This is a genomic window from Paraburkholderia fungorum (genome assembly GCF_900099835.1).
In the GTDB taxonomy this organism is placed as follows: domain Bacteria; phylum Pseudomonadota; class Gammaproteobacteria; order Burkholderiales; family Burkholderiaceae; genus Paraburkholderia; species Paraburkholderia fungorum_A.
Genome location: NZ_FNKP01000003.1, coordinates 1,095,759 through 1,152,834, shown reverse-complemented (window position 1 = coordinate 1,152,834; position 57,076 = coordinate 1,095,759). Strand labels below are relative to the sequence as shown.

Below are 57,076 nucleotides of genomic sequence, written 5' to 3'. Positions count from 1 at the left end.
CCGATATGATGCGACAGGCAATTTGGGCCCACATTCATCACTCTCTCATGTTTCGAGAGCACATCTCGGCATGGCATTTTTATGTACTACCCTAGGGTCAATGAGCGACGATAACCAAGGCTCAATTTCCCGAAACTGGACGGCCATCGACATGATTGAATTTAAAGCGCGATGGTGAAATTCCAGCCTGATCTGAAAAGAATCGAGAGAAGACGGATGGCGATGAAAATCCGAGAACATCGCCGATTTCCGATAACTGCATTCGGTTTTCAATCAAAAGCCGCTTGGCTTCATTAATCCGTACCCGTGCAATAACATTTTGAAAATTCGTATCTTCCTGCTGCAGCCTTCTATGTAGAGCCGAGCGTGACAGTCCAAACTCCTGGCACGTGAGGAGCAGAATGTTGTTCTCAAATGGTAATATATTTCCATTTGAGAACAACGAAATCAAAAAAGTTTCCACTTTAAATTGAAACGAATGGTTTTCTCGTAAGCGCCGGAGTTCAAAATCGGCTTTACTGGAAAATATTTTAAAAAGCAATTCGTTATGTTGTGGAAATCGCAAAGTGGCATGCGGAGCGGAAAAGGTAAGACGATTACTATTTTTACCGAAAATCACCCGGCAATCTAATTCCGAAACTAAATTCTTCCATGTAGGGCTTTCCGGCCCGACCAGTTCAATGATGGGCGTCTGGAGTTTCGTGCCGCCGTACCTCTCTGCGAGCTTGATGACACCTCCGAAACTGTTGAGTGCCATCAAGGGCGTTCGCTCAGAGCCGTCGAGCAGGAAGTCGAATTGAAATTGCGCACCAGATTGCCTGAAAGACATCCCATCAATTTCTCCAATTACCGCGCGCAATTCGATGCATTTTTCAAATGCAATAATCAGATTAGGAGCATTGGAGACCACAGCGATGGTACTAGAGAAAGGTTCGAGTAAATAATCGTTTTCACCGGGGATCGCGAGGTTGACCGGCTCAGGGAGTCTTTCGATCAAATTCAGCATTGAAATATATTTGACCCCGGCTACCCGTCCGCCAATTTGATTTGCTTCAGCTTCCGAAATTTCGGTGAGTTTCTGGAATTCCCTAATATCCATTCCCAAACGCAAGGCACTTTGCATGCCGCGACGCACCAAAGCAGATGTAACGGATTTTTGGCCAATACCCATCGCACCCTCCTCGAATAAATGATTCTAGTGCTTAATTAAAAATATAATTTTTATATGCTGCGACGCAACATTGATCGCGCGCCTATATGCAAACTGACGCAACGACTTGCAACCGGCTTTTCGTAACGCACGGTTATAGTTATTTCTCCGATATGAATTATAGCCGTATGCAGTGATCGGATTCGATAAAAAACAATGGAGACTTATCTTGGAAGATAAAGAGACACGCCTGCCCTCCTACGGTGAATCGCTCGCTTCGCCTGACCGCCGACGCATTATGAAGATGGCGGCTGCTATTGCAGCCCTGCCACTGGCGTCTGCCTGCGGTAGCGGCGGCTCCGAACTTCAGGCCCCTAGCGATGTGACGCTACCTGACGCTCTTAAGAGCGCGAGCACCCGGACTGTATCGTTCGACGCAAACTGGCAATTCTTCAATGGCACGCTCGATCCAGCCGCTGCGTCCCTGGCATCGTTCGCCGATCAAGGGTGGCGGTCGATGAATTTACCGCATGACTGGAGTATCGAGGATCTTCCCGGCGGTAGCGACGACGGCCAGGCCACATCCCAGCCTTCTCATCTATTTGTTTTTGAGCAGCCGACACTCACCAGTTCTGCACCCACACGCATCGGGCCATTCGACAAGACAGCCAGTCCTGGAGATCGCGCAACCGGGCGCACCATCGGTGGCGAAGGTTGGTATCGGAAGCATTTCACCTTCAAGCCTACTCCCGGGCAGCAAGTCGAGTTGCGCTTTGACGGCGTCTATCAAAACTCCGATGTGTGGATCAATGGCCAGCATCTCGGTTTCCATCCGTACGGTTACACAGCGTTCGCGTACGACTTGACGCCTTATCTCGTTGCAGGAGACAACGTCATCGCGGTGCGCGTACAAAATCTCGGGCTAAACAGCCGATGGTACGCAGGTTCCGGCATATATCGGCACACGCACCTCACGACAACAAATGCAGTTCGTATTCCTCGGTTTGGCGTCGGACTGACCACACAACAATTGTCGGCGGGCTCAGCTACCGTCAACGCCCAGATCACAGTGCAGAACGCTTCAACTGCATCCGTTTCCACGTCTGTCCGGATCCTCTTCTTCGACGCGTCCGGCAAGCAGGTGGCCAACGCAAGCAGCGCCGCTCAGACAATCGCAGCAGGGGCTAGCAAGGACACTCTGCTGACGATCGCCGTTCCGAGCCCACAGATCTGGTCACCCGATACACCGTATCTGTACACGGCTGTGGTCCAGGTGAACAATGCTGGAACGGTCACTGACCAGACACTTGAGACTTTCGGCATCAGGACTGTGACGGTAAGTGCAACTGATGGATTTATCCTGAACGGAACTCCGCTCAAACTGAAGGGTGGCAATGTTCACCATACCAATGGGGCACTTGGCTCGATCAGTCTTGGTGACGAAGAATATTGGCGCATGTCTACGCTGAAAGCTGGAGGTTTCAATGCAGTCCGGTGCTCGCATAACCCGCCCAGCCGTGAATTTGTTCAAGCTGCCGAAAAGGTCGGAATGATCCTGCTGAACGAATTCGTCGATATGTGGGATGTCGCCAAGAACCCCGACGACTATCATTTGTATTTTCCGCAGTATTGGGAGAGCGACCTTGAAAGCTGGGTACTGGCATCGCGGAATAGCCCAGCAGTGTGCCTCTGGTCCATCGCAAATGAGATATACGATTCCACTACGGCTCAACCGAGAGGTCAGCAACTGATCACCAAGCTCAAAAGTCTGGATACCAGTCGACCAGTCATGCAGGGCGGTGCTCAAGGTATCCTGTCTATCTACAACGGTCCGTCGGTCGCACCGTACACGGACTTCTGCGACGTTCACTATGAACAGTCCTACGTCGCCGCACGCCAGGCCGTTCCAAATAAAGCCTGGAATCAATCGGAGAGCTACGCGTCTACGTTCTACGACAACTGGCAGCAGGTGACCAACAACAGTTTCGTCGTCGGCGACTTTGTCTGGACTGCGTGGGACTATATGGGCGAAGCAGGCCTGAACGTGCCAGCACTCATCGATAAAGGTAGTGACACAGAAACGTCCTTCTTGGGCCCGGGATTTTCGGCTTTCGGAGAGCAGGCTGGTGGTGCGTGGGCGCCGTACCCGTGGTTTGCCGCTGGTTGCGGTGATTTTGACCTGATCGGACAACCGACTGCCCAGCATCTCTATCGACGAGCAGTATGGAACGCCAGCCCGATCGAGATGGCAGTTGCAAGACCCGTTTCTGGAAATCAGCAGCAACAGGCTTTTTCATTCGGCTGGTTTGACGAGCTGGAAAGCTGGACGTGGGATGTTCCCGCTGCGACTTCAATGCGCGTCCACGTCTACACCAGCGCCGATCGGGTTGATCTGCATCTCAACGGGCAATTGCTCCAGTCGCTTACATTACAGGCAACCGATAAGTGCATCGCTTCGTTCTGGGTTCCTTATCAGGCAGGTACGTTGCAAGCCATAGCCTTTAAGAATGGCACCCAGATTGGCAGCAAAACACTCACCACTACGGGGGCGTCGGCCGCAATTCAGCTGTCATCGGACACTTTGACTCTGGCAGCAAGCCCGGACGCTGTGGCGCATGTGCTTGCCAGTGTAGTTGACGCACAAGGGCGTCTGGTACCTGATGCGGTAGTGCGTGTCAGCTTCGCTGCTTCAGGTGGCCAGTTGGCGGCCGTCGGAAGCGGCAATCCCCACAACGTCGACAGTTTCCAGCGCGGCAAGCGCTATTCGTACCATGGCAAAGCAATGGCATATATTCGAGCGCCGCAAAATCCTGGCCAAATCGTCGTTACTGCTAGTGCAGACGGATTGAGCTCGGCTTCGCTTACGCTGACGGTGGCTTGACGACCTGATGTCTGAGGGCAGTCCTGTAAGTCGGGCTGCCCTCAGCATGTGTCATCGGCACGGGCAACGGGTAAGTGAACGCAACTAATGCCGAGTCGATTCTGTCTCGTTGTTGACCGGCTATGAGCTAGCAAAATTGATCCTGTGGAGTGTTTCGCATACCCGCACTTCGCAACGTCGCTACGTGATGAGTGTTTTTTCGTATGGGATACTGCCTCATTCACAGCAAGACCCCGTATGACTCAGAGACAGACTTAGTGGGAAACCATCATGGAACGTCAGTCCGTTTCGAACGACAACAGTAATGGACTCGTCGACCCCTGTTGACGGCCCCTAAAAGACACGTGTCCGAGTCATGTTGCGTCAAGCTGCCGTTGCCGAGTCCAGCGCAAACATTCACAAAGTTTGGCTACGTTAGGATTATTGACCGGGCCTGCCCGGGTCACGATTCCAAAAGGTTCGGCACTTGCAGTAAAGCGTATCGGCAAGGCTTTCAATACCTTCGTGGTTTCGAAGAAATCTATGCTTTCCTTCGTAAGAAGCGCGATCAGCGTATCGCTCTTGCTCAATAGCAAAGCTGTGGCGAAAGTCGACGAGGCTTCGATATGGCTGCGGCTGATGACAATATTCTGATTGGCCGCCTCGCGCTCCAGCAAGGTCCGCAACGGCGTATGGCTGGGGAAAAGCACCCAGGGATAGTCAGCGGTGTCCTGCCAGGTGACCTCCGACTTCCGGGTCAGTGGATGCTGAGGCGATACCACCACCCCGACCTGCTCCTCCTGGAGCCATTCGAAATGAAACAGAGACGGATGGGCGGACACCGAGGTTCGGCACAACGCTACATCGATCGCGCCGCTTTGCAACTGCTCCAGCAGCCGCACGCTAGTGTCCTCGTAAAGCTCGACATTGACGAAGGGATGGAGCGCCCGGAATTGAAGCAGAGCATCCACCAGCAGTCGCGCCAGGCCACCGGGAATCGTCCCCACGGCAATCCGGCGCCCGCCACCCCGGGAAATGTCTTCCAGTTCCTCGTGCATGTGCGAGAGGCTCGCGTACATCAAGCGAGCGTGCCGGATCACGCAACGCCCCATGTCCGTGGCCATCAGCCCCTGCGCTGAGCGGGCAAACAAGGTAAGGCCCAAGGCCTCTTCAATTTCCTTGAGCGCTTTGCTCGCGCCGGGCTGCGACATGTGCAGCATGCGGGCCGCCTGGTGCACCGAGCCCAGGTCTTCGATCGCCAGCAGCAGTTTGAGCTGGCGAAACTTGAGCCGCGATCCGATGGAATGCAGGCTTGCCAACTCATGCGCACCGTCTTCGGGTTTATACGGAGATGCCATCTTGTAGATTTTTACCCTGAAAGCCGCATAGGTGTGGCAACCGGCTCGATTATAGACTTCGAGGCGTCCGTTTCCGTGGTCGAAAAAGAAGCCGTCCATGGGCAATCGGCGAGCAATTTAACCGGCTAACTTCTTCCTGAAAGCACCCGGCATCTTCACCCGTATCCATAAAAAGCTATCGAGCAATTCCATGCCGGCACACGTTAGTCCTCGTTATCGCGGTATTTTTCCCGTCGTACCGACCACCTTCCATGAAGACGGCTCCCTTGATCTGAACAGTCAGAAACGCTGCCTCGATTTCATGATCGATTCAGGTGTGGACGGCCTTTGCATCCTAGCCAACTTCTCCGAGCAGTTCCTCGTGTCGGACGATGAACGCGAGGTCCTCACCCGCATCTCGCTGGAGCATGTGGCCGGCCGCGTGCCGGTCATCGTGACTACGACGCATACCAGCACCAGAATCTGCGCCGAGCGCAGCCGGCGCGCGGAGGATATGGGCGCGGCCATGGTGATGGTGATGCCGCCGTATCACGGCGCGACCTTCCGCTTCGGCGAAGCTGCAATCGAAGCCTTCTTCCGGGGAATCTCGGACGCCGTCGACATTCCCATCATGGTTCAGGACGCACCCGCCGCAGGTACGCTTCTGTCGACTGCCCTGCTAGCCAGAATGGCCCGCGAGATCGAGCAGGTGAGCTATTTCAAACTGGAGACCGCGGGCGCCGCAGGCAAGCTGCGCGAGTTGATCGAACTGGGCGGCAGCGCGATCGAAGGTCCGTGGGATGGCGAAGAAGCCATCACGCTGCTGGCCGACCTTGAGGCGGGCGCCACGGGTTCTATGACTGGGGGCGCCTTTGCCGATGGCATCAGACCCATCATTGAAGCCCATCGCACCGGCGACAAGGACAAGGCCTTTGCGGAGTACCAGCGCTGGCTGCCACTCATCAATCATGAGAACCGCCAGGCCGGTTTTCTCGCGGCCAAAGCTCTGATGAAAGAAGGCGGCGTGATCGCCTGCGAAACACCGCGTTCGCCGTGGCCGCACATGCATCCCGAAGTGCGCCGCCAGCTGATCGATATCGCTCATCGGCTAAATCCGCTGGTGCTTCGATGGGGTCGTTGAGCCCCGCCGTATCTCTGTCCATCACAAAGGAATTTCCATGACTCTCACCGGCGACATGCTCATCGGTTCTTCAGCCGTGCGCGGCACCGAAGGCAACCAACGCGCGTTCAACCCGACTACCAACACCGAGATTGCCCAGCCCAGCTTCGGACTGGGTGGGAGCGCCGAAGTCGAACGCGCGGCCAGCCTGGCGGCTGCCGCCTTCGACCCCTACCGGGCGTTGCCGCTAGAGCGTCGCGCTGCCTTCCTGGAAGCCATCGCCGAGAATATTCTGGCGCTGGGCGACACCTTGATCGAGCGCGCCCATGCCGAAACCGGTCTGCCGCTGGCTCGACTGAACGGCGAGCGCGGTCGCACGGTCGGACAGTTGCGCCTGTTCGCCAGGATCGTGCGAGACGGCCTTTTCCTCGATGCAACCGTGGACACGGCCCAGCCCGATCGCCAGCCCCTGCCGCGCGCGGACCTGCGTCTCGCCAAGGTACCGCTGGGCCCAGTGGCCGTGTTCGGCGCGAGCAACTTCCCGCTGGCCTTCTCCGTTGCCGGCGGCGATACGGCTTCGGCTCTGGCCGCCGGCGCGCCGGTCATCGTGAAGGCGCATAGCGCGCACCTGGGCACCTCTGAACTGGTCGGCCGTGCAATCCAGAAGGCAGCGCGGGAACAGCAGCTACCCGAGGGCGTGTTCTCTCTGCTGATCGGCGCCGGCCGCAAACTCGGTGAAGCGCTGGTGGCGCACCCCGCCATCAAGGCCGTGGGTTTTACCGGTTCGCGCCAGGGCGGCCTGGCTCTGGTCGCGATCGCCAACGCCCGTCCCGAGCCGATTCCTGTGTATGCCGAGATGGCAAGCATCAATCCGGTGTTCTTGATGCCTGCCGCCCTGGCCAGCCGGGCAGAAGCTATCGGCCGGGGCTTTGCCGATTCGCTGGCCATGGGCGCAGGCCAGTTCTGTACCAACCCGGGTCTGGCACTGGCCATCGACGGGCCGGATCTGCAACGCTTCGTGCAGGCCGCCAGCGAATCTCTGGCAAGCAAGGGCTCACAGGTCATGCTGACGCCCGGCATCCACGAAGCCTATCGCGTCGGCTTGGCGAAGGTGGAAGCCGTAGCCGGTGTCGAGAAAGTGGCCGCAGGCACTGGCACGGACGGCCAACCCAATTCCGCACAAGCCGCCCTCTATGTCACGGATGCGCAGCGACTGTTGAGCAATCCCGATCTGGAATCGGAGATGTTCGGTCCGGCATCGATCGTCGTCCGTGCAAAGAACATGGAAGAACTGCTGGCGGTGGCCGAGCATCTCGAAGGCCAGTTGACCGCCGCGCTGCAGATCGACGCGGCCGATTACGAGCTGGCCAGAAAGCTCCTGCCGGTACTTGAACGCAAGGCTGGCCGCATCCTGGCCAACGGCTTCCCGACCGGTGTGGAAGTCAGTCACGCGATGGTCCACGGCGGCCCGTTCCCGTCGACATCGAACGCGATGTACACGTCGGTAGGCGCGAGCGCTATCGACCGTTTCCTGCGTCCGGTCTGCTATCAGGACCTGCCCGACGAACTGCTGCCAGCAGCGCTGCAACGCGCCAACCCGCTGGGGTTCTGGAGGCTGGTGGATGGCGACATGACGAAGGGTTGAAGCCTCCTGCGCAACAGAGGCCGGACACGCGCCAACAAAAATTTCAACGGAGACCCTCTATGAATAACCTTTCGACATCACCCGGCACAGCCGTCATCGACCCCCTCTATCGCAAGATCCTCTGGCGGATTCTTCCGCTGATCGTGATGGCCTATGTGGTCTCCTATCTCGATCGGGTCAACGTCGGCTTTGCCAAGCTGCAGATGTCCGCTGACCTGGGGCTCTCCAGCGCGGCCTATGGTTTCGGTGCCGGGATCTTTTTCCTGGGGTATTTCCTGTTCGAGGTGCCGAGCAACCTGATCCTGCATCGCGTCGGCGCACGTATCTGGATCGCCCGCATCATGGTCACGTGGGGCGTCCTGTCCGGCGCAATGGCCTTCATTGGCCCCATCGCGTCTTTCTTCGGCGTGAAACCGGACACCGCTTTTTACGTACTGCGCTTCCTGCTTGGCGTCGCCGAGGCGGGGTTTTTCCCAGGCATCATTCTGTATTTCAACTACTGGTTCACGTCGTCGATCCACGCCCGGGTAATGGCCTTGCTGCTGACCGCGCAGCCTGTGTCCTTCATCCTGGGTGCACCGTTGAGCGGCGCCCTGATGACGTATTTCGCCAACTCGCAGATCATGCAGGGGTGGCAGTGGCTGTTCGTCGTCGAAGCGCTTCCGGCCGTGGTGCTGGGTATCGTGATTTTCTTCTATCTGGACAACGGAATCGATGAAGCACGCTGGCTCGATGCGTCCGAGAAGACCGAGTTGAAGCACCGGTTGAACAAGGAAAATGCCACCAAGGTCGACATGCCCCTACGCGAACTTGCCGCCTATCCGTCGCTCTGGCTGCTTTCGGCGATCTACCTGCTCCTCGTCATCGGCATTTACGGCGTTAATTTCTGGATGCCTACCATCGTCAAGGAAACCGGTATCAAGTCACTGCTGAACGTCGGCCTCGTCACTGCGATTCCCTACGTAATCGGCATGACGATCATGGTTCTGGTTACACGCCGTGCTGAACGGCTCAACAAGCGCCACAGCTACGCCGGATGGTGCGCAGCCATCGCGGGATTGGGGTTGACTGCCAGCGCCATGTTCCACCAGAGCGTGGCGGTCACGGTCATCACCATGGCCATCGCGATTGGCGCGGCCATGAGCGCGAACGCGCTATTCTGGAGTTTTCCGGGCTCCATTCTCAAGGGCGCAGCAGTAGCCGCAGGGCTTGCCGCCATCAACGGTTTCGGCAACCTCGGCGGCCTCATCGGCCCCTATGTTCTCGGCTATCTGTCCGACATCTTCGGCGGCGCATACTTCGGCCTCGTTTTTCTGGGGGCCTGTATGATTCTTTCGGGTGCCCTGATGGCTGGCAAACTCAAACACCTGGTTCCCGGAACGGCAAAGTCCTCTCCGGCCGCAACCCGGGCCTAGTCCACATCGCGGGCTTTCGCACCCCGACGCCCGCGAATTTCGCATTTGCGTATGTCCTCCCAAGATTTCATTGCTTCGATCGGTCTGCTTGTCGGCAAAAACCATGTCCTGACGAGCCCGACCAGGACCAGAAGGTATCGGAACGGGTTCCGGTATGGTGGCGGCGATGCCCTTGCCGTCATTCTGCCTGGCACGCTTCTGGAGATGTGGCGAGTCCTCCAGTCTTGCCACGCCGAGAAATTCGTCGTTATCTGCCAGGCGGCCAATACCGGGCTCACGGGTGGTTCCACGCCGGTGCCCGAAGGCTATGGCGGCCGGCCGGTGGTCATTATCAACACCATGCGCCTGAGCCGGCTCAAGCTCATCGCAGAGGGCCGGCAAATCGTCTCCCAGCCTGGCGTCACGCTAAACCAGCTCGAGAAAACGCTGCGCCCGCTGGGCCGTGAACCTCACTCGGTGATTGGCTCCAGTTGCATTGGCGCATCGGTCGCGGGTGGCATCTGCAATAACTCAGGCGGTTCGCTGATTCAACGCGGCCCCGCCTACACCCAACTGGCGCTGTATGCGCAGATCGACAAGGATGCGCAACTGCGGTTGGTCAACCACCTCGGAATCGATCTAGGATCTTCGCCGGAAGAAATCCTCGGACGACTCGATGCAGGAGAAATCCCGGAAGAGTGCATCCAGTTCGACACCGGCCGCTATGCCTCCGACCATGAGTACGGCCAGCATGTGCGCGATGTGGATTCCAGTTCTCCGGCACGCTTTAACGGGGACCCCCGTCGTCTGTATGAAGCATCGGGCTCTGCCGGAAAACTTGCTGTCTTCGCGGTACGCCTCGATACGTTCGCGGCCGACAAGGAGGCCCAGGTTTTTTACATCGGCAGCAATGATCCGGCTGAACTGGAGTCGCTGCGCAGAGACATTCTCACCGGCTTCGACTCACTGCCGATCGCCGGCGAATACATGCACCGTTCTGCCTACGATCTGAGTAAGAAATACGGCAAGGACCTCTTCCTGTTCATCCAGAAGTTTGGAACAGACAAGATCCCGCTGGCATTCGGTCTGAAGAGTCGCTTCGACGGCATATGCGAAAAATTCGGCTTCAGTGGAACGATCAGCGACCATTTTCTCCAGTTGGCGATGCGACTCTTTCCGGACCACTTGCCACCTCGCCTTAATGCGTTCCGCGACACGTATGAGCATCATCTGCTGCTGAAAATGGGCGGCCCCGGAATCGAGGAAGCCCGCAATTATCTGCAGACTCGTTTTCCGAGCCAACACGGAGGTTACATCGAGTGTAGCGAGAAGGAGGGTGGCGCGGCTTTCCTCAATCGCTTTGCCGTTGGCGGTGCCATGACCCGCTATCGGGCCGTGCACTCTCGCACTGTCGAAGATATTCTCGCGCTGGATATCGCCCTTCCCCGCAATACTCGAGATTGGTTCGAGCGGCTACCGCGGCACATCGCCGAGAAAATCGAGTACACCATGTATTGCGGTCATTTCTTCTGTCACGTGCTGCACCAGGAGTACCTGGTGAAGAAGGGCGAAGATTGCGAGGCGCTCAAGAAGGAGATTCTCGAGCGACTGAATGGCCTCGGTGCCAGATACCCAGCCGAGCACAACGTTGGACAGATCTACGCGGCGTCGTGCGAGCAGGAGGCATTTTTCCGCTTAATGGATCCTACGAACTCGTTCAACCCAGGTGTCGGGAAAACCTCGCGGAACTACGCGTGGGCGAATTACCGCGAATAGAGAGGCTTATGGTCTTGTCGCAGTCAGTCACAGGAAATGGAAATGATCGATGGACGGATGGGTTCCCAAAGCACATTTCGTCTATCCTTCCGATCATTTGCACAATATCAATACCCGCCCGGATCCGGGCGCGGCGAAAATTTTTGGATCTCGGCATAGCCCTCGTTCGGCGCTTGATAGCGCGATGGTTCCGCTCCAAACGATTGCAGATGGTTGGACTGACGGATCTCGATCGGTGTTTTACGACCGTCATTGAAGGTTTCTAGTTCGGCGAGACTTGCACCGTTCCAGTCAGCGGTCATGGTCTTGATCGCCAGTCCCGGCGACAACTTCTCAAACGCAGGGACATGGCATCGCCCGCGATTCCGGGTGACTGGACGCCAGTATCAACCCAGAAGTTCGCTAACGAGAATGCAAAGACAAACCCGCGCGCTTGGGCGGATCATTGCCACACAGGCGGCTTGCCTGCGTGCAACCTGCGCCCGATCCAACCCGCCTTCCAATCACCTCCATCAGGCGTCACAATAGATTTTTGTAGGACCTCCCCTCTATCGGCGCCGGTATCAACATGTTCCAACTATTCCAGCTTCGCTGCTTCGTTGCCGTCGCAACAGAACTGCACTTCGGAAAAGCCGCCGAACGCTTGAACATGACTCAGCCACCGCTTACCCGGCAAATTCAATTGCTGGAAGAGGAAATCGGCACGCGATTACTGGAACGCAATCGTCGTGGCGCTCGCCTCACGGCAGCAGGTCGCGTGTTTCTCGCCGAAGCGGAGTTCCTGATCAGAAGAAGCGAAGCCGCCGCGGTTGCTGCGCGCCGTGCGGCTGAAGGAAGCAGCGGAACGCTGGTGCTCGGATTCGTCCCCGCGGCCAGCTACTACTGGCTGCCAAACATCGTGAAGCGCGTCCGCAGGGACTACCCTGGCCTCGAACTCGTATTGCAGGAGCTCAGTTCAGACGACCAACTGGATGCCCTGGAGGGTCGACGGATCGACTTGGGCGTTATCAGGCGCCGCGTCCCGAGGCCGCATTTGCACCTCCAGCGTATCCTGCGCGAACCGATGATCCTCGCGATGCCCGACTCGCATCCACTGGCAGCGAATGCCGAGGTTGAACTCGGCGCTCTTCACGAGCAGGCTTTTGTGATGTATGCGCCAACCACTGGCCGCTACTTCCACGAGATGCTGATGGACATGTTCCACACGACCGGTGTGACGCCACAGTTCGTGCAATATGTGCCCCAGGATCATACGATTCTCTCCCTCGTGAGTGCCGGACTTGGACTTGCGCTTGTGCCGCGCTCAGCGGCACAACTCCAGTTCCCTTCGGTCGTGTTCAAGCCCATCGAACTGCCTGCATTCGTCTCTTCTGAACTCTATGCCGCGTACCGGACCGACAACGAAGAGCCGGTGACCCAGCGCATCCTCGAACTTGTCAGTCAATCCGATCTTAACTAGTCCAACTGCAGTGACTGCGGTGATTCAATTTTTGAATCTCAGCATGTAAAGTCTGAAATGGACGGAGCGGTCCCCGCGATGCTCCAATGTAGGCACGATAAATAAGAAACCCGTTTCGGTGAGGCGCAGCGCCTTTTCTCCGGGACGGGGCAAATCCCCATTCTTCTGGAGACGAAACGTGCCCGTCCGACATCCTCTTTCCTGCTGCCCTGTGCGAGCTTAAGCGCTCTTCAGCAACGTGATTCCCGTTTCGTCGCGCGAATAAACGCGTGATCTATCGACTATTTAAGCCAGGCCTCTCCGACTGATGCAAAGGTCGGATGACGGACTTCGACTGGAGCTTTTGAATGCAAGACGTCATCGAGCAGGTTTCCCCGGTTATTCGCCTCCACGCGGCCGACACTGTCGGAATCGCCCGTACCGCGATCACGAAAGGCGCGCTTCTCGAACCTTACGGAATCGTTGCCCAGCAGGATATTCCCGCAGGGCACAAGCTCGCCCTGCATGCGGTTCCAAAAGGGCAGCTGGTCAAACGTTATGGTCAGGTCATTGGTTTTGCGTCGAACGACATCGCGGCAGGCGAACATGTGCATCTGCACAACCTGTGCATGGAGGACTTCGATCGTGCGCTCGAAGAGGCAGCCGAAAAACGGACGCCCGCACAACCAGCCGCATTGGCGCCCGGTGCCCGCTCCGATACGTTCATGGGAATTCGACGAGCCGACGGACGGGTTGCGACCCGCAACTTTATCGGCATTCTGACCACCGTTAACTGCAGCGCCACCGTTGCACGAGCGATCGAAAGCCACTTCCAGTCGCGAATTGAAGAGCAGTTCCCCAACGTGGACGGCGTCGTGGCGCTCACACAAAACTTTGGTTGTGGCATTGGCGCGAAGACCGAGACGATGGCCACGCTCCGCAGAACCTTGACCGGTTACGCAAAGCATCCAAATTTTGCGGCGGTGCTGGTAGTGGGACTCGGCTGCGAATCGAACCAGATTGCCGACCTGTTCCAGTTCTCGGGCATGCAAGAAAACGATCGCTTGCGCTCGATGACGATCCAGGGTGCCGGCGGTACTCAAAAGGCGATCAAGGAAGGCATTGCGCTGATCGAACAGATGCTGCCCGCGGCCAATCAGGTCGAGCGCACACCCGCGAACGTATCGGAGATCATTCTCGCTCTCGAATGTGGCGGTTCGGACAGCTACTCGGGTATTTCCGCAAACCCAGCTCTCGGCTATGCGGTCGACAGGATCGTTGCGCAGGGAGGCACTGCGATTTTGTCGGAGACGTCCGAGATTTATGGTGCGGAACATCTGCTGACGCATCGGGCAGTCAGCAAGGAAGTGGGCGACAAACTCATCAAGCGAATCGAATGGTGGGAAGACTACTGCAGTCGCACCGGTAGTGAAATGAACAACAATCCGTCGGCCGGCAATAAAGCTGGCGGCCTGACCACGATCCTCGAAAAATCGCTGGGCGGTATTGCAAAAGCCGGCACGACACCGCTTGTCGACGTTTATGAATATGCCGAGCCAGTTCTTGCCAAAGGTCTGGTCTTCATGGATACACCGGGTTACGACCCGATGGCGGTGACCGGTCAAGTGGCAGGTGGCGCAAACCTGCTGTGCTTTACCACCGGCCGCGGCTCCGCGTTCGGGTGCAAGCCGGTTCCGTCAATGAAGCTTTGCTCGAATGACGCACTGTGGCAACGTCAGGAAGAAGACATCGACGTGAACTGCGGCGGCATTGTTTCCGGTACGGAAAGCCTCGAAGAAGTGGGCGAAAGAATCTACCAGCAGATTCTGCGCATGGCCTCGGGGGAGAAGACGAAGAGCGAAAACTTCGGATACGGAAACCTCGAATTCGTGCCGTGGATTAAAGGCGCAATCATGTAATTCGCCACGTGGTCCGCAAGTAAATCAAGAAATATATCGGAGACAATGATGTCGAAATCTCGTTGGGTAATGATTGCCCTGTGCTTTGCTGCCACGGCCGTCAATTACATCGACCGGGCGAATCTCGGAGTTGCGGTTCCTTTTATTCAACAGGATCTGCACATCAGTTCGACCGCAATGGGCCTCATCCTGGGCGCATTCTTCTGGACTTATGCCGCGATGCAGATGCCGGCAGGGTGGCTGATCGACCGTTTCGGCGAGCGCAGGATCTATGCGGGTGTCGTCGCATGGTGGTCGCTTTGCACGATGTTGACGGCCGGCATGAAGAGTGTATCCGGCCTTGTATTTATTCGTCTGCTGCTCGGCGTAGGTGAATCGGGTGGTTACCCGGCCAACGCGAAAGTGGCTGGACGGTGGTTCCCGGTGCATGAACGGGGCATCGCCAGCAGCATCTTCGATAGCGGCTCACGCGTCGGGGCGGCGCTTGCGCTGCCCATCGTCACCGCAATCGTTGGCATGCTCGGCTGGCGCGCTTCGTTTGTGATTTCCGGTGGTTTGGGATTCGTCTGGATCGTCGTCTGGCTGCTCGTCTATCGCCATCCCAATGCACAGGAGGAAGCGTTTGTCGCCTCCGGAAGCCCCGCCGACACAGCGCGCGGTCAACACAGTGCGTCCAGTTCGCCGAAAATCGGGTGGCTCGACCTGTTCCGTTTCAGGACTATCTGGGGCTGCATGATCGGCTTCTTCTGCCTGAACTTCGCGAACTACTTTTTCGTTACGTGGTTCCCGACCTACCTGATTCAGGCGCGCGGCTTCTCGCTTCCGCATCTGGGAACGTTTGGAACTCTGCCCGCTTTATGTGCGATTCCGGGCGGCTATCTCGGCGGCTATCTCTCCGACAGGCTGATTCGTGCGGGCTGGTCGGTCACGACTGCGCGCAAGATCTGTCTGGTCGGCGGCATGCTGACGTCGTCGTCGATCGCCCTCGCAGCGTTTGTCGAATCGAGCACAGCCGCGATGGCCCTCTTCTGCCTGTCGTATTCCGCAATTGCCTTTACAGGCGCCAACATCTGGAGCCTCCCCGCCGATGTCGCGCCCAGCAAGGAATTTGTTGCATCGATTGCGGGCATCCAGAACTTTGCGGCCAATCTCGCGGGCATCTGCATTGCGACGTTCACCGGCTTGATGGTCTCCCTGACGCACGGTTCGTTTGTTGTTCCGCTCGTCGTTGGCGGCATCATCTGCCTGATCGGCGCGGCTTCCTATCTATTCGTCCTCGGCGATATCGAGCCACTCAAATTAAAACCCTCAAACCCTCCGTTTGAGGGACAAACACAGACGCCGTGAACCACCGGACGGGCCAGCGCAAGCCGGTATTCCGACGACCGCTGATCACTCTTTCCGCCTCTCCCGCCGGGTCACGATCTTGCGGATGAGCCACCACGATCTGAACTACTACCGACCCTCAATATGACTAATGTCGTTGAACAGTATTCGCCTATGACGCCCTACCAGTTGCCTTTCCCAAAGGAGGCACAGCAAGAGGTCGTCGTACCTTTCGCCATTCCCACCGATGAGCGGGTCTGGGTGCCGCAAGCTGAAAATGTTTCGTTTCGCCCGCTATGCCTGAATGCATCGCAGGGCTACTGGATGAATCTCCTGCGCGTGCGCAAATCAGGCGTGCTGAGCCGGCATCGTCATCCACAGGGTGTGCACGGGATGGTGTTGAAAGGTCGATGGAAGTACCTTGAACACGAGTGGACCGCCACGGAAGGAAGCTACGTCTACGAACCCCCCGGTGAAACGCACACGCTATATGTGCCGGAGGATGTCGAAGAAATGATTACGTATTTTCAGGTCAACGGCGTGATGTTCTATTGCGATCCGTACGGCAATTACACCGGCTATGAAGACGTTTTTACAAAGATAGATATGTGCCGCAAGCATTACTCCGCAGTCGGGCTGGGCGAAGATTACGTGGAGCAATTCATTCGATGACTCAGCCATTGGCTCACACTTTTGCAACCTACGATTTCTCCGGGCGAGTTGCGGTCGTAACCGGTGCAGGCGGAGGTATCGGTCGCGCGATTTCCGATGGCTTCGCTCAGAACGGTGCGTCTACCGCCAACTGGGATCGAATTGCAGGCGACGTCAGTACATCAAATGCACCGGCGCATTTCATGGTCGACATTACGCAACCCGATTCGATCGAGGCAGCAATAGCGGACACGCTCGAACGGTATGGCCGCATTGACTATCTCGTGAACAATGCGGGATTCGCCGGCTCGACAGCACCGCTGGACCAATATGACCCGATCGAATGGCAGAGAATCGTCGAGGTCAATCTGGTCGGCACCTACCATGTGAGCCGACTCGTCGTTTCGCACATGCGAAAGGCCGGCACGGGACGAATCGTAAACGTCGCGTCGCTCGCGGGTAAGGAAGGCACGGCGAACGCTTCTGCTTACAGTGCGGCAAAAGCCGGCGTGATCGCCATGACTAAAGCACTTGGGAAAGAGCTGGCAAAAAGCGGAATCCTTGTGAACGGCATTGCGCCGGCCGCCGTCGAGACACCGCTACTGGCCCAGATGTCGCCTGCGCATGTCCAGACGATGATCGACAAAAGCCCAATGGGCAGACTCGGTACTTCAGAAGAGGTCGCCCAACTCGCACTCTGGCTCTGCTCTGATTCGTGCTCGTTCAGTACGGGCGCGATTTTCGATCTATCAGGTGGACGCGCTACTTACTAGAACGATCTCTGACGCGTTAATATCGCGGCCGGAAATACTTCCTGTGTCCTTGAACGGGGGAGACGCTCGACCACAATCTCCCTCCGTTCCTGGCCTAATCCTGCAGCGATCGGGTCTGCTTGCTTAGAAAAAATGCGTGGTGCCCAGCCGCACGATGGGTTGGCGTCCGCTATCGGACGGTGTTGCGGAGCAGGCCGCGCGCCGCAAGATTGAGATACAGCGCACGCACGCCGAACGCCCATCGTCCGATCTCCGTCGGTAAACGCACCGTCTTGACAAGCGCTCCAAGCAATGGCGTTGAGATCGTCACCACGTAGCCAAGGTGGTGTGTGAAGCCACCACCATCCTCATCCGGTCCTTGATCGGACGCATTGCATCGTCGAAGCTTGTCGCTGACGAGCCAGCCGCGTTCCGAACAACACCAATGAGGGCGGCGCACTTCGATGAGGCCAAAAAACCACCGCGCGAGTTTGGCGTCTACAATTGCCCCAGTCTTGGCTAATCGAAATCCCCGACTCGCCCGTACATAACCCGGCACTCCACAGTGCATCAAGGTGCAACCGCAGGTGCATTAGAAGGCTTCTGCCCCGCTGCTTTTTGTTGGGCATTCTGTAGATTCTGCGGATAGTTCGTCTGATTCCCCGTCGGGTTATAACCGTTCTTTTCCAGCGTGCTCAATTCGGCATTCTTCTTCGCCCGACGCGCCTTCCGGTCCGCCTTCTTCTGAGCCTTCAATTCCTGTTTCGACGTAGTGCTACTGGATACATCGGCATCCGGTGACGCGGCATGAGCTTGTGACAACGGAAGCGAAAGAAGACTCACAGTGATGCCAACTGAAAACGCGAAAAGTGAAAGTTGCTTGAACTTCATAGTCAGCTCCGAGTGGGCTCGTCAAACGATGGATGCGACTGCTCACGGACAATCTGGATGAGTTCGCGAGAAGACGGAGATTGTTCCTTTGGAACGATCAAACCGTAATCGATGAAATACCGCTAGAGATAGAGGGGTAAACCGCGAGGATCTGATCGATTACGCGGGCGCAAACCCACGTTGCCTTTTCCCCTGCCTTATTTTCCCTGAATTTACGAAAGAGATTCCCCTTTCTGCTCTTTGTGAGAGGGAATTGAGAATATACACTCCGACCAAAATACAGAAGCGCAGTGAAGGAGACGCATCACGGCAATCATCGCCTCTCGCATGAACACTCGTCTTTACCCGCTCTCATCCTATCTTCCTCGCAGCGAAGCATTTCTGCGATACATCGGCAGTCAGCGCGTGTCGCGCCCGCCGTCGAGACGATAGACACCAGGACAGAGTGGATTCGGGAATCGCATCTTCTGAACATGCCGCTCAATCAATTTCAAAGACGTAGTAAATACGTAGCATAACTATATTAATGGAGATATCGATGAAAAAAGCCCTGCTCGGCATGTTTGCGTTGTCGGCTGCGACGACTGTGCTGGCTCAAAGTAGCGTCACGCTATACGGCATCGTGGACAACGGTCTCGTATATGAGACCAATCAACCGAAGGGAAATGTATTCGGCGCGCAAAGCGGCGGCTGGGCTCAATCGAGGTTTGGCCTTAAAGGCGCTGAAGATCTCGGCGGAGGCACTCACGCAATCTTCCAGCTTGAATCCCGACTGAACACCATGAACGGCACCTTCGCCAACGGAAGCTTTTTCGAGGGGCAGGCGACAGTGGGTCTGCACAACGACACGTGGGGTCAAGTCAAGCTGGGCAATATGGGCTCTGCCGAAATCAGCCAATACTCCGGCGATGTCGATCCGCAGCAGACAAAGAGGTATTCGATTGGAACGCTGGTCCGGGGCCGCATCTTTTCGCAAGCCGCAAACGGCGTGGAGTACCTGTCGCCGACCATTGCGGGCTTCACTCTGCAGGGCCAATATGATCTGACGAACTCGACGAAATGGAACTCCGGCAATCCTGGTAGCGCCCCAGGCCAACTCGGCAGTTCCAGCGGACTCGGAAGCGCACAGGGCCGCTCAGACGGCCTCAAACTCTCCTACGCCAACAAAGGGCTGTTCTGGCAGGCCACCTATGACGAGGTGCGTGACGAAAACGGCCAGTTCAGCAACGTGTATCTGACTTCGCGATCGATTCTTACGGGCTTGACGTATGGCTTTGGTCCTGTCACTGCCTATGTGGGTTACCAGCACCTCAGCGCGCCCGACGCATCGAATGCAGGCTATTTCGGCACAGCAACACCCTCTGCACTGCCGGCCGGCGCGGGGCTTCCGACAACTGTCAATCACGAGTGGATCGGTGCAACCTGGCTCACGACACCGGCATTGGCCATCACCGGCGCTGTCTATCACGCCAATGCGAACAAAGGAAACGGAAACGCAACCCTCTTCGCTCTAGGTGCGAACTATTCGTTATCGAAGCGAACGCTTCTGTATACCGAACTTGCGTACGTAAGGAACAGTTCATCATCGAATATCGGCCTCGACAGCGGCCTGTACGGTGCCAATACCAATGACGACCCGGTCAACGGGAACGTCTCGAGCACGAACCCCAACTTTGGCAAGAGTCAGTTTGGCGTCATTGCCGGGGTGGCCACGCAGTTTTAACGGCAGGGGGAGATCCGTGTGTCCGCTGTATCCCGGATCTCCCTATCGACGAGCTATCTTGCGCCTGAATGTACGCGGCACTGAGGATGTGCGTGGGCAATCAGGCCCGAGCATGCAGAGGCAAGCGAGATTGCAAAATCAGAGTCAATCGCGGAAACGACTGGCGATGTGATCCGGGATGTTCTCTGGTGTCACGACAACGACCGATGAAGAAGATGCGACGGAAGCTGCAGGCAAGAGCTTGTGAAAGTGCATGACATGGTGACACGCCGAGCGCATGTCTTGCCGAAGATCATGATAGAGAACGGCCTGAATTCGCCCCGCGCGCAGTAGCCGCACATTGTCTCTATCCAGGTCATGACCGATAAAACACACCGGCGCCTCCTGGCGCGCTTCTAGCGCCCGCAGAATTGCGGCATTGCCTCCGCCCATTGAGTAGACGGCCGCGATATCGGAGCCGCCGTTGAGCGCATGTCTGACTCGCTCTTCGGTCGGCATATCAAGACCATGTCCACCGCTTGCATCGACCAGCCGCAGTTGCGGATGATGCTTGCGCAACGCTCGGCGAAAACTGATCTCGCGCTCTTCCTCGCCACGAAAATGCTCGTCGCTCATCGTTATCAGCACATTTGCCGGGTGGGGCCCCAGCAGCAAGCCGAGGATGTAGGCAGCCGTGGCGCCGGCGACGCGGTTATCGAGTCCAGCGTAAGCCACGCGTCCCGACAGCGGTATGTCGGTGAATACGGTGACGACCGGGATTCCATGACGTTGGAGTTCGCTTACTGCTTCGGCAATCTCGGGAACGTCGCGGGCCTTCAAAAAAACGCCGTGGCTGCCTCTTCGTACGATAGAACGAAGGACGTCGACGACCTCGGACGTCGTCATTGTCTCCTGCAGGAGAAACCGTGGGCGAACCACTGCAGGGTGCAATAAAGCGAGCTCTGCTTCGAGGGCACTTTTTATTTCATCGCTAAACCGAGTTGGCGCTTCCACCACGACGTCCACCATAAGCTTGCGGCCAGCGCTCGCCAGATTTAGTTCTTGCGTCTCAAGTTCCTTGATCGCTCGCTCAACCCGATTGCGAGTGTGCTCCCGGACGTTTGCGCGTCCGTTCAACACCCGGTCGACCGTCGCCACTCCCAGCCCCGCTTGCCGGGCAATTTCCTTGATCAAGAACCGGTGAGCCATCCGACCCTCATCCACTGATAGATAACTGATAGATTCACGATGTTTTTTATCGCGCGTTGAGTCGATCGTACATCCAAAGTGAGGGCTTGAATCGCCCTGATTGATGCAGCTTCTTCAACTGCTCACCGGCAAAAATCCCCCCATCGTGGCCACTGGCAAGGCATTAATTGAATTCTGGCGGTAAAAAAGCCTGTAAGACGCTATCTATCAAATTTTGATTTGATAGATTTTTGATGTTTATTTTAAGGTCTTGGACAGATCTATCGCAATATTATGATGTCGCCGCGACAAGCTAAAAGATTCAACAGTCGCGCTTGCTCCTGCATCCGCCACGGATGCAGGCGGAGACAAGGCGTAATGGTGCGAGTGCATGGACCAGTTTAAGGAATTACAGTTGTTCGTCGAAGTGGCCGAGACGGGCAGCATTAGCCGGGCAGCGGAAGCTGTCGAGCTTTCGATCTCAGCGGCGAGTCGATACCTGATTTCTCTCGAAGCAAGGCTTGGCGTTCAATTGGTGCGCAGAACGACTCGCAATCTCTATCTGACCGAGGCAGGAGCCGAATTTCACCGGCGCTGCAAATCTATCCTCTCGGAACTTGGCGAAGCGGAAGCCGTCATCAAAGAGGCGGTCGTGCGTCCGAGTGGAGTCCTGCGTGTCACCGCGTCGCTGTCGTTCTGCATGCTTCATATTGCGCCGATGCTCCCCGATTTCACCTCTCGATATCCCGACATCACGGTGGACGTCGTCGCTCACAACCGTTACTACGACATCATCGAAAACGGCATCGACGTGGCAATCCGAACGAAAGTCCTTGAGCCGGACAGCAACATCACCGTCAGAAGATTGGCTTCGACACGCCGGATATTGGCCGCATCTCCAGACTACATCGAGGCAAACGGCCGCCCGCGCTTCCCCGCCGAACTCGCGAAACATCGGCTGTTGAACTATCAACTTGCCGACAATCCACGTGAACTCTCTTTCACGCGAGGTGGCGAGAACGTCTGCATCAAAGTGAAGCCGCTCGTGGAATCGAATGATGGACAGATACTGCGGGTCGCCGCGCTCGACAACATGGGCATTCTCGTGCAGCCCAAATACATCATCTACGACGACCTGAAGTCCGGCCGCCTTGTGCCGGTGCTCGACGACTGGGATCTGCCCCGATTGACCATGAACATTGCGTTTCAGACCCGCTCGCATCTTCCCGTAAAGGTGCGGCTATTCATTGACGCGCTCGTGGAGCGGTTCCAGCAGAACGAATATGAACGGCACTGGACGGCGTAATCCGACACGCGCTGGCCCGAGGCATTCTTCCCACTCAGCGCGAAAGACTTTCCCTTTTTAGCTCTGTTTTGCCAACCACGGCGAATATAGACTTGTCTCAAAGCTGCAGAAAAGATTGATGGAGACATTCAATGCAAAGCGCGTTCACTACAGCTCAATCCTCCTCGCCGTATTTCGATGAAGCTCGTTCGGCAGAAGTCGTCAATGCCCGGATGAGCGAAAACGCAGATGCCCGGCTGCGCCAGGTGATGTCGGTTCTGGTCAAGCATCTTCATGCTGCGATCAAGGAGATCGAGCCGACGCATGAAGAGTGGTTTGCCGCCATTCGCTTCCTGACAGAGACAGGCCAGATGTGCACGGACTGGAGACAGGAATACATCCTCCTCTCTGACATCCTCGGCGTTTCGATGCTCGTTGACGCAATCAACCACCGTCGGCCCAGCGGTGCTACGCCGAATACGATTCTCGGTCCGTTCTACATCGCCAACGCACCTGAATATCGAAACGGCTCGAATATCTGCCTTGATGGAAAAGGCGAACCCATGGTCGTCGAAGGTCGTGTAACCGACATCAACGGAAAACCGATTCCTGACGCGAAGCTCGAAGTGTGGCAGACGAATGACGACGGGTTTTATGACGTGCAGCAAAAGGGTATTCAGCCTGAATCAAATCTTCGGGGCGTATTCACTTCGGACGCTGAAGGCCGCTACTGGTTCAAGTCAGTCAAGCCGCGTCACTATCCGATTCCTTCGGATGGCCCCGTCGGCAAACTGCTTGGTGCAATGGGCCGTCACCCAAACCGTGCCGCGCATTTGCACTTCATTGTGACGGCTCCCGGATACGAAGCGGTCATCACTCACATCTTCACGCCCGACTGTCCCTATTTGCCCGAAGACGCCGTGTTCGGCGTCAAACGTGAGCTCATCGCCGAATTTAACAAGATCGACGACCCGCAAGCAGCTCAGCGTGTCGGGCTGTCGTCGCCATTCTGGTCAGTCGTGTGGGACTTCACCCTCGCGGCATCCGACAAGCCCATGCGGGCAATCACGTAACGTCTGGCGCGTTGGTGCGTGCCGCCCAATAAGTCGATGAACAAGAGAGACACAGGAGTACTACCTATGAGCGCGAAAAAAGAACTGCTGGCGGCGTACTGGACCCTCGCCGGTGACGTTTATCCGTGTGCAGCGAACGAAATCAGTCCATTCCCGCTGCGCGACCGTTGCGAAGCTGCTTCCCGTGCCGGCTGGAGCGGTATCGGTCTTATTCTCGACGATCTGGAGCACAGCATCGGCAAATACGGGGTATCGGGCGTCAGGAAGATTCTCGACGACACCGGCATGAAGTATTTCGAGCTCGAAATCCTGATGGACTGGTATTTCGACGGCGAGGCGCGTGCGAAATCGGATGACTGCCGTCAACGTTTCATCGAACTGGGTGGCGAACTGGGCATGCGGAATCTGAAAATCGGCGCCAGCCCTTTCGACAAGAACCCTGCCGATTTCACCCGCATGACCGATGAGTTTGCAAAGCTTTGCGAAGACGTCGCGACGGTTCATGCAACGGTCGCCATCGAGTTCATGCCGTTTTCTCCCATCCGTAACGTCGCGGAAGCGCTAAAGGTTGCAGAGGGTGCGAATCAGCCGAACGGCGGCTTGATGGTCGATCACTGGCACGTTGCTCGCGCCCGCACTCCGTACAGCGAAGTCGCGCAAATCCCGGCGCGCTTCATCAAGGGCGTGGAAATGGACGACGTGGGCGCACAGGTCAAGGGTTCGCTGTTTGATGATTCGACCTTTAATCGCCAACTTTGTGGGGAAGGCGCGGGTGACTGTCGCGCGTTCGTGGACGCACTCGATCAGGCAGGTTGCACGCTTCCGTATTACGGCGTCGAACTCATCTCTGAAGTGCATCGCAAGTTTCCGCTCGATGAGATGGCAAAGCGCGCTTACGACACGACCGTCGCCCAGTTCCAGGCTAAATCCACTGCCCCCGCCTGACGCTTCCAACCTTTAAACGACAAAGCAATTCTGGAGACTCACATGATTCGAATCGCCGTACTCGGTGCTGGCCGTATTGGACGCATTCACGCTGCCAACGTCGCAGCCAGCCCGAACGCCAAACTGGTGGTGGTCGCCGACCCGGTCGAAAGCGCAGCAACCTCGCTGGCCAACCGCTTGGGCTGCGAAGCGTCTACCGACCCCGCCGGCGTCCTCGAACGCAAAGACATCGACGCAGTGGTCATCGGCACGCCGACGGATACGCACATCACGTTCATGCTCGAAGCAGTCAAACGCGGCAAGGCAGTCCTGTGCGAAAAGCCTATCGACCTCGACATGGAAAAGTCGCTCGCTGCAGCGAACGAGGTTGAGCGCCTAGGCGGTCAGGTGATGCTCGCGTTCAATCGCCGTTTCGACCCGACGTCGCAGGCGTTCCGCAAAGCGATCGATGCGGGTGACGTTGGCGAGGTTCGTCAAGTCATCATCTCGAGCCGCGACCCAGGCATGCCGCCACGCGATTACGTAGAACATTCGGGCGGTATCTTCCGTGACATGGTCATCCACGACCTCGATATGGCTCGCTGGCTGCTCGGCGAAGAGCCTGTTGAAGTGATGGCGATGGCTAGCAGGCTGATCGATGAGTCGCTCGAGAAGCTGACCGATTTCGACACGGTGATGGTTCAGCTGCGCACCGCTTCGGGCAAACAATGCCACATCAACTGCTGCCGTGAAGCGGTCTACGGCTACGACCAGCGTATGGAAGTGTCGGGCTCCAAAGGCATGCTCCTGCAGGAAAACCTGCGCCCATCAACGATTCGTCGCTGGACGAAAGAAACCACGGACGCACGCGAGCCGCTGCTGAATTTTTTCCTGGAACGCTACGTTGAAGCGTACAAGGCCGAACTCGAAGCTTTCGTTGATGCGCTCAACAGTAAATCGCCGCTGCCGACATCGGTGCAGGACGGGTTGAAGGCACTGCGCCTGGCTGATGCTGCGCTCGAGTCCGCGCTGACGGGCAAAGCGGTCAAGGTGTAACGAGAAATCCGGAGGAGATAAGTCATGGCACGAAAGATTGGTCCGAACGAAACCCTGGGTGTGGCATGCCTCGGCATCACTCACCCGCACACGTCCGGACGCGTCAAGGCAATTCAACGTCGCACGGACGCAAAGATGCTCGGGGCGTGGGACACCAGCCCGCTGCTCACACCTTTCGTCGATGCGCTCGGTCTGCAGGCACGCACGAAGGAAGACATTCTGGCGGACGAAAACGTTCACGTCGTGCTCGTGCACTCGAAGAGCGAAAAAATGGCCGACCTGACCATCGAGGCGCTTGAGGCGGGTAAGGCAGTCCTGTGCGAAAAGCCTGCAGGACGTAGTTCGGTTGACGCCAAACGCATCGTCGAAGCAGTAGAGCGTACCGGCGGACTGGTACAAGTCGGCTACTGCTGGCGCTTCGCTCCTTCAGTGGACGCGATGCAGGCCGCTCTCAAGAGCGGACGCCTTGGAAAAGTAGTGCAGGTGCGCGCCCACGGTGGCTGTTCACACGATGAGGCGGGCACTCCGCATATGACTCAGCCTGGCGATATCGGCGGTGCTGTATTTGTGATCGGCTGCCATCTCATCGACCGTATTCTGCTCCACTTCGGCCTGCCCCACTCTGTGAACGCCCGTATCACCAAGTTCCCGAACTTCCACGGCGACGAATCGCGAGAAGATGCGGCAGGCGCAGTGCTGAACTATGAAGACAAGATTGTCACCGTCGACTTCATGTCGTGGGATGTCCTGCCGTGGACGGAAAGCTGGGACATCACTGCTTACGGCACGGAAGGCATCATGTCTTCTAGGTCCTTGCCCGCGAGCTACAAGATTTACGACGCAGGCAAAGGCGATCATCCGGAAGGCTGGACCGAGTGGCAAGAAACCAGCTTCCCCGAAATCTGGGCGACAAAAAAGACCGAATACTCTCCAGACATCGCGGAAATCGGCAATCCGGTCTACTTCGACCGCGAATCGAATGCGTTTTTCGACGCGCTGCGCAATGGCACGCAGTCAGTTGTGCCCGCCACGCAGGCTTACAACATCAGTCGCGTCATTGAAGCAATGTTCGCTTCCTCCAAAGAAGCAGGCGCCGAGGTAGCGATCGGTTGACAGTCTGAATGACTGACGCCAACCGGCGTCAGTCCGGAATTTCTAAAGTTACAAACCGTATAGATAAATACGTATTCCTAATCAGGAGACAAGGTCATGAAAATTTTGAAAAGTGTCGTGGTCGTTCTGGCAGCATCGGCGGCTTTCTCGGCAATGTCAGGCGTCGCGTTGGCCCAGGATAAAGGCGTTGTGGGGATCTCGCTTCCCGACAAGACCGAATCCCGTTGGATCACCGACGGAAAAAGCATGGTCGACGCACTGAAAGCCAAAGGTTATTCCGCCGACCTGCAATACGCGAACTACGACGTTCCGACGCAAGTGAATCAGGTCGAGAACATGCTTGCAAAGGGCGTCAAGGCGCTCGTCATTGCGCCTATCGACGGCAAGACGTTTTCTGATGCGCTGTCGCTCGCCCAGAAAAAAGGGATCAAAGTGATCTCCTACGACCGCCTGATTAGTCAGACCAAGGACGTCGATTACTACGCAACCTTCGACAATTACGGTGTTGGTGTTCTTCAAGGACAGAGCATTGTCAGCGGGTGGCAGAAGGCCGGCAGCAAGACCCCGTTCAATATCGAAGTATTCGGCGGGTCCTCGGACGACAACAACGCCCACATGGTCTACGCCGGCGGCATGTCGGTCCTGAAGCCGTATATCGATAGCGGCAAGTTTGTCATTCGCAGCAAACAGGTCGCTTTCGAGAAAGTCGCGACGCGCAACTGGGACGGCGCGACCGCCCAGGCGCGCATGGATAATCTGCTGAGCGCGTTTTACGGAAAGGATCACCTGGACGCGGTCTGGGCACCGAATGATGCTTTGGCGATTGGCATTATCTCGTCGCTCAAGGGGGTTGGGTACGGCTCTGGTCAACAGACGATGCCCATCATCACGGGACAGGACGCGGATGTTCAGAACGTGAAGAACATCGTTCGTGGCGACCAGACCTCTACGGTGTTCAAGGACACGCGCAAGCTCGCCGGCGTCGCGGCCGACATGGTCGACGACGCGCTGAATGGGAAGCAGGTGCCGGTGAACGATACGAAGAGCTATAACAACGGCGCCAAGATTGTCCCTACTTACCTCGTCAAACCTGTTCTGGTCGACAAGGCCAACTATCAGTCGGAACTGGTCACCAGCGGTTACTACACGCAGGCCCAGGTCAAGTAAAGCATTGGCGCATCTGTGAGACGGGGAGTTTCGTTGAGCCCCCGCTCACGCAAGCATGCCTGAGGCGTGACAAATCTGAGGAATTTGACCATGGATACCATTCTGGAGATGCGCGGAATTCAGAAAAGCTTTGGCGCCGTTAAAGCTCTGAACAATGTGAATATGAGCGTTCGCCAAGGCGAGATTCACGCCATTTGCGGAGAAAATGGCGCCGGAAAATCGACTCTGATGAAGATTCTCAGCGGCGTCTATCCGCATGGAACATATGTGGGCAATGTGCTTTATGACGGGCAGGAACGCACATTTTCCGATATCTCGGATAGCGAGGCGGTTGGAATTATCATCATCCATCAGGAACTCGCTCTCGTCCCGATGCTATCGATTACCGAGAACATCTTCCTAGGTAACGAACAGTCGAAGCGCGGTGTTATCGATTGGCAGGGCTCGCGTGCGAAGGCCAAAGATCTGTTAGCAAAGGTCGGTCTCACTGATTCTCCAGATGCGGCAGTCGGCACTCTCGGGATTGGCAAGCAGCAACTCGTTGAAATTGCCAAAGCATTGTCGAAAGAAGTGCGTTTGCTCATCCTCGACGAGCCAACCGCCAGCCTGAATGAGAAAGACAGCGACACACTTCTTACTCTGCTGCTCGAATTGAAGGCGCGCGGTGTGACGTCGATCATTATTTCGCACAAGCTGAATGAAATCTCGCGCGTCGCCGACGGCATCACCGTGATTCGCGATGGTTCTACGGTCGATGTTCTCGATTGCAGCACTGAAACTGTCAGCGAAGACCGCATCATCAAGGCAATGGTCGGGCGCGAGATGTCGGACCGTTATCCGCCACGTACACCGGACATTGGCGAAGTGATTTTCGAGGTCAAGGATTGGCGGGTTCAACATCCGACGCAGCGCGGCCGTGCGGTCATCAAAGGAGTGAATCTGAAGGCGCGCAAGGGCGAAATTGTTGGTATCGCTGGGTTGATGGGTTCCGGCCGCACCGAACTCGCCATGAGCGTCTTCGGCGGTACCTACGGGCAAGACATCACCGGCCAGGTGCTAATGCATGGAAAGCCCGTCGACACCTCATCGGTGCAAAAAGCTATCAAGGCAGGCATCGCCTACGTCACCGAGGACCGCAAAGGTAACGGGCTCCTCCTTGACGACAGCATCAAGCGGAATATCACTTTGGCGAATCTCGGTGGCGTGTCGAAGCTCGGTGTGGTCAACGAGCACGAAGAAATAACAGTCGCCAGCGACTTCCTCAAGAAGCTGAGGATTCGCGCACAGGGTGTCACGCACGTCGTCGGCAATCTATCAGGCGGCAACCAGCAGAAAGTCGTGATCAGCAAGTGGCTGTTCTCTGAACCCGAGGTGCTGATTCTCGATGAGCCGACCCGTGGCATCGATGTCGGTGCCAAATACGAGATCTATAACATCATTAATCAGGCGGTTGCGGCGGGTAAGTGTGTGGTCATGATTTCCTCGGAAATGCCCGAGCTTCTTGGCATGTGTGACCGCATTTATGTCATGAATGAAGGCCGCTTTGTCGGCGAATTAAGCGCACAGGAAGCCTCGCAGGAAAACATCATGCGGGCGATCATGCGAAATGGAGACATCAAAAATGCGTAAGGCACTCTCTCCGGTAGCCGCCGAAGGCGCCGAGGTCAAGACCAACGAAGTATTCGGAATGCTTAAGCGAGTCGGCAGTGAATACGGTCTGCTGCTGTCGCTCGTCATCATCATGGTGTTTTTCCAGGTGGCGACCAGCGGCGTGTTGATGCAGCCACTTAACCTGACCAACCTGGTGCTGCAGAACAGCTACATTGTCATCATGGCGCTTGGCATGCTCATGGTAATCGTGTCAGGTCACATCGACCTTTCCGTCGGTTCCACTGCAGGCCTGGTTGGCGCGCTAGCCGCCGTATTGATGGTTCAGTTCGAAATCAACTATGTCTGGGCAACCATCATCTGCATCATTGCCGGCGCACTGATTGGCGCTGTGCAAGGTTACTGGATCGCGTTCTGGCGGATGCCGTCGTTCATCGTGACGCTCGCGGGCATGCTGGTTTTTCGCGGCATGACAAACCTCGTTCTCCAAGGGCAGTCCATCGGACCGTTTCCGGATGCATTCGGCGCGGTGAGTTCCGGCTTCATCCCTGACCTCTTTCATGGACAAACGCTTCATATCACCTCGATTGTTCTTGGTGTGATCGTCGGCGTACTTTTCTTTCTGATCGAACTCCGACATCGGGCTGGCGCAGCGAAACACGGCGTGGAAAGTGGTTCGTTCCCCATGTTCGTGACGAAGAATGTCGTGCTGACGGCGCTGATCGTTTTCTTTTGTTATCTGCTCGCGTCCTATCGCGGCTTGCCTACGGTGCTCGTCATCATGGGTGTGCTGATCGGCGTATATACGTTCATCATGAACCGCACGACTATCGGCCGCCGGATTTACGCCGTGGGCGGCAATGCGAAAGCCGCACGTCTGTCGGGCGTCAGCGTCCCCGCGGTGAGCTTCCTCACATTCGTGAACATGGGAGTTCTTGCTGCGCTGGCAGGTCTGATTTTCGCCGCACGCCTGAATAGCGGAACGCCAAAGGCCGGCACGGGATTCGAACTCGACGTCATCGCGGCGTGTTTTATCGGCGGTGCATCAGCTTCTGGTGGCGTCGGAAAAGTTGTCGGCGCGGTTGTCGGTGCATTCATCATGGGCGTGATGAACAACGGCATGTCGATCATGGGTATCGGCGTGGATTATCAGCAGGTCATTAAAGGCATCGTTCTGCTCGCAGCCGTATTCGTCGACGTGTACAACAAGAACAAGGCTTAGCCGCTTCCTTACGCCAGGCCGGCCTCCCTGAATCAGCGAGCCTGATGCGCAGCGAACTTCGCTGAGATGCACACTTGATTCGTGAGCTTGCATCTCGAACATTTGGCCTGTTAATACGTATTATCAATGGAAATGAATATGGTCAAGCATATCGTGATGTGGAACGTTCGCGGCGAAACTCCCACGCAAAAGAAGGAAGCCGCGATGCTGGTAAAGACAGCGTTCGAGAGCTTGAGCGGAAAGATACCCGGGCTCACCCGGTTGGAGGTCGGGCTGGACGTAAGCGCCGTGGACTATGCGTGCGACGTCGTTTTATACACCGAGTTCGAAAGCCAGGAATTGCTCGATGCATATGCGTCACACCCCGAACATCTCCGAGTAAAGCAGATCGTGGGTGATATTCGCATCGCACGTCATCAGGTCGATTACGTTTAAGCGCGCAGCGTTGCTAACGACAATGGAAGTTAATCTCATGTATGAGTTCGTCTATACCACACAGGCGTCTAGGGTCGTATTCGGCGCTGGAAGCATGAAGCTGATTCAACAGGAAGTGGAGAAGTTAGGTGCTCGTCGCGCACTGATTCTTTGCACCCCCGAGCAGAAGAATCAGGCGGAAATCGTTTCTTCTCTTCTCGGTCCATCCAGCGCGGGGGTCTTCGACGGCGCCCAGATGCATGTTCCTATTGAGAACGCTCGTCGTGCCCGCGAATACGCGAAATCGGTTGATGCGGACTGTGCGGTGGCGATAGGGGGCGGCTCTACCATCGGGCTTGGAAAGGCAATCTCGCTCGAATCTTCGTTGCCAATCATCGCGATCCCGACAACATACGCTGGTTCGGAGATGACTCCTATCTATGGGATCACCGAAGACGGGCTAAAAAAAACCGGCAAAGACGTAAAAGTAATACCGAGGACTGTCCTCTACGATCCGGAATTGACGATGGGACTGCCGGTTCGTCTTTCGATTGTCAGTGGCCTGAACGCTATCGCTCATGCAGCGGAGGGTTTGTACGCAAAGGACGGAAATCCTGTGATGTCGCTCATGGCGGAGGAAGGCATTCGTTCACTCGCCAACGGCCTTCGGGGCGTGCACAGGAACGAAAAAGACAAGGCGGCGCGCAGCGAGTGCCTCTACGGTGCGTGGCTATGCGGGATGGTGCTCGGCAATGTCGGCATGGCTCTTCACCACAAGCTATGCCATACCTTAGGCGGGACATTTAATCTCCCTCACGCAGAGACGCACGCGATTGTTCTTCCACATACTCTTGCTTATAACAGCACCGTGGCGGAAGATGCGATGGGCCGTATAGCGAGGGCACTGGACGTCAAGTCGGCACCTGATGGCCTTTACCAACTCAATCAAGAACTTGGGGTTCCACAAGGTCTTCGCGATATCGGGTTGCGCGAAGTCGATCTCGAGCGCGCTTGTGAGGTTGCTCTGTCGAATCCTTATTGGAACCCACGACCGGTTGAGAAAGAACCGCTTAGGGCGCTGTTACAGCGCGCATGGGAAGGGGCATGCCCTACTCCGTAAGGCACGGATCCACGTGGTCGGCTCGTAGCGATCCCGACGGCCAACAAAATTTCGCCAGTCTAGCGCGTGCAAAATCGTTGGCGCGATTTTCTTAGCACAATGTTTTCCGGATGCACTAGCCGATGCGACACGGTAGCGTCGAGCCGCACACGGCGAAGCGCCCAAATCCTCGTGCGCCTTGTCGTGTTCGGGGTGGATGGTCTCCGCGATGATCTCACTCGCTGTAACATCTGCGCTTTGCATGAAGAACAACGTATCGGGGACGAAGACGAGCATATTCTGGCAACTATAGTGGCAGATTATCAACGCTTCGCTCTCACCTCTGTCATAAGCCGAATGGTCGACCTCTTCCGTTGCCTTGGTGGTAACGGATGGCCGCTTATGCATGGGGCGAATGAGTCATATCGACCCGTTGTTGCAGCCGCTCGAGCAAGTGCGATATATAGGGCCGCTTTCGAGGTACAGCAGGCATCCTTTTTAGTTCTGTCGGAAGACGAGAGCTCGGCCATCGCGGGCAGTCAGCTACCCGATCTTGCTTAGGTCGCTCCCTGACGCAGTTCGGCCGTTTGCGGCTGCACTATAGAGAAAAGTCCAAATCGCTATGAATATGGATACGACCCGGTGCGGTCGCACTCGAGTCTCCAGATTGGCTTTTTCCCATGTGGATCTCCTCTTCCTCGGTCTTCGTGTTATAGATGCCACGACGCGCACGCCATCGAACACGGCCGCCCGCGCCTTTGCATCGAACAACATCTTGTAGGTTTGGGTGAAGTAGGCGGTTAGCCAGAAACCGACCCTTCGGAATTCGGTGCAAATCAAGCGAAAAAGCAAGTGCAGCCGAAGCGATCCCCCCGCTGCGAGACTATCCAGGCTTACTTGCGTTCGGCGAACAGGCTTTGCAACTCGCCGTGGGCCATATAGTCGACAGCCATCGGGCCAGATTCGCCCTTTTCAACAAAAGCCCTGGCCAGACGGGCTGCGTGGTTCCAGATCACTTGCGGAATGCCGGAGCCGGAGGACAAGCGGACCACGCCCAGCTTTTGCAGTTCCGCGGAATCAGTCAGGCCGGGCCATGCCATGAGCGCGATCGGGATTGGCGAACCCTTGACCACGGCTTTGATGTCGTCGGCATGGGTCAGTGCCGGGAGGAAGATGCTATTGGCGCCCGCTTTGCCATACAGTTCGGCGCGCTTGATCGATTCTTCAGCACGCTTCGGCTCATCGACCAGTTGTTGCAGGTAAACGTCGGAGCGCGCATTGATCCAGAGGGCAATACCGGCCTTTTCCGCAGCAGCCCGCACGGCTTCGATTTTCGCCGCCAGCACAGGAGGTGCGTCCTGACCGTCTTCGATATTGATGCCGACGACGCCGGCGTCCAAGACGGGTTTGATATTTTCCGCGACTGTTCGGGGGTCGTCCGAGTAGCCGGCTTCGAAATCGATCGACAGGGGTACGCGGATCACGCGAGTGATGGCGGCAGCCACTTCCGCCTGCAGCCTTGCCGGTGCGAGATTTCCATCGGGATAACCGAGCGCCCAGAGTACGCCCGCGCTGGTGGTGGCGATTGCTTTGGCACCTTGCGCTTCGAAGATGCGCGCGCTACCCGCATCCCAGGCGTTAGGCAGGTTCAGGATCGGGTTGCCTTGATGAAGGTCGGCGAATACCTTGTCGAGTGTGCTCATTGTCATTTCCTCGTGAGTTGGCGTGAGTCAGCAGCGGGGTTTGGACTCAGTCAGGCGACCAGGGCGTTCCTGGTCATCATGGGTGGTTGAAGAGAATGGACGGCGCCTTCTGAATCGTGCCGTCGGCGTACGCGCGCATCTGCTTTTCCATATCGCGAATAGTCAAGGCTTCGCGGCGGGTGTCGCGGATCGAACGGAATTCAAATGCGGTGGTTGGCATGACTCGTCTCCTGTCAATCGTTTCCGGTGACGAACAGTCTGTTCTTCATGGTCTCGCAGAAGGTCCGGGAAATGTCGCGCGGCGTCTATTTCCGGCTGGCTCTAGCTGCATATCCGGGACTCCAGTCACGAGGTTATCGAACATACATGGGCTCATATCTGACCAACTGCGGGAATCCTTGATACTGGTCACTGTGATCGCCCTCGTGGTTTTCGTATCCGGGACGGGTCAGCAAACCACGCGGCTTCATCCAGCTGTAAATGGAACGCGCCGGCATCTCATGCCAGGCAATGTTGAAAGCGCCGATTTTTGGAAAGAACTGCAGCTCGCTGTAGGGCAAGTGATCGTGAATCCACCATGCAAGCGATTGCCAACGTCCCCCCTCGGCCAGTTTGTCGACGAACCAGGGCATGACGATGGTGGCCATCGCGCCAGAATGACCCGCGGCATCGTGTTGGTCCCAGATATGGCGCGCGCGATCGCGTTCTTTGGATGCGCAACTCAGGCCGTGAAGATTGCCGAATTCGTTCACCTCCGGTGCTCTGTATCCGGATCGTGGAGAGATGCGGCCGAATGTTGCCTGCAGAGGCTCCAGCAACAGTTCGCAAAGGTGCCGACCTGCGTCGACAGCGAGATCCGGATTGTCCGGAAGATTCGGAAACCCGTTGATGGCCGCGATTTCACTGAACATGAATTCGCGCATAAAGAAATTGCGCGACAGACGAGTACGACCCAGGTTTTCCAGACCACGAACAGTACGGACCGGTCTCATCTGTTGCTCTCCTCTTCCATTGAAAAAAGCCCGCGGGTGTCAATCCGCGCGTCACATCCCTTGCGCCGACCACGCAGCCTTCGATGACGCCGATCCGCCTGTGCTACAACCTCGCAGCTTTCGTCGTCATCGCGACCATGACGTAGTAGCCAGTGAGCCCGATCAGATCGACCATGGTCTCGGGTGTGAGAACTGCCGCACACCGCTCCCACGTCGCGCTGTCGATCTCACCGCCTTTCAGCAGGCACCGCACGAACTCGTCCACCACGAAATCCTCTTCTTGCGCATAAGGCGGTCGCTGGCCCGTGCGAATGGACTCGACGATTTCTTCCGACAGGCCAACCGCAATCGCCAGTGACGCGTGATGCGCGAAGACAATGCTCGCGTTCCATTCGGAGGCGACCAGCAAGATCGTGTGCTCGATCATGCGCTTCGTCAGGCGGCTATCGAACCGCAGATAGTTACCCACCTCCACCAGACCATTGGCGAGTTTCGGCGAATACAGCCAGGCCCGGAAAGGACCGCTGACGCCACCACGCGGCCCCCTCGACAATCGATCGTGAATGGTGCGCTGCTCAGACGTCAGGACGTCATACGGCAGCAGTGGGAAACGCGGCTCGACCATGGGTGAATCCCTCGTGAATCAGGCGTCTGGATGGAAAATGTTCACTTCCCCGCAGCGAACACTTCGACTTCAACCAGCATGCGCGGATTGACCATCTGGTTCACGACGGACAACATGAAAGCCGGTCGCACGTCGCCGAGGATCTCCGCGCGCACACGACCATAGGTCTGGATGTCGTCCTTGTTGATCAGAGTCGAGACGACCTTGACGATGTTTTGCGGACCCATGCCGGCCTTTTCCAGACCCTCGAGGATGTTGCCCCAGGCAAGGCGAGCCTGCGCTTCGATGCCATCAGGCAAGTTGCCGTTCTTGTCCATGCCGGGCGTGCCGGAAGTGATGTACCAACGCTGATTCGGTTCGATGATCAGCGCGTCGCTGTACTTGAAAATGTGGCGGGAAATGCCGACGTCGACGGTGGTGTGTGCCATGATTGTTTGCTCCAGTTGAGGTAGGTGACCGATTCATTGTCGACCTCTCACAACGGGAGGGAAATTGATGGCGCCGCTTTCAAGATGCCTGAGCACCGCTCGCGGACTTTCTGCACGGCAGCGAAAACCCGGCGCCACCGGATGGCTACTTCTCGTCGGCCAGCGACGCCCACAGGTGCACGCTGGCGAGACTCCGGTGCGGGCTGAACCTGAACATCAACCGACCCGCTTCCTCCGCGTCGGGACGCGCTTCGGACGGGTAAAGACGCTGCAGCGCGGTTGCCAGGCCGCTGTCCCCGACGGGTGCTGCGTCGGCGAATCCGGTTCGCATCATCACGTAGCGCGCCGTCCAGATTCCGACGCCTTTTTGCGAGACCAAAGCCTCCTGCGCCGCAACCGCCGAGCCGTCGATCAACCCCTCGATATCCAGGTGGCCGCCGGCAATCTGTTCGGCGAACGAGATCATGTAGTTGGCTTTGGAGCCGGAATAGCGGATCTTTCGGAGCGGTTCAATTCCAAGATTGGCGAGTTGCCCGGCCGTGGGATGCACCCGCATGCCGTGGATCTTCTCCCCGGCCAGGTTGATCATGTCGCGCCGCAAAGTGGCGGCGAACGCGAGATTGATCTGCTGACCCGTGATGGCCCAGCAAAGCGCATCGAAGGCGCTCGGCAGAAGTGGGACGCGCAATCCTCTGCGCGTTTTAACGATCTCGGGATGGCGCTCTTCGAATGCCGAGATATCGTTCGACAATCCCAGCATTCGTAGCGCCGATCGTTGCAGAAAGGCCATGCTCTCGCGGCCAAGGTTCTTCTCCGTCGTGACTTTCACCGTCGCGCGATCGGAGCCAATGGCAATCTCGATGATGGCGGGACCATCTGCGGTGTGCAACGCCTTCCAGATTCGCCGCCCCTCGGCGCGTTCACTCGGGCTGTTTGCGTCGCGCCCGTGATAGCCGACTGCCTCATCCGGACGATAGGATTCCGGAAGGTGCAGGGCAAAACCCTTCTTAACGTCCATCACGCTATATTCGGACGGCAACATCGCGTACTCGGCGATAAACGCTTCCTCGAAAATCTTCGTGGAAGGAAAACCGGCGTCCGCACCTGCGAACTCCGGTGGTCGCGCGGCGACGATCCCTTCGGCGGCGCGGCGAGCCTGAACTCGGCGCAACCACTGAGCAGCCGTCATGTGCGCGTGGTCGCGAAACAGATCTTCCAGTTGATCGGCAGGAAGATTGGCGCGCTGCGCCAAATCGTGCAACGAAGCAAATTCGGTGGGGCTCGTCGAGAAGCCGCGCTGGAGGTCGTGAAAAAGCGTCAGGCTCGCCTTCCCTCCATCATGAAAGCGGTCCGGGCGACAGATCTTGCAAGGACGCAGACCGGCGTTCTTTGCGGATGTCTCGGTCGTGAAAAGCTGGACGTCTTCATCCTTCGGCAATCTGACCGTGCATGACGGCAGGCCGTAAATGCCCGCCTTCATGTCGCCAATCAGGAATTTCCCGTCCAGTTGCCCCTTGCGGGCCAGCGCTTTATTCCAGCCAGACGTTGCAGACGGCATCAGGCGGCAGCCTTGTGCCGGAACCCGTTGAGACCTTCCAGCGCCAGCAATTGCGCTTTCGCCTTCAGGCCGCCGGCAAAGCCGGTCAAGTCACCGGACGCGCCAACCACACGGTGACAGGGCGCGATGATCGCGATTGGGTTCTTGTTACTGGCGCCCCCAACGGCGCGTATGCTCCTCGGGTTTCCGATCTGCCGGGCGATGTCTCCATAAGTGCGGGTTTCGCCGAAAGGGATACTCAGCAGCGCCTCCCAAACCTTGTTCTGAAAGTCCGTGCCGGCGAAATCCATCTTGACGTCGAATCTCTTGCGCTGACCAGAAAAATATTCGCCTAACTGACGTTCGGTCTGAATGAGGATCGGATGACTATTGTCTTCGCCGACGATGTTCAGGGGAACACGCTTCGCGTCGGCTTTTTCGTTCTCCCAGAGGATAGCGGAGAGGCCGTCGTCACTAGCGACCAACCGCAGACCGCCAATCGGGGATGGCACGTCCTTGTAGTAGTAGCTCTTTGTGAACCTGTTCGTGACCGTGTTCATGATTGCTTCCTCTGTAACAAATAATGGCCGATTTCGCAACGAAACGCAGGATACGATTCGAGTATAGAGAGCGCATGCTGAAGTGCTATGGCGGGGCCGTGAATCGAGACACGAGGACGCATTTCCTGGATTGTCAGGCACATTGCTACAACCAGCGCCGTAGATCGTGTCGAAATCCGCATAAAGGCAGCGTTCATCGAACAGCTGGACCTGGACTGCTCATCGCCCTACGCAACCGCGTCAGTTCACTCGCACGCCTATCTCACGCCCAACGGCTTTCCGGACACCTGAGCCGAGCTTTGAAAGTTGATACTGATCCGGCGTTCAGCAACGTCAGGTTCCTTGGGCACGCTATGCACCCAGTCGGTCTGGGCCCGGCCTCCCATGACGATCAAGTCGCCTGATGCCGGCCTGAACACAAACGACTTGCCCCCTGCCCTCGGTTTGATCAGAAAGCGGCGCGTTGCTCCGAGCGTCAGCACAGGAACAATCGTCTCGGAACGATGCCGTGAAATCGTGTCTCGATGCCAACTGGTGCTGTCCTGTCCGTCGCGGTAGAAGTTCATCCACAGGCCGTCGTAGCGGATTGCGTAGTGCTCGGACAATGCCTGACATGCGTCGAGTAGCACGCTTTCCGGCGCGTCCCGAACATCCCGGTATTCTCCCGTCAACCGAGGCTCACGGAACACCTGTTCGAACATACGGCGATCGCGTTGCTCCCATGCGACCGACGTGACGAGTCGATCGAGAAGCGCGTGCGAGCCCGACATCCAGCCTGGTACGACTTCGATCCAGGTGTGAGCGTCTAACGCTTGCCGCCTGGCCGAGGTGAAATCGAAATTTGCGGTCGTCAGCGATTGCGCGGCGCCAAATAGATCTTGCTGTATGGGTAATCCCATGATCTGGCCTCGATGAGTAGTGCGTGGGCGAAGGCTATGCACGTCAATTCGCGCTTGCACGTGCAGGTTTGTTGCATTTCACACTCCCCAAGGTTACCCCGGCACGCGACGTGAGAAAGCCGTTTCGTGTGTCCAATCGTCCGGATCCGGGTTCTTCGTGGATGTCTCTATGGGAAAGCTTCTCGCGTCGTCCAGGCACCCACAGTTCTTGAGCGAAAAGCGCTCACGCATCGAGATGCCACTGCACGCGGTTGCGGAAACCGCCACCCAGGTAGTCGGCAATCTCTCCTCCGCTCATGCGGCGGTACGTACAGGGAACGAGGGGTAAGCTTGGGACGTTCCGGACGATTGGACACCAGAGCCGGACCACCGGAGGCACGCAAGACGATTAAAATTCCTTGCCGGTCGCCGACCCACTTGCACCCATGCGGAACAGAAATCAATGAAAGCACCTCCCGTCTCCCGTATTTCGCCCCCGGATCTGAACAACCTGATGGCGCTCCTGGATGTCGAGGTGGTGGCGCTCTCCGAGTGCGTCGTCAACGAGGGATACCGGCTGGAGCTGGGAGGAAACGACGCGCCCGGCATCCACTACATTCTGAAAGGCAACGGGCGGATGTCATTCAACGGCGCGCCGAAGATCAACGTCGAACCGCATACGCTGATCGTCGTTCCGCCCCATACCCCGTTTATTCTCGAATCGAACTCAGGGAACGCCTCCAGGCCCATCATTGGCGTCGAAGGTAGCAAAAACGTGACGACAAGCGACGGCATCCGGCGCTTCCGGGCAGGCGACGACGACGATGAGCCGGAAATGGTGATGATTTGCGGATATTTTCGCGCGCAATACGGCTCTTCAACCGGCTTGTTCGAAGGATTGGCCGAGCCCATCGTCGAACAGTTCACGGTTGCGGACCGGCTCTACGACAAGCTCAACTCCGCCGTTGACGAACTTCTCAACCAGGAGATCGGTGCCGGTGCAATGAGCTCGGCGCTTCTCAAGCAGGTGGTGGTCGCGTTGCTGCGCCGATCGCTCACGTCGATCAACACCTGGGTCGAGCGTTTCGCCCTCTTGAGCGACCCGAAAGTCGCCCGTGCCTTTTCCATGATGGTCGGCAATCCCGGTGCCAATCACACAGTAGAAAGCCTGGCCGAGTGCGCGTTTCTGAGCCGCTCAGCCTTCATGGCGCGCTTCTCGAGCGTGGTCGGGAAATCACCCATGGCCGTCTTGCGCGACCTGCGCATGCGTCAGGCAGCGGCACAATTAAAGGCCGGCAGCCATACCATCGAAGCCGTCGTGGCCAACGCGGGTTACGAGAGCCGCAGCAGTTTCGTGCGCACGTTCAAGAAGATCTATGGCGTAGACCCAAGCGCGTACCGGGAAACCGCACTCGCGGAAGGAAAAACAGCCGGCTGACCAGCGGCGCTTCTTCAGGTAGGCGCTCAGCCGCCTAACACTCTTCGAGCTGGCCTCGCTCGCTTCGTAGGCGGCGGGGTCTCCTTTCGTCCTCGTCCAGCGACGCACGTATGCGGACCCGGGGACCCGTATTCAAGATCTTCTGCACACGGTACGGACTTAAAGTCACTCCACCGATAGCGCTCGCGATAAGTGTCCAGTGCGATACGCGCGTAATCGGCAACTGACTTGACGAAATTCTTCTGAAGGAAACAAAAAATGCTGAAGAACGTGGACCCCCTCCTGACGCCCGATCTACTTTACGCCCTGTCCTCGATGGGCCACGGTGACGAAATCGCCGTCGTCGATGCGCACTATCCCGCGGATACCGCCGGCCGCGCGTCTGTCGTCGGCAAGCCGTTGCATCTGGACGGCGCCGATTCCGGCCGTGCCGCGAAAGCGATCCTTTCCGTGTTTCCATTGGACGAGTTCGTGCCGAACCCGGCCGAACGCATGATGGTCGACAACGCACCGGACGAGCTTCCGTGCGTTCAACGGGAAGTGCAACGGGAGATTGATGCAGCCTTCGGCAAGCCGCTGAAGATGACGACCATTCCACGCAAGGAATACTACGAGCGCGCGAAGAAGGTCTACGCGGTGATCATCACCGGCGAAACTCGCGGATGGGGTTGCTTCATTCTCAAGAAGGGGCTGATTGTCACGCCCGATGCACCGGCGGACAAAGGCAACACTCATATTGCCAGCTACACGGTCTAAATCTCGTACTGCGGCTCGACAAACAGACGTGACGCAACAGAGTTCGCAGTCGCGGAAATTCGGGCAGAACGTCAAGGAAACGAGAATGGCGCTTTTTTTCAAAGTGATCGACTCCCCAATCGGAAGGCTCAAGCTCGTTGCCAACGAGAATCGCCTCGCGGCAATTCTTCGGGAAGTCGAAAGAAATAGTTGCGGGCGCCTGGAATCCATGACGGAAGACGCCGGGCGCCCGATCCTGGTGAACGCCGCAAGGCAACTCAGCGAATACTTCGACGGCCAGCGCGCGCATTTCGATCTGGCGTTGGATTTCTCTGGCACTGATTTCCAGAAAAGAATCTGGGATGCTGCGCTTGGAATTCCCTTCGGCGAGATGCGGACTCACGCAGAACTTACGGCGCAGCTGGGCAATGCCAGAGCCGCCCGCGCCTTCGGCACTGCCAACGGCGCGGATTCCATTGCTATCGTCACTCGCGGCATTCCGCTCGCCGACGGTCAGACGTCGGCTTAGGCTGATGATGGAGCGTTTGTTCGTTGCAACTGGATGGCGAGTTGCAGCGGGGTAACCGACCTTTGAACTTCCGGGCGACGACAGGTGCGACCGGCGGTTCCTGGCCGATGCCGGAAATCCGTCGGACGCCGGTGAGCGCTGCGATCCCATCGGCGGGCATGCTTCCGCAGTCGACCCTTAACCGCCTTTCGAGCCGATCCGAAAGCTGTGACTGGTTGGAAGCTGTAACGGCTGGCGCAGTTGCCCCCGCAGGCAAATTGCCGGATCTCGACGACATTCGACGGGCTCGCGTAGACGTCCGCAGTATTTCGGGTTCCGACGGCGGCGGGTGGCCGTTTCGGCCATCCGCCCACTGACAGTTTCGACTTCAGAATGGGCAAGGGAGGCAGCCTTACGCTGGCCGCATAAACGGACATTTGAGCCGATGCGGATGCGGCGGCAGGTCGCGAGCGTATCAGATGCCAACAACAACAAACTATCCTTGCCGCATAAAAATTAGGGAGCGCTTCTTGCCAGCTGGAGGTACGCAAGGGCATACTTTTCGGCGAACCAACCATAAATACGGGGAAAGAATGAAGAAGTTGGCAGCAGCAATCATAGGGGGTGCGGCCGTGCTCGCACTGGCAGCATGCGGCAAAGGTTCGGCCGATAGTTCGCCGCAGGCATTGCAGCCCGCCACAGCGAGCGCGCCGATGGCAGCGGAGACGCAAGCTCCTCCGCAGCACCACAATTACGCAATGGTCGACAACGGCACATACGGGTACGAACGTGCGCTGAACGAGGACGACATCAAGCAAGGAAAGGCAGTGAAGTCCCTCGCAATGATGCGCTATGTAGGGAACAAGAACGGCACCTATATCATCCTGATTCTGGGCAAGGATCCGAGTAATTCGGCCGTTGCCAATCGCGTCAGCTGCCAGTCCCCCTGCAAGTACGCCAAATCCGAGGTCCTGATGGGAGATGAAGTGGTAAGTACCGAAACGCTCCCCGCAGACCCAAGCTCTATCATGGGTGCAATGCTGGAGGACGCGGTGAATGGACAATTGACGCCGTACGGTCAGGATAGCGACAGCATCGCCATGCCGCAGCAAGCGCCGACACCGCCGGCTCCAGTGACGCAAGAGCCTGTGCAGCAAGTGTCGGCATCGCAGGGATCGGCCCCCGAGATTGTCCCGCCGCCAGTCGCACCTCAGGCGGAAACTCCGAGCCAAGCGTCATCGACTGATTATGGCCCGGCATCGTCGGCGCGAGCATCCGATCAAACGTACCAGACAAGCTTCGATTGCTCGGCGGCGCGCACGCTCACCGAATACCTGATCTGCCACGATCCCGATCTGGCGGCATCCGACCGCGAACTCGGCGATATCTATCAACAGGCCAAAGTCGCCGCAACTAACAAGGACGCATTTGCGGCGCGCGTTCGCAAGCAATGGAACTACCGCGAGAAGACGTGCCACGACAAGGAGTGCCTTGTTGCCTGGTATGCCTACCAGAAGGATGCATTGACCAAGATCGCCCAGACGGGCGACGTCAACGTCCAGTAAGCCTGACGCCCCGGCGCGAGGCGTGTAGCGATACGCGCCTCTTGTCGCGCAAATGTCTCAGCCAGAAATTCATGCGGGAGGCTCCCACAGCTAAACGACGCTTCTCGGCGCACTGGGCCGCGTCTGACGTCGGCCAGTTGACCGTGATTGATTGTTGGCCCCGCCGCATCTCGACGCGAATTTTCCTTTGATGATCATTCGCGTCGCTCAGTTGAAGTGGGACGAAAGCAGGTGGTAGGGGCGCCGCCGCTGACGGCTTCATTGCCACGACGTCACTGCCCCTCGGCGTTGCGCCGCTCTCCGCTTTCTCCAACCAACGCCGCAGCAAGTTGGCGTTCAGTTTATGCATCAACGCGATCGCGGCAACCGACACGCCTGGTCCCTGGCAGGCGGCCACGACTCCCGCTTTGAATTCATCCGTGTATCGCCGCCGCTTGCGGCGACCCGAAGGAGCATCCTGGTCAATAGTGTTCACTTGTCCACCTATTCGTTAGTGGACACGATGCTCCCAAGGCTGGCGCGTCGATTCAAGATGCCATCACCGGGCGCTTACACTAGGCCGGACGGGCAGCATGCGTGTTCAATCGACTGCCGGTCTCTTCAATAGATTTCGGACGAATTCCGCCTGACTGTCATCAATGGCATAGACCTGCTCGGCTGCAAGCCGGACGACTGTGGCGTTAAGCCATTCAACAAGTAAGGTTTTTTCCCAATGCAAAAGAAACTGAACTACTCGCTCATCTGGGCAAGCGAAGAAAACGAGCGTTGACGATATTGGCAAAGCAAGCACGCAACCCGGATGGTCAATGCCGGGCATGATGATTACAGGGTGGTCACTCGTCAAAAGTGAAACCTTTGAGTCGCTGAAGTCTCCGCTCCACCACCACATTTGATGAATTCGCTTAAACGCCTTGTCATCCATTATCAGCCCCGGTAACAACCGCTTATCGAAGTCCTCAATGAATCCCGGGGCAGATGCTTCGACAAACTCTAAAAGCGATTCCGCATCGCCTCCTTCCTTTAGTTTGTCGTATTCCTCGGGGTCGCTTTCAAGGTTTCTGCGCAGTTCCGCCGGAGCCTCAGAATTGAGTTGCGCCATGATCTCCGGCGACCGGATTCGCAACGACATGATAAAGCGCGTCCAAGCGGACCGCTGATCTTGCTTCAAGTCGTGCCCACGTCCTGCTGTTCGCATGTGATGTAGCACGCCGCCAGCGGGGTCATCGATGATCTTGGCCAGAAAGTCGGTTTCTATCCGTTGCTGCTCCTGAACCGGGACACCCTCAAGTGAATATAGCCTGTCAAGGCATGCCGTTGAACGAGGCACAACACGCTCAATCAAAAATCTGTCGCCTTTCCATTGGAACCGCGTTAAGCGAAGAGCTTGCGATTCGTCCGGCGTAGTCCATCCGTTCAGGTAAAAGCGCGGGACATAATGATGTTTTTCGGCACTCGCCATGTGATTCTCCGCTGGCCCGGAAAGTGAAATAAATCTTCTCGGAAAAATGCGCTGCGCTGCTACGTGAGCGTTAGCATAGCGCTCCCTGTAAGATACCGTTCGGATTCCTAGCCGCGCGCCATTGGCATCGGTAGGTGCTATGCCCGCTTTCATGTGCACACGCGACAATCAAACGAGTATCTATCGGCGATCGTGACTGGCCGAAAGTGGCCGATCAGCGCCTTATGCGACGGGCATTTTTCGGACCCGCAAGGGACCTTCGCATTGCCCAAAACGGACACTCAAAAATCGCGAATTCCGCCGCCTTGCCACGCTGTTAAACTCAGCGGACGGTGTATCAAACTTGTGAATTTCCATGCAGGCAACCGCCTAGGAATCGCCACCACCTTGATGCAATTCTGGATTTGCATGTCCGCGATCGGATGGGGTCTTAATCGCCCAAGGAACTGTATTGCAGCAAGCTCCCTGAAAATGAATATGAGAACACTACTGATATATGGCTTTACGACCCTGGTCGTCATGCTGTGTGGCTGCGCTTCAAATGTAACGCCCGGGGACAGGGACTATCCAACTGCCAACCCCAATCCATCCAAAGTGCTTGAGGTGCACGGTCGTATTGAACCTGGCGTTCCTGTGAGGTTTTTCGCCTATTGGATTGCCACGCGTGCCAAGATCTACCCTGTGGCTGATGGAAACTGCAACTACACGTTCAACTGGCTGGAAGGAGTGAGCGACCGATATTCCGTCGCGGTCCCGATTGCCATCACCTCGAAGGCCGATTCGTATGTGTTGTCGATGAATACCGACGCGTTCTTGCCGGGCAGATGCGGGTGGAAATTCTCTGGCCTGCTTGTCGCGCTAGAGAAGCAAGCATTCGACAATGGTTTTTCAGTAGGTGAGGCCGAGTTGGTTGTTTCGTACAACCCGTCGCTACCGAACTGGGCTGGGATGTTGAAGTCGACCGACAGCCATTTAGACGTGGATTGCACGCCTAGGTCTTACAATTCTTCACAAGCGCCGCACGACGGTGTTTATATGAAATGTGTCGACGCGGCGTCCGGTAAGAAGATTCGCGCCCTAGTATCAAATAAGGATAGCAGTATCTTCGAATTGAATATCAACAATAGCCAACGGCCATAGCGTTGGTAAGTGACTAATCCAGCTTCCCACGCCTCGCAGGAAACAAGCAAGAACGTTCTGCGCCTGCTTTTTGTTATGGCTCGTATGAACTGATTGTTGACGTTCTGGGAGGCCATGGCGAACGTCTCAAAGTGGCCGATTGCAGTCCTAAGCCGATCAAACACACACTCAGCCACTAATCGCCCCTCCGCCGGATCGAACTCACCTGAAACAGCCGTTTGAAAACGTCACGGCCGGTCGCTCGACATCTGAAATTTGCTCATCAACGGGATCGAGATGCGCTACTCTCTCCTCACCTTCTGATCGCATGAGGTGGGAAAATGCTAACGCGCTTTTTTCGTCACCGAGCCATAAAGAGTTACCTGCGCCGGCTTCTGTTTCTGCTCAGACGTGACTACGGGACAAATGATGTCGACGTGTCCTACACGGCAGATCAGATCATTGATTCGCTGCATCGGCATCGGTTGAGCAGTCGCTTCGAATGTTATGCCGTTGCGATGTTCGTCAACGAGGAAGCTTATGAGACCGCGCGCGCACGGCGAGGCTGGGTCAATAGCTACAGCGGCGTACGTGCAGAGATTGCTTCACTGATACCGAAAATGGACAGAGCGCCCGCTCCGGCGATCAACACGTGGGTTTATATGACCGCTGGCGAGTCGTCAGCACATGGGTGTCATAGTCACCACGATCAAAACTGCGATCACGGGGGAAACTAGATATACCTCGCTTTGTCTCTGGAACATCCAACCGCCCTCTCACGAAAAGATCCCATTCCGTCTTTTCTTGCAGCTTGCTTGCCAAAAAGCGGTCGATCGCGACCTCACCAAATCGGCCACAAACCGACGTCTGCACGAAGCATTGATTCGACATTGGAGTGGCCGCTCTTCCCCTGTTTTGGACCGACAGCGCCAGTCCGTTTAGGTCCGCCACAGCACGCTCTAGAGTCGCCCCCCCGTTGGCGATTCAAAAAGCGCGCTACCTTCGCCGCTGTAAACCGGTGACCCTTGCAGTAACCCTCTAAACCGTTCGAGCGGCTGACCGATGCGCACTCCTTTATCAATCATGAACTCGCGGATCGTCATTTCGTGCGCGCCGGTGCGCTTTTTGATCATTGATATAGCTCGCCTCAGACGTCCGTCCGCCTCAAAGAAACGAAGCAAAAGGATCGCATCGGCGAGATAGGTCATATCGACCGGTGCATTGGTCTCGCCGATAAGACCGTGCTGCGCGAGAACGAGCACGGTTGCGATCCCGTGCTGATTAAGATAGAGAAGAAGCTCATGCATCTGCAAAAGCATGAAACGCTCTTCAGGCATCGCGTGCAAATATCCGCCGAGGCTGTCAAGAACAACCATTTTCGTATCATTTTCTTCCACTGCATCGCGAATCATTCCCGCAAGCTCGCCTGGGCTCAATTCGGCAGGATCGACCTGCTTCATCATGAGCCTGCCCGTCTCAAGGTAGGGTGCGAGATCCATTCCCAGGCCCGCACATCGTTTGAGAAGAACCCGTTCAGCCTCATCGAAATTGAAGAACGTCACCCGCTCTCCGCGCTGAAGGGCTGTCAGGGCGATACGCGCGGACAAAGTGGACTTGCCCGCGCCAGACGGGCCGAGCAATAGAAGGTTGGTGCCACGATCGATCCCGCCCCCCATCATCGTGTCGAGCCCGTCAATGCCGGAACCGATGAGTTCGCTTTCCGCGAAAATATGAGGATGGTCGGCCGCGACTAACCGTGGGTAGACCAGCAAGCCGCCTTGCTCAATCGCAAAGTCGTGATACCCGCCTTTAAATTTCACTCCGCGCATTTTCGAGACACGCAAGCGCCTGCGCTCAGGGCCAAATTCTTTTGTCATTTGCTGCAGACTGACAACGCCATGAGCCATGCTGTGAACACTCAAGCCGTTGACTTCGTAGTTGAGATCGTCAAGCAGTAAGGCCGTGCTGTTGTGTTCCAGAAACCCGCGCTTGAGCGCGACAAGTTGCCGTCGATATCGCAATGCGCCTTGGGTCAGCAGGCGTATCTCAGACAAACTGTCCAGAACGACACGAACAGGTTTGATCCGATCCAGTTCAGCCAAAATGGCCTGGAGGGTTTCGCCTTGCTCAAGCTCGGCGATATTGATGACACTCTGATGCTGACTGGAATCGTGACTTAACTCAGGTGGTGTAAATGCGAGAATGTTCAACTCGTCAAGGACCCATCCATGCGACTTCCCAACGGCGAACACCTCCCGTTTGGTTTCAGCCAGGGTGATATACAGCACGCTTTCGCCCCGTTTGATTCCCTCAAGAAGGAATTGCAGTGCCAAGGTTGTTTTACCGCTGCCTGGGGCGCCTTCCAGCAGATGAATCCGATTTGCAGGAAACCCGCCAGACAGGACGTCATCAAGACCCGGTACGCCCGAAGGAACTGGCGTCGCATCGTTTTCGTCAAAGGTTTCGCTTAGCGATTTTGTGTTCAAGTTCGTGTGCTCCAGGTCCGAGAAGCACCACTCGGGTCGAATCGATGCTTGTGTATCGCGCGAGACGATCTGTCAGATTTGCACCAACACAGTCCGGTAAAGTGACAGAGCCGATCACATTATGCTCGTCGCCTGAGACGCCCCACCAATTTTGATCACTCATTGGTGCCCCCGGAAGTACGTGCTTCCAATAGACTCGGCTGTCTTGAGCAAGAAATCCCAAGTTTTAGCGGAGAGTGCACGAATGCGGTTTCAATATAAAAGATGGATTATTGATGCGACACCGGACATCTTCGAAGGGAAGTTCCAAGCACGTGCGCGGGTTGCGCCGGGGAATTTGGCTGACGACATACAGCCTGATCTCATCGACGAGACGGACCTAGGCTGTTTCGCCCGCGAAGCGCTCGCAGTCGAGCATGCCATTAACTGGGCGATTGCCTGGATCGACTCTTTGGAGGCACAACCGGTCGTTGGACGTTAAGTCAGCGCGACCTCTTGTAGATGGAGTCAGCCGTTGCAGGTACCGATATTGACCGCAGCATCACCTCACGGACGAAGAAATTTTCGGCTCGAGAGTTTCTGACAGCGCCTGCTCCGACGATTCTGGCGCACAAGGTTTCTCCAAGAGGTGGCATTTGATAGAGGCGGCTCAAGGCCCGAAGACGAATACCCACAGAAGAACGGCAAAGGTATTGCGCGGCTCGACAAATTTTTCCGCGATCGGGAAAGGCACGCTCCGCGCAGAGTGACGTCAAGCAACTCGACATCCAATCCACTCCCTCAGCCACAACCAAACTGGCGTCGCCGCCGGTTATCTCATACCCCACGCGTCAAGCTTGTCCCCAACGAACATTGAAGAGGCCTGTTTCGCCTCGCAATGTTGAACGGAAAGTTGGACAAAAAAATAGCCCGCCGGAATGCGCGGGCCCTCAAACACACTGCCGGTATCTAGGGTTAACCAGTTGCCGGGATCGCACACCATACGTGCGCCAAATCGCCGGATCAAGCCCGCACACCGCGTTCAATCCTGTTTATGCGAATCGCATATTACTAACCATTACAACGTTGCAATATCCTTGGTTGAAACGTTCCCGGTAGAGTGTCCAGGCCGGACTGACCTTTGCGGACGCTCCACAGCCCTCCTATCAATGTCGTGGGGGCAGCCCACATCCTTAAGCGACTTTCTTTGCAGTCAAGGCTTTGATCGCCCTGGATGCCATAGAATAGATCTATGCTGCAGCTTCCGTTCCGGTGAAATTCCCGACTGGCACCGTGCCCGGCAATTCTTAACCACCTTGAGGAGTTGCAATGGACAACCGTATCGCTATCGCCGGTACGCTGATGGATGCCTATCACGTTTGCGCGTTTTTCGACAGCCGCGAACAGGAATATGAGGCTCTCCTTCCCTACTATCGGCAGGCAGTGGAAGCTGGAGAAAAAAATTTCCACATCGTCGATCCGGCTCTTGCCGATGACCATCGGGCGAGGCTGGAGGCCTCTGGTATCGATACCCACGAATGCGAGGCGTGCGGCCAGCTGGAAGTAGTCACCTGGCCGGAGGCGTATCTCGACGACGAGGGCAAGTTTGACAAGAAACGCATGCTGGACATGGTCGATCGGCTCACAGGGTCTGGACGGGACGCGGGCTTCACCCGTCTTCGCATCATGGGAAACATGGATTGGGCCTTCGAAGACCTCTCGACCGCGCCCGATCTGATCGAATACGAAGCAGAGGTGAACGAGATTATCGAGCGTAACCGTCAGCCCGCCGTGTGCGTCTACGATATGGCCAAACTCTCTGGCGCCATGCTCATGGACGTCTTGCGTACGCATCCGCTTACGCTCATCAATGGTGTCGTGCAGGAAAACCCCTTCTTTATCCCGCCCTCGGAGATGCTGAAGGAGCTCGAGTCTCGCAGAATGCGGGCAGCCGCATAACGCCGTAGTGGATGATGCAAGTATGGCAAGACGGGCCAAATGAGCGGCGATCGATATGGCGATCAGAGCCCGGAAAGCGCGCTAAGAGACCTGATGGGCCTGCTCGCGCTGCCGGCGCTTTGGCCTGGACGTGACGGTACGGCCATTGTCGGGCTGATGGCACAGGCGATCGAGCGGATCGTTCCTCTGGACATCTGCTACGTCGACGTTCCACTACTACCCGACACGCCCCCGCTCGTACAGCTGCGAGTGCGCGGCACGCAGGTCGGCGGGGACGACCTGACCGGCTGGCAGGAAGCTATCAAGGGATGGCATCACATTCCGATTGGGACACGCGTCAGTCTGAACGACACCCCGCTCGGGCAGACAAGAATGCTACGGCTGAGCATGGGTTTCAGCTCAGGGCACGGCAGCATCTGGTTTGGCGCGCTGGCGCCGTCCTTCCCGACTGTCAATCAGGTTGCCTTTCTGCGGGCCGCCACCTCCCAGGCGGCCACCGGAATCCTCGCCGCGCGGGCGGCGCACGAGCGCGAAGAGGCAAACAGATCGAAAGACGAGTTTCTCGCGATGCTCGGCCACGAACTGCGCAATCCGCTGGCGCCCATCTCGACCGCTTTGGGTCTGATCCGGCGCGAGAACGGCAACACGGCCGACAAGTATCACCAGATTCTCGAGCGGCAGGTTGCCCATCTTTCCCGTCTTGTCGAAGATCTGCTCGATGTCAGCCGGATCACCCGCGGAAAAATAGAGCTATCGCGCGAAAGCCTGCGAATCGGCTCGGTGATCACGCGGGCCGTCGAAGCGGCCAGTCCACTCGTCGAGCAGCGCCAGCAACGGCTGTCGGTCGCCATATCCGACGACGGCGCTCTGCTCTACGGAGACCTGACGCGCCTGACCCAGGCATTCAGTAATCTGCTGAACAATGCCGCCAAATACACCGACGTCGGCGGAGAAATCTGGGTCAATGCGCAAGCCAGTGATAACCAGATCGCCGTCACTGTTGCCGACAATGGCGCTGGCATCAGTGCCGAATTGATGCCAAAGCTGTTCAGGATTTTCGAGCAGGGACGAACCACGATCGACCGTTCGGAGGGAGGACTGGGCATTGGTCTGGCGCTCGTCCGCAATCTGGTCGAACTGCACGGAGGTACGGTTTCCGCCTCGAGTGACGGCCCGGGTAAAGGCTCGATGTTCACGGTGACGCTACCCCTTGCATCCGGTGAAGAGGTTGCGAGGACGCTTCATCAAGGGGGGCGGGTTCCCGAAATCCGATCGGATCGCCCGGGTACGCGGGTTCTTCTGGTCGACGACAATCTGGATGGCCTGCTTTCCATGGAAGCCTTCCTGGCAGACGTGGGATTCGATGTGGCGACGGCATTCGATCCGTTGCAGGCGCTGGATCTGGCAGCCCAGTTCCGGCCTGACATTGCAGTACTCGACATCGGCTTGCCCGGAATGGATGGGTATGAACTGGCTGTCGCGCTGCGAGGGCAATCGCAGCACGCGGCCCTTCGACTGTTCGCGTTAAGCGGCTACGGTCAGGCGGATGATGTGAAACGCTCGCGCGCGGCCGGCTTCGAGCGACATTTCGTGAAGCCAGTAGCTCTGATGGATCTGGTTGATGCGTTAAGCGGCAACGAGAAGCCAACCACGTAGTGGCTGATCAGGGGCCGTCTGCCGATTGCACGTACCGGAGACGTCGACAACGGGTAGGTGAAGGTCGCAACCAGCCGAACCCCGGCCGGGCAGAGGACGGGACAACCGAGCTACTGACAAGCAAGCGGCATCTACGCCCGTTTTATGACTGCTTTGATCACTACCATATCAACTGCTCACGACCGCCGGGTTGGAAACGGCCAACATCTGCGTGACAGTAAGCATGGAATGCGCAGGAGCGGCGAACATAAAGAGTTCTTCCCGCCGCGCCGTTTCGATACTGAAGCGGCCAGCCATCCACGCACGCAGACCTGCCTCGGACGTGATGACGATGTTGCTGCGCCTCATCTCATCGGTCGGCAAGAACTGTCAGTTCTCCATCGAGTAGACCGTGTCTTTTCGCATGCACACTGCGCATGCCATGCTGGTAATCCTGCGACGTGGTCTCGAGAATGTTGTGCATCGCCTCGACAAGTTGACGGGTCGTTTCCGCTTCCTCTCTAGGAATCTGTTCGAAGGTTGGATCAAACGGAAGCGCGTGGATGGCAGAAACGGAATTCATGTGGAGGCTCCATGTGGGGAATTCGTGGGTTGCACGCAGAATGCGCAACCGCCGTGCCTATCGGGCACGAGGTTCCCCTCCATGGCTTGACAGCAGGGCCGCCGGACGTCAGGCCGCGGGCTTCAGTACAACCTTCGTCCAACCCTCGGCACGTTCGTCGAAGTGTTTGTAACCGTCGGCAGCCTGTTCCAGCGGGAGTTCGTGCGAGATGATCTGTGAGGGCTTCGCTTTACCGGCTGCAATCAGATCGCGCAAACGACGGTTGTATGCCTTGACATTGGCCTGCCCCGTGGCGATCTTCTGGCCTTTCATCCACAACTGACCGAAATCAAGTGCAACCTGCCCTTTCTTGGCGAGCTCATCTTCGGCCTTCGGATCTTCCGCAACAAAAACGCCCACCACACCAATGCCGCCCGTCGGCCGAACTGCCTTGATCAGGTTATTCATCGTCGCATTCGGCACCTCGTGCCCCTTGCACGTACACTGATAACCGACGCATTCACAACCGCGATCTGCGCCTTCGCCGCCGGTCATTTCAAGGATTCGTTCAGCCGAATTGCCGTCTGTGTCATCCACGGCAATCGCACCGATTTTCTCAGCCAGCTTCAGGCGATCAGGATGCGTGTCGACGACCATGATCTTGCTGGCGCCCCTGATTTGCGCCGATAGCGCCGCCATCAGGCCAACCGGCCCCGCGCCATAAATCACAACGCTTTCACCGGGCAGAACACCGGCCAGTTCGGTCGCGTGATAACCGGTCGGAAAAATATCCGACAGCATCACATAGTCATTTTCTTTTTCTTCCGAATCGGGTGGCAGGACGAGGCAATTGAAGTCACCGAATGGAACGCGCAGATATTCCGCCTGCCCGCCACTATACGGTCCCATTCCGGCGAAGCCATACGCTGCGCCGGCCACGCCCGGATTTGCAGTGAGACAGAAGCCCGTAAGGCCACGCTCGCAGTTCTTGCAGAAGCCACAGCCGATATTAAAGGGCAGACAAACACGATCACCTACCTTGATCCGCTCGACGCCCTTACCGATCTCAGTGACAACGCCCAGATTTTCGTGACCGAGAATGCGGCCCGATTCCATATTCGTACGGCCTTCGTACATATGCAGGTCAGAGCCGCAGATGTTGGTGGTCGTGATCTTCACCAATACGTCATTAGGACGCTCGATTTTCGCGTCCGGCATTTCCTTGACGGTGACTTTACGGGGGCCTTCGTACACCAGTGCTTTCATGTTGATCTCCAGAGAACGGCGCTCGCCGTTGTGGCGACCGTCCCTGCAGTCGAGCAGCAGGCGTGCCCGAAAAATCTGGTCTAGCGTTGTTCAACTTCGGAGTCGCTTCGTCGAGCTATCTGGCAGTGGCAATCAGCGAGTTCACCTTGACCGGCGCGCTTTTGTCGTCGAACGGTGGCTGAGGGATAAAACCTTTGATTACGCCCGGACCAAATACGAGACAGCAAGTCGACCCTCCATACTGGAAAAATCCAAGTTCATCGCCCTTCTGTACCCGCACACCAGGCAATGCTTCGATGATGCAAGAGGAGACATCAGCCATGCCGACAAAAATACACGCTACCTTGCCAATCGAGCGATCATCACATTCGATGACGATGATTGCCCGTGCCGCCACGGCCGAGATGTAGCCTTGCGAGTCGTTGAGCCCACCCGGATCCTCACCTTCAGAATCGGCGTTCGAGTAATAGGTGCCATCGACGGCGTAAGCGTGACAAACAACGCCACTCACCGGAGCGTGCCAGCGATGATAATTAAAGGCGCTGAGAAAGGCCTGATAGACCGAACCGCCTGCAAAGGTGGCCGCCAGTTCATCGTGCTTCGCGGCAAAGATGTCCCGCAATGAATAAGGTTGTGATTTGATCCAGAACGTGTCGTCGAGTTTGACGTCGTGCTGGATGTTGTAAGGGGCGGCTTCGCACGCGCTCACGATCGCCTTCTTATTGCCCGGTTCATCGACAGGTCGCATGCCTTCGCGAAAGCGTCGTGTGAAAAAATCGTTCCACGACGCAAAGCCCCAGTAAGGTCGATCAGGCTCGCAAATGAATTGTGAAAGTCCGATCCGCTTGTCAGCCTCGGGGGAGAACCAGCCGTCGGGTGGCGAAGCGCTCAGATGTTCGCGCGAATGCGGACCACTCAGAAAACCGCACCAGCAGTTCAGCACGCGCTTGAGATGCGTGTTCAGCGCCGGATCGCGAAACAATGCATAGCCCGACGGCATGCACATTGGCCAGTCCAGCAACGCATTCAAGGGGCAATGAATCAGGCTAGTCTCACTGAACGGCGGCGCATACGTCATCAGATAGTCGATCACATCGATCAATTCTTCGATGCTGCTATAGCCCAGAACGTAACCTGCGTCACGTGCCTGTTCGATGGCCCGCGTCAGGTCCATTCGAAGCACCGGATCGCCGGTAATCAACGCCGCCAGATCGGCAACCGCACTGGAACACTTCGCGCTTGCGGCACGCTCGCGCGCTTTTTTCGTAATCTCTGTCCGGTATCGAGCGAGGTGTTGTTCATGGCTCGGGAGCCACTCACCAAGGCGACGTCGGTTTGCGTTGACAGCGATTTTTCCGGTTTCCATCCATCATCCTTTTCAGGTCCGGGCGAGCGAACCTTTGACAGGTTACGACCGTCCCTCACCTCATTTGGCGCGAACGGGAGCAAGACTATTGTCCGGCTCTTCGAAGCCCTGACGAATCCGGCCAACCGTATTAGCGAGCGCTTCGGCGACATTAGCGACTTCGTCCTGCATATCCTTGTCGCGATCGAGCGTGGCATGACTCGTCGCGTACGGCTCGTAATAACCGATAAACCGGTCGAGTCTGGATTTGGCGCCGGCTTCGATAAAGCCCATCCAGTTGAGCCAGTCCGTTAGCGCCCGGCGGGAACCTTCAATACCCGCGACGTCGCCATGAACCACCAGCCCATAAGCTCGCCCGGCAAGGTGCTTTGGATAATCCCAACCCGCCAGTTCGATGCGTTTGGCTTCGTCGGCTTTCTTGCCGTGCGTCGATGTCGGATCAGGATTGCCGCCGTCCGCGCACACCAGGCGGTCTATGAGCTGCTTCAGAGGACCTGTGACTTGATACCAGTAGACCGGGGTAACGAAAAGCACTCCATGGCACGCCGCAAAGCGCTCATAGATTTCGTTCATCCAGTCATTGACGAGGCCAAGCGAATGATTGGGATAGCAACTGCACGGCCAATGGCATAGTGGCATCGCTGTCGATACGCAGCCTTTGCACGGATGAATATGCAGATCGTGTTCGGAATTCAGACGTGAGAGGTCGAGAAAATCCACTTCAATGCCATGGCTCTCCAATCGTTGCTGCGCAAGCTTGCCGAGTCGAAAGCTCTTCGACATCTCTCCCGGGCATGTGAAATCGTTGCGTGATGACGCATTGACGATCAATACCCGTGAACGCGTCGATTTATCCTGCTGCTTTTTTTGCGCGGCCTTGATGCGTTCACTGGCCGTTCGCCACTCCACCGAAAGATCGTAGTCAGGATCTGCAAAGCCGAGACCCGCCTTGTCGGTCACGGGCGACTTTCGGGACTCGCAATACGCGTCCCATGCGATCGATTCGAGCCGCGACAGCGACGCATCTTCGACACGAAAAGCCGGGTCGTAGAAACGCCCCATAAAACGTTCACGAAACGCTTCGCGCGACATCTTTTCCGTGACCTGTCCCTTGCGAACTTCAATTGTCTGATAATTGTCAGGCTGTCTGGAATCGGTGTTCATGGCGCCTCGCGTTGTACATGGGTCATCCGGTCGATGAAAACAGGATGAGCAAATGACATACCCGTTCCATAGCGGATTGGCTCGCTCTTCCGCGACTTTTCAAACCTCGTCGGACGTGTCGCAGCGAGCAACGTGTCACCGCAGATGTGCGAATGCGGCCGTAAGGAACACGACTTGCGGGAGCGGTAGCACCTCGTCCTGGGCGTCTTTGGTTGCATCGTTAGCCCAAGACGCCACAGAGATTCCCCGATCTCGTGTATCGCATCAGGAGTTACTTATGTCTGAAACCCGCAATCAATTTGGCATGCAGGACCCCACCAAGCAATATCCTCAGCCGCCATTCGAGCGACAGCCGCAATCTGCGCCCGGCCTCGCGCAAAAAATGACGCCAAAGCCCAATCACGGCGAGACCAGTTACAAGGGATTTGGCCGGCTCGCTGGCCGGCGGGCGCTAATCACTGGCGCCGATAGCGGAATTGGGCGGGCAGTTGCGATTGCGTTCGCCCGCGAAGGGGCAGATGTCGCGCTGAACTATCTTCCGAGCGAGGAAGCAGACGCACGCGAGGTAGTCGGTTTTGTCGAGGAAGCGGGCCAAAAAGCAATCGCCATCCCCGGCGATATCAGCGACGAGGCCTTTTGCCGCCAGCTTGTGGATCAGTCGGTCAAACAGCTAGGCGGCCTTGATATTCTGGTGAATGTGGCGGGTAAGCAGGTATTTGTCGAAAATATCGCGGATCTCACTACGCAGCAGTTGGAGGCGACCTTCCGCACCAATGTTTTCGCGATGTTCTGGCTGTGCAAGGCGGCTCTGCCGCACCTACCGCCCGGCGCGACCATTATCAACACGACGTCGATCCAGAGTTATCAGCCAAGCCCCGGTCTGCTCGATTACGCCTCCACCAAAGCAGCCATCACGGCCTTCACGCATGGACTCGCAAAACAGGTGATCGGCAAGGGCATTCGTGTCAACGCGGTCGCACCTGGTCCGGTATGGACGCCTCT

Annotated in this window: 53 protein-coding genes and 1 pseudogene (2 of these 54 only partly in view); 32 read left to right on the top strand and 22 right to left on the bottom strand. The window is 57.0% G+C overall.

Annotation, left to right across the window (positions count from 1 at the left end; all coding sequences use genetic code 11):
- Positions 1-9 carry the 3' end of a hypothetical protein gene (locus BLS41_RS34345; RefSeq protein WP_074772419.1) on the top strand. The gene continues 255 nt to the left of window position 1, outside the view, so the window shows 9 of its 264 coding nt (coding positions 256-264); the start codon falls outside the window, past its left edge; the stop codon is at positions 7-9.
- Between the two features lie 112 nt (positions 10-121).
- On the opposite strand, the gene BLS41_RS34340 is transcribed toward BLS41_RS34345, so the two are convergent.
- Positions 122-1,171, bottom strand: coding sequence for an AraC family transcriptional regulator (locus tag BLS41_RS34340; RefSeq protein WP_074772416.1), 1,050 nt, complete (start codon positions 1,169-1,171; stop codon positions 122-124).
- Between the two features lie 208 nt (positions 1,172-1,379).
- Here BLS41_RS34340 and BLS41_RS34335 point away from each other — a divergent pair, with 208 nt between their 5' ends.
- Entirely contained in the window at positions 1,380-4,031 is a 2,652-nt protein-coding gene (locus BLS41_RS34335) for a glycoside hydrolase family 2 TIM barrel-domain containing protein (RefSeq protein ID WP_074772414.1), read from the top strand.
- A gap of 353 nt (positions 4,032-4,384) precedes the next feature.
- Here the strand turns inward: BLS41_RS34335 and BLS41_RS34330 are convergent, their stop codons facing one another.
- Positions 4,385-5,467: a LysR family transcriptional regulator gene (locus tag BLS41_RS34330; RefSeq protein WP_083380226.1), complete on the bottom strand. Its 1,083-nt coding sequence runs from the start codon at positions 5,465-5,467 to the stop codon at positions 4,385-4,387.
- 91 nt (positions 5,468-5,558) lie between these two features.
- Between BLS41_RS34330 and BLS41_RS34325 the strand changes: the two genes are divergently transcribed.
- From BLS41_RS34325 to dld, 4 genes are read left to right on the top strand one after another with little or no spacing between them, the layout of a single operon-like run.
- Positions 5,559-6,488, top strand: a complete 930-nt coding sequence (locus BLS41_RS34325) for a dihydrodipicolinate synthase family protein (RefSeq protein WP_074772413.1) — start codon at positions 5,559-5,561, stop codon at positions 6,486-6,488.
- Positions 6,489-6,525: 37 nt separating this feature from the next.
- Positions 6,526-8,112: an aldehyde dehydrogenase (NADP(+)) gene (locus tag BLS41_RS34320; protein ID WP_074772411.1), complete on the top strand. Its 1,587-nt coding sequence runs from the start codon at positions 6,526-6,528 to the stop codon at positions 8,110-8,112.
- Positions 8,113-8,171: 59 nt separating this feature from the next.
- On the top strand, positions 8,172-9,527 hold the full coding sequence (locus tag BLS41_RS34315; RefSeq protein WP_074772409.1) for an MFS transporter: 1,356 nt from the start codon (positions 8,172-8,174) through the stop codon (positions 9,525-9,527).
- Between the two features lie 51 nt (positions 9,528-9,578).
- Positions 9,579-11,282 (top strand): D-lactate dehydrogenase, encoded by a 1,704-nt coding sequence (dld, locus tag BLS41_RS34310; RefSeq protein ID WP_074772407.1) that lies wholly within the window; start codon positions 9,579-9,581, stop codon positions 11,280-11,282.
- Between the two features lie 107 nt (positions 11,283-11,389).
- On the opposite strand, the gene BLS41_RS34305 is transcribed toward dld, so the two are convergent.
- Positions 11,390-11,584 (bottom strand): hypothetical protein, encoded by a 195-nt coding sequence (locus BLS41_RS34305; RefSeq protein WP_143026461.1) that lies wholly within the window; start codon positions 11,582-11,584, stop codon positions 11,390-11,392.
- Between the two features lie 266 nt (positions 11,585-11,850).
- Here BLS41_RS34305 and BLS41_RS34300 point away from each other — a divergent pair, with 266 nt between their 5' ends.
- The 5 genes from BLS41_RS34300 (at position 11,851) to BLS41_RS34280 (ending at position 17,389) form a co-directional block, all read left to right on the top strand.
- A complete protein-coding gene (locus BLS41_RS34300) occupies positions 11,851-12,741 on the top strand; it encodes a LysR substrate-binding domain-containing protein (RefSeq protein WP_074772403.1) in 891 nt (296 codons plus the stop codon).
- Positions 12,742-13,088: 347 nt separating this feature from the next.
- The gene (locus BLS41_RS34295; protein WP_074772401.1) at positions 13,089-14,639 is read left to right on the top strand and encodes a UxaA family hydrolase; all 1,551 of its coding nucleotides are present in this window, start codon (positions 13,089-13,091) and stop codon (positions 14,637-14,639) included.
- Between the two features lie 48 nt (positions 14,640-14,687).
- Positions 14,688-15,986, top strand: coding sequence for an MFS transporter (locus BLS41_RS34290; RefSeq protein ID WP_074772399.1), 1,299 nt, complete (start codon positions 14,688-14,690; stop codon positions 15,984-15,986).
- Between the two features lie 123 nt (positions 15,987-16,109).
- Positions 16,110-16,637: a 2,4'-dihydroxyacetophenone dioxygenase family protein gene (locus tag BLS41_RS34285; protein ID WP_074772397.1), complete on the top strand. Its 528-nt coding sequence runs from the start codon at positions 16,110-16,112 to the stop codon at positions 16,635-16,637.
- Positions 16,634-17,389, top strand: a complete 756-nt coding sequence (locus BLS41_RS34280) for an SDR family NAD(P)-dependent oxidoreductase (protein ID WP_253189877.1) — start codon at positions 16,634-16,636, stop codon at positions 17,387-17,389. The genes BLS41_RS34285 and BLS41_RS34280 overlap by 4 nt, the downstream gene beginning before the upstream one ends.
- A gap of 169 nt (positions 17,390-17,558) precedes the next feature.
- Here the strand turns inward: BLS41_RS34280 and BLS41_RS39790 are convergent.
- Together BLS41_RS39790 and BLS41_RS34275 are read right to left on the bottom strand one after the other, a co-directional pair.
- Positions 17,559-17,741: pseudogene (locus BLS41_RS39790) on the bottom strand (fumarylacetoacetate hydrolase); the annotation flags it as partial.
- Positions 17,742-17,938: 197 nt separating this feature from the next.
- On the bottom strand, positions 17,939-18,259 hold the full coding sequence (locus BLS41_RS34275) for a hypothetical protein (protein ID WP_074772395.1): 321 nt from the start codon (positions 18,257-18,259) through the stop codon (positions 17,939-17,941).
- A 538-nt stretch (positions 18,260-18,797) separates the two neighbouring features.
- Between BLS41_RS34275 and BLS41_RS34270 the strand changes: the two genes are divergently transcribed.
- On the top strand, positions 18,798-19,982 hold the full coding sequence (locus BLS41_RS34270; protein WP_074772393.1) for a porin: 1,185 nt from the start codon (positions 18,798-18,800) through the stop codon (positions 19,980-19,982).
- Between the two features lie 144 nt (positions 19,983-20,126).
- Here BLS41_RS34270 and BLS41_RS34265 read toward each other — a convergent pair whose 3' ends face one another.
- Entirely contained in the window at positions 20,127-21,170 is a 1,044-nt protein-coding gene (locus BLS41_RS34265; protein ID WP_074772391.1) for a LacI family DNA-binding transcriptional regulator, read from the bottom strand.
- A gap of 370 nt (positions 21,171-21,540) precedes the next feature.
- Here BLS41_RS34265 and BLS41_RS34260 point away from each other — a divergent pair, with 370 nt between their 5' ends.
- The 10 genes from BLS41_RS34260 (at position 21,541) to BLS41_RS34215 (ending at position 32,131) form a co-directional block, all read left to right on the top strand.
- Positions 21,541-22,455 carry a LysR family transcriptional regulator gene (locus BLS41_RS34260; protein ID WP_074772389.1) on the top strand — a complete coding sequence of 305 codons (915 nt, stop codon included), beginning with the start codon at positions 21,541-21,543 and terminating at the stop codon, positions 22,453-22,455.
- Positions 22,456-22,586: 131 nt separating this feature from the next.
- A complete protein-coding gene (locus tag BLS41_RS34255; protein ID WP_074772387.1) occupies positions 22,587-23,507 on the top strand; it encodes an intradiol ring-cleavage dioxygenase in 921 nt (306 codons plus the stop codon).
- A 66-nt stretch (positions 23,508-23,573) separates the two neighbouring features.
- On the top strand, positions 23,574-24,452 hold the full coding sequence (locus BLS41_RS34250) for a sugar phosphate isomerase/epimerase family protein (protein ID WP_074772385.1): 879 nt from the start codon (positions 23,574-23,576) through the stop codon (positions 24,450-24,452).
- A 42-nt stretch (positions 24,453-24,494) separates the two neighbouring features.
- Positions 24,495-25,487, top strand: a complete 993-nt coding sequence (gene iolG / locus BLS41_RS34245; RefSeq protein WP_074772383.1) for an inositol 2-dehydrogenase — start codon at positions 24,495-24,497, stop codon at positions 25,485-25,487.
- 24 nt (positions 25,488-25,511) lie between these two features.
- A complete protein-coding gene (locus BLS41_RS34240) occupies positions 25,512-26,600 on the top strand; it encodes a Gfo/Idh/MocA family protein (RefSeq protein ID WP_074772381.1) in 1,089 nt (362 codons plus the stop codon).
- Positions 26,601-26,696: 96 nt separating this feature from the next.
- Positions 26,697-27,767, top strand: coding sequence for a multiple monosaccharide ABC transporter substrate-binding protein (gene chvE / locus BLS41_RS34235; protein ID WP_074772379.1), 1,071 nt, complete (start codon positions 26,697-26,699; stop codon positions 27,765-27,767).
- Positions 27,768-27,857: 90 nt separating this feature from the next.
- Positions 27,858-29,396, top strand: coding sequence for a multiple monosaccharide ABC transporter ATP-binding protein (gene mmsA / locus BLS41_RS34230; protein ID WP_074772377.1), 1,539 nt, complete (start codon positions 27,858-27,860; stop codon positions 29,394-29,396).
- The gene (mmsB, locus tag BLS41_RS34225; RefSeq protein ID WP_074772375.1) at positions 29,389-30,597 is read left to right on the top strand and encodes a multiple monosaccharide ABC transporter permease; all 1,209 of its coding nucleotides are present in this window, start codon (positions 29,389-29,391) and stop codon (positions 30,595-30,597) included. Before mmsA ends, mmsB begins: the two co-directional genes overlap by 8 nt.
- Before the next feature lie 138 nt (positions 30,598-30,735).
- Positions 30,736-31,032 (top strand): Dabb family protein, encoded by a 297-nt coding sequence (locus BLS41_RS34220; RefSeq protein ID WP_074772373.1) that lies wholly within the window; start codon positions 30,736-30,738, stop codon positions 31,030-31,032.
- Between the two features lie 37 nt (positions 31,033-31,069).
- On the top strand, positions 31,070-32,131 hold the full coding sequence (locus BLS41_RS34215) for a maleylacetate reductase (protein WP_074772371.1): 1,062 nt from the start codon (positions 31,070-31,072) through the stop codon (positions 32,129-32,131).
- Positions 32,132-33,003: 872 nt separating this feature from the next.
- On the opposite strand, the gene BLS41_RS34205 is transcribed toward BLS41_RS34215, so the two are convergent.
- The 8 genes from BLS41_RS34205 to BLS41_RS34175 form a co-directional block, all read right to left on the bottom strand.
- Complete coding sequence (locus BLS41_RS34205) at positions 33,004-33,813, bottom strand: isocitrate lyase/PEP mutase family protein (protein WP_074772367.1); 810 nt, start codon at positions 33,811-33,813, stop codon at positions 33,004-33,006.
- Between the two features lie 76 nt (positions 33,814-33,889).
- Positions 33,890-34,033 carry a hypothetical protein gene (locus BLS41_RS39270; RefSeq protein WP_171910380.1) on the bottom strand — a complete coding sequence of 48 codons (144 nt, stop codon included), beginning with the start codon at positions 34,031-34,033 and terminating at the stop codon, positions 33,890-33,892.
- A gap of 133 nt (positions 34,034-34,166) precedes the next feature.
- Complete coding sequence (locus BLS41_RS34200) at positions 34,167-34,805, bottom strand: hypothetical protein (protein WP_074772365.1); 639 nt, start codon at positions 34,803-34,805, stop codon at positions 34,167-34,169.
- Positions 34,806-34,908: 103 nt separating this feature from the next.
- Positions 34,909-35,430 (bottom strand): carboxymuconolactone decarboxylase family protein, encoded by a 522-nt coding sequence (locus tag BLS41_RS34195; protein ID WP_074772363.1) that lies wholly within the window; start codon positions 35,428-35,430, stop codon positions 34,909-34,911.
- A gap of 41 nt (positions 35,431-35,471) precedes the next feature.
- Positions 35,472-35,858 (bottom strand): Rid family hydrolase, encoded by a 387-nt coding sequence (locus tag BLS41_RS34190; protein ID WP_074772361.1) that lies wholly within the window; start codon positions 35,856-35,858, stop codon positions 35,472-35,474.
- Between the two features lie 145 nt (positions 35,859-36,003).
- The gene (locus BLS41_RS34185; protein WP_074772359.1) at positions 36,004-37,416 is read right to left on the bottom strand and encodes a DNA-3-methyladenine glycosylase 2; all 1,413 of its coding nucleotides are present in this window, start codon (positions 37,414-37,416) and stop codon (positions 36,004-36,006) included.
- Positions 37,416-37,955 (bottom strand): methylated-DNA--[protein]-cysteine S-methyltransferase, encoded by a 540-nt coding sequence (locus BLS41_RS34180; protein ID WP_074772357.1) that lies wholly within the window; start codon positions 37,953-37,955, stop codon positions 37,416-37,418. The genes BLS41_RS34185 and BLS41_RS34180 overlap by 1 nt, the downstream gene beginning before the upstream one ends.
- A gap of 257 nt (positions 37,956-38,212) precedes the next feature.
- On the bottom strand, positions 38,213-38,896 hold the full coding sequence (locus BLS41_RS34175; RefSeq protein ID WP_143026460.1) for an alpha-ketoglutarate-dependent dioxygenase AlkB: 684 nt from the start codon (positions 38,894-38,896) through the stop codon (positions 38,213-38,215).
- 400 nt (positions 38,897-39,296) lie between these two features.
- On the opposite strand from BLS41_RS34175, the gene BLS41_RS34170 reads away from it, so the two are divergent.
- From BLS41_RS34170 to BLS41_RS34155, 4 genes are all read left to right on the top strand, one after another.
- Positions 39,297-40,271, top strand: coding sequence for an AraC family transcriptional regulator (locus tag BLS41_RS34170; protein ID WP_074772353.1), 975 nt, complete (start codon positions 39,297-39,299; stop codon positions 40,269-40,271).
- A gap of 258 nt (positions 40,272-40,529) precedes the next feature.
- Positions 40,530-41,027, top strand: a complete 498-nt coding sequence (locus tag BLS41_RS34165; RefSeq protein WP_074772351.1) for an RbsD/FucU family protein — start codon at positions 40,530-40,532, stop codon at positions 41,025-41,027.
- Between the two features lie 85 nt (positions 41,028-41,112).
- Positions 41,113-41,535: a methylated-DNA--[protein]-cysteine S-methyltransferase gene (locus BLS41_RS34160; RefSeq protein ID WP_074772349.1), complete on the top strand. Its 423-nt coding sequence runs from the start codon at positions 41,113-41,115 to the stop codon at positions 41,533-41,535.
- A 737-nt stretch (positions 41,536-42,272) separates the two neighbouring features.
- On the top strand, positions 42,273-43,079 hold the full coding sequence (locus BLS41_RS34155) for a lysozyme inhibitor LprI family protein (protein WP_074773441.1): 807 nt from the start codon (positions 42,273-42,275) through the stop codon (positions 43,077-43,079).
- On the opposite strand, the gene tnpA is transcribed toward BLS41_RS34155, so the two are convergent.
- Both tnpA and BLS41_RS34145 read right to left on the bottom strand, forming a co-directional pair.
- Positions 43,066-43,554 carry an IS66-like element accessory protein TnpA gene (gene tnpA, locus BLS41_RS40200; RefSeq protein ID WP_074772347.1) on the bottom strand — a complete coding sequence of 163 codons (489 nt, stop codon included), beginning with the start codon at positions 43,552-43,554 and terminating at the stop codon, positions 43,066-43,068. The two genes, BLS41_RS34155 and tnpA, sit on opposite strands and share 14 nt — an antisense overlap.
- 105 nt (positions 43,555-43,659) lie before the next feature.
- Complete coding sequence (locus BLS41_RS34145; protein ID WP_074772345.1) at positions 43,660-44,538, bottom strand: DUF4238 domain-containing protein; 879 nt, start codon at positions 44,536-44,538, stop codon at positions 43,660-43,662.
- 477 nt (positions 44,539-45,015) lie between these two features.
- On the opposite strand from BLS41_RS34145, the gene BLS41_RS34140 reads away from it, so the two are divergent.
- Both BLS41_RS34140 and BLS41_RS40195 read left to right on the top strand, forming a co-directional pair.
- Positions 45,016-45,678, top strand: coding sequence for a hypothetical protein (locus BLS41_RS34140; protein ID WP_074772343.1), 663 nt, complete (start codon positions 45,016-45,018; stop codon positions 45,676-45,678).
- Positions 45,679-45,998: 320 nt separating this feature from the next.
- Positions 45,999-46,394, top strand: coding sequence for a DUF6559 family protein (locus BLS41_RS40195; RefSeq protein WP_366487098.1), 396 nt, complete (start codon positions 45,999-46,001; stop codon positions 46,392-46,394).
- Between the two features lie 222 nt (positions 46,395-46,616).
- Here BLS41_RS40195 and BLS41_RS34135 read toward each other — a convergent pair whose 3' ends face one another.
- Complete coding sequence (locus tag BLS41_RS34135) at positions 46,617-48,143, bottom strand: DUF7125 family protein (RefSeq protein ID WP_074772341.1); 1,527 nt, start codon at positions 48,141-48,143, stop codon at positions 46,617-46,619.
- A gap of 205 nt (positions 48,144-48,348) precedes the next feature.
- Here BLS41_RS34135 and BLS41_RS34130 point away from each other — a divergent pair, with 205 nt between their 5' ends.
- The 3 genes from BLS41_RS34130 (at position 48,349) to BLS41_RS34120 (ending at position 51,737) form a co-directional block, all read left to right on the top strand.
- Positions 48,349-48,624 carry a hypothetical protein gene (locus BLS41_RS34130; RefSeq protein WP_143026458.1) on the top strand — a complete coding sequence of 92 codons (276 nt, stop codon included), beginning with the start codon at positions 48,349-48,351 and terminating at the stop codon, positions 48,622-48,624.
- Positions 48,625-49,451: 827 nt separating this feature from the next.
- Positions 49,452-50,081, top strand: a complete 630-nt coding sequence (locus BLS41_RS34125; RefSeq protein WP_083380222.1) for an MEDS domain-containing protein — start codon at positions 49,452-49,454, stop codon at positions 50,079-50,081.
- A gap of 39 nt (positions 50,082-50,120) precedes the next feature.
- Positions 50,121-51,737 (top strand): hybrid sensor histidine kinase/response regulator, encoded by a 1,617-nt coding sequence (locus tag BLS41_RS34120; RefSeq protein ID WP_083380221.1) that lies wholly within the window; start codon positions 50,121-50,123, stop codon positions 51,735-51,737.
- 168 nt (positions 51,738-51,905) lie between these two features.
- On the opposite strand, the gene BLS41_RS34115 is transcribed toward BLS41_RS34120, so the two are convergent.
- The 5 genes from BLS41_RS34115 to BLS41_RS34095 form a co-directional block, all read right to left on the bottom strand.
- Entirely contained in the window at positions 51,906-52,100 is a 195-nt protein-coding gene (locus BLS41_RS34115) for a hypothetical protein (protein WP_143026457.1), read from the bottom strand.
- Positions 52,087-52,299, bottom strand: coding sequence for a hypothetical protein (locus BLS41_RS34110; RefSeq protein WP_074772333.1), 213 nt, complete (start codon positions 52,297-52,299; stop codon positions 52,087-52,089). Before BLS41_RS34110 ends, BLS41_RS34115 begins: the two co-directional genes overlap by 14 nt.
- A gap of 108 nt (positions 52,300-52,407) precedes the next feature.
- Complete coding sequence (locus BLS41_RS34105; RefSeq protein ID WP_074772331.1) at positions 52,408-53,544, bottom strand: glutathione-independent formaldehyde dehydrogenase; 1,137 nt, start codon at positions 53,542-53,544, stop codon at positions 52,408-52,410.
- 115 nt (positions 53,545-53,659) lie between these two features.
- A complete protein-coding gene (locus tag BLS41_RS34100) occupies positions 53,660-54,910 on the bottom strand; it encodes a phosphatidylserine decarboxylase family protein (RefSeq protein WP_074772329.1) in 1,251 nt (416 codons plus the stop codon).
- A gap of 60 nt (positions 54,911-54,970) precedes the next feature.
- On the bottom strand, positions 54,971-56,002 hold the full coding sequence (locus BLS41_RS34095) for a flavodoxin family protein (RefSeq protein WP_074773434.1): 1,032 nt from the start codon (positions 56,000-56,002) through the stop codon (positions 54,971-54,973).
- Between the two features lie 349 nt (positions 56,003-56,351).
- On the opposite strand from BLS41_RS34095, the gene BLS41_RS34090 reads away from it, so the two are divergent.
- Positions 56,352-57,076: the 5' portion of an SDR family oxidoreductase gene (locus BLS41_RS34090; RefSeq protein WP_074772327.1), read on the top strand. The gene runs 178 nt beyond the window's last position; the window shows 725 of its 903 coding nt (coding positions 1-725); its start codon is at positions 56,352-56,354; its stop codon lies beyond the right edge, outside the window.

Coding starts and splice junctions, on each gene's coding strand:
- iolG (WP_074772383.1), top strand. CDS start 24,495: ATGATTCGAATCGCCGTACTCGGTGCTGGCCGTATTGGACGCATTCAC.
- BLS41_RS34125 (WP_083380222.1), top strand. CDS start 49,452: ATGGACAACCGTATCGCTATCGCCGGTACGCTGATGGATGCCTATCAC.
- mmsB (WP_074772375.1), top strand. CDS start 29,389: ATGCGTAAGGCACTCTCTCCGGTAGCCGCCGAAGGCGCCGAGGTCAAG.
- BLS41_RS34240 (WP_074772381.1), top strand. CDS start 25,512: ATGGCACGAAAGATTGGTCCGAACGAAACCCTGGGTGTGGCATGCCTC.
- BLS41_RS34290 (WP_074772399.1), top strand. CDS start 14,688: ATGTCGAAATCTCGTTGGGTAATGATTGCCCTGTGCTTTGCTGCCACG.
- BLS41_RS34160 (WP_074772349.1), top strand. CDS start 41,113: ATGGCGCTTTTTTTCAAAGTGATCGACTCCCCAATCGGAAGGCTCAAG.
- BLS41_RS34305 (WP_143026461.1), bottom strand. CDS start 11,584: ATGACCGCTGACTGGAACGGTGCAAGTCTCGCCGAACTAGAAACCTTC.
- BLS41_RS34250 (WP_074772385.1), top strand. CDS start 23,574: ATGAGCGCGAAAAAAGAACTGCTGGCGGCGTACTGGACCCTCGCCGGT.
- BLS41_RS34095 (WP_074773434.1), bottom strand. CDS start 56,002: ATGTCGCGCGAAGCGTTTCGTGAACGTTTTATGGGGCGTTTCTACGAC.
- BLS41_RS34110 (WP_074772333.1), bottom strand. CDS start 52,299: ATGAATTCCGTTTCTGCCATCCACGCGCTTCCGTTTGATCCAACCTTC.
- BLS41_RS34145 (WP_074772345.1), bottom strand. CDS start 44,538: ATGGCGAGTGCCGAAAAACATCATTATGTCCCGCGCTTTTACCTGAAC.
- BLS41_RS34280 (WP_253189877.1), top strand. CDS start 16,634: ATGACTCAGCCATTGGCTCACACTTTTGCAACCTACGATTTCTCCGGG.
- BLS41_RS34140 (WP_074772343.1), top strand. CDS start 45,016: ATGAGAACACTACTGATATATGGCTTTACGACCCTGGTCGTCATGCTG.
- BLS41_RS34330 (WP_083380226.1), bottom strand. CDS start 5,467: ATGGACGGCTTCTTTTTCGACCACGGAAACGGACGCCTCGAAGTCTAT.
- BLS41_RS34325 (WP_074772413.1), top strand. CDS start 5,559: ATGCCGGCACACGTTAGTCCTCGTTATCGCGGTATTTTTCCCGTCGTA.
- BLS41_RS34165 (WP_074772351.1), top strand. CDS start 40,530: ATGCTGAAGAACGTGGACCCCCTCCTGACGCCCGATCTACTTTACGCC.
- BLS41_RS34275 (WP_074772395.1), bottom strand. CDS start 18,259: ATGAAGTTCAAGCAACTTTCACTTTTCGCGTTTTCAGTTGGCATCACT.
- BLS41_RS34170 (WP_074772353.1), top strand. CDS start 39,297: ATGAAAGCACCTCCCGTCTCCCGTATTTCGCCCCCGGATCTGAACAAC.
- BLS41_RS34285 (WP_074772397.1), top strand. CDS start 16,110: ATGACTAATGTCGTTGAACAGTATTCGCCTATGACGCCCTACCAGTTG.
- dld (WP_074772407.1), top strand. CDS start 9,579: ATGTCCTCCCAAGATTTCATTGCTTCGATCGGTCTGCTTGTCGGCAAA.
- BLS41_RS34320 (WP_074772411.1), top strand. CDS start 6,526: ATGACTCTCACCGGCGACATGCTCATCGGTTCTTCAGCCGTGCGCGGC.
- BLS41_RS40195 (WP_366487098.1), top strand. CDS start 45,999: ATGCTAACGCGCTTTTTTCGTCACCGAGCCATAAAGAGTTACCTGCGC.
- BLS41_RS34315 (WP_074772409.1), top strand. CDS start 8,172: ATGAATAACCTTTCGACATCACCCGGCACAGCCGTCATCGACCCCCTC.
- BLS41_RS34155 (WP_074773441.1), top strand. CDS start 42,273: ATGGTCGACAACGGCACATACGGGTACGAACGTGCGCTGAACGAGGAC.
- BLS41_RS34205 (WP_074772367.1), bottom strand. CDS start 33,813: ATGAGCACACTCGACAAGGTATTCGCCGACCTTCATCAAGGCAACCCG.
- chvE (WP_074772379.1), top strand. CDS start 26,697: ATGAAAATTTTGAAAAGTGTCGTGGTCGTTCTGGCAGCATCGGCGGCT.
- mmsA (WP_074772377.1), top strand. CDS start 27,858: ATGGATACCATTCTGGAGATGCGCGGAATTCAGAAAAGCTTTGGCGCC.
- BLS41_RS34265 (WP_074772391.1), bottom strand. CDS start 21,170: ATGGCTCACCGGTTCTTGATCAAGGAAATTGCCCGGCAAGCGGGGCTG.
- BLS41_RS34340 (WP_074772416.1), bottom strand. CDS start 1,171: ATGGGTATTGGCCAAAAATCCGTTACATCTGCTTTGGTGCGTCGCGGC.
- BLS41_RS34180 (WP_074772357.1), bottom strand. CDS start 37,955: ATGAACACGGTCACGAACAGGTTCACAAAGAGCTACTACTACAAGGAC.
- BLS41_RS39270 (WP_171910380.1), bottom strand. CDS start 34,033: ATGCCAACCACCGCATTTGAATTCCGTTCGATCCGCGACACCCGCCGC.
- BLS41_RS34215 (WP_074772371.1), top strand. CDS start 31,070: ATGTATGAGTTCGTCTATACCACACAGGCGTCTAGGGTCGTATTCGGC.
- BLS41_RS34195 (WP_074772363.1), bottom strand. CDS start 35,430: ATGGTCGAGCCGCGTTTCCCACTGCTGCCGTATGACGTCCTGACGTCT.
- BLS41_RS34260 (WP_074772389.1), top strand. CDS start 21,541: ATGGACCAGTTTAAGGAATTACAGTTGTTCGTCGAAGTGGCCGAGACG.
- BLS41_RS34105 (WP_074772331.1), bottom strand. CDS start 53,544: ATGAAAGCACTGGTGTACGAAGGCCCCCGTAAAGTCACCGTCAAGGAA.
- BLS41_RS34220 (WP_074772373.1), top strand. CDS start 30,736: ATGGTCAAGCATATCGTGATGTGGAACGTTCGCGGCGAAACTCCCACG.
- BLS41_RS34270 (WP_074772393.1), top strand. CDS start 18,798: ATGAAAAAAGCCCTGCTCGGCATGTTTGCGTTGTCGGCTGCGACGACT.
- BLS41_RS34200 (WP_074772365.1), bottom strand. CDS start 34,805: ATGAGACCGGTCCGTACTGTTCGTGGTCTGGAAAACCTGGGTCGTACT.
- BLS41_RS34190 (WP_074772361.1), bottom strand. CDS start 35,858: ATGGCACACACCACCGTCGACGTCGGCATTTCCCGCCACATTTTCAAG.
- BLS41_RS34185 (WP_074772359.1), bottom strand. CDS start 37,416: ATGCCGTCTGCAACGTCTGGCTGGAATAAAGCGCTGGCCCGCAAGGGG.
- BLS41_RS34100 (WP_074772329.1), bottom strand. CDS start 54,910: ATGGAAACCGGAAAAATCGCTGTCAACGCAAACCGACGTCGCCTTGGT.
- BLS41_RS34255 (WP_074772387.1), top strand. CDS start 22,587: ATGCAAAGCGCGTTCACTACAGCTCAATCCTCCTCGCCGTATTTCGAT.
- BLS41_RS34300 (WP_074772403.1), top strand. CDS start 11,851: ATGTTCCAACTATTCCAGCTTCGCTGCTTCGTTGCCGTCGCAACAGAA.
- BLS41_RS34120 (WP_083380221.1), top strand. CDS start 50,121: ATGAGCGGCGATCGATATGGCGATCAGAGCCCGGAAAGCGCGCTAAGA.
- BLS41_RS34295 (WP_074772401.1), top strand. CDS start 13,089: ATGCAAGACGTCATCGAGCAGGTTTCCCCGGTTATTCGCCTCCACGCG.